Genomic DNA, 57671 nt, shown 5'->3' with positions numbered 1-57671 from the left:
AGCAAACTCTTCGCGAGCGCAATCAAACCGGGGCTGAGTGCAAGGATCTTGCCGTTGAACGGAAGCAACTCTGCCGCAAGTGCAAGGAAAAAACGGAGGGCAAGCAAATTCCTCACGAGTGCGATCAAACCGGGGTTGAGTGCAAGGAATCCCCCGTTGAACGCAAGTAACCCCGCCGCTGGTGCAAGTAGGTCGGGATGCAAGTATATTCCTCGCGAGTGCAATCAAACCAGGATTGAGTGCAAGGAATTTTCCGTTGAACGCAAGCAATCCCGCCACAATCTCCACCCCTTAAAGCACAAGCAAACCCCCTTCTCCGGCAAAAGAAGGGGGAGTGATTTATCCTATTGATTCGGAACGTTCACAGAAATGCCACCTGCCAGCTTATTGCCATAGATGTCTGTGATTGTATTATTGTTCGTGACGTTCACCGCAATGTTGGCGGATCGGAATTCTTCCGGCGTCACGAGTGCGCCGCTACCGTCTTTCTTGATGACGACTGTCTTAGTCGGTCCCGATGCGGACGCTACGGTGCCTTCGACGATCCGATTGTTCACCAATAATTCAAGACCTGAGATGGTATTGGATTCTTGAATCGTTTCGCTGAATGTCAAGACAATGGCCTCGTCTCCTTCGAACGAAGCGGACTCAAGGGTTAACGGCTTATTTTTCACAAATTCAATGTTCTTGCTATAGGCCGGCAGAGCGATTCCATTTTTGCTCTGTACGTCCGAGCTAATCCTCAATGTACGATACCCTACAGTTGGAATGCTGTCAGGACGCAACGTAAGTTCCACGGTTTGATCATTATTACTGAAGATGGCGCTTGAGAAGATTCTCTCTCCATCAACTGTATAATTATTGACGTTCAAAGCCGATTGCCCCATCGGTCGATCGTATTTGACTGTCACTTTATTATTTGTAATGACTGGATCGCCATCAACTTGCGGTGCCGTTGTATCGGTTTGTGCAGACAATGTGAAGTTGACCGGCAGATTATTCGGCAAGGCAGGATCGAATATCTCTTTCGGCAGGGAAAGCGTATAGGTTCCCATCTCCTGATTGTTTACTTTCAAGCGGACTACATTGTTGTTTACTGTTACATTGCTGCCCGCGATCGTGACATTCTTGCGGACATTATCAGGGGTTACTACAGTACCGGTAATTTGAGGTATCGTATTTACCGCTGTCATATCCCGGTTAAACGTCAATTCCACAAAGGTGTCATCGCCTTCCCGGACGACTTCCGTTCGCTCGATGGCAGGAACGATATCGCTGAAGGTGACGTTTCGCTGTACAGATTCTCCGGCGTTGCCGACGAGGTCTTTGTAGTTCGAAACCGTGACAGCTCGTACGCCGCCGCTTGTTACCGGATCAATCGTCACGGTCACCGTATTCGTTGCCGCATCCCATGTCTGTTTCGAATTTGCCAGCTGCTCCACACCGGAGACGTCTAAATATTTGTCCGTCGCAATTGTCTGCAATGGCTCACTGAACCGCACTTTCAATGTATTCAAACCTGTCGCTTGCATCGAAACGATTTCCGGTTTCGTCGTATCCGTGACGGTCGAGTGGACGGTCACTTCCGTCGGGTTTGGGTTGATGATGTTGCCGCTCCAATCGGCTGCTCCGGTGAGGACGACGCGGTAGTCGCGGTTCGCCTGCAAGCCGGTGAGGCGGATGCCGGTCTTATCCGTTGTCTGAGTTGCAGTCACGTTTGAAACTTCCGTATTCCCTTGGTAGACCTTCACATTACCCAATGTGCTTAATTCCTCCGAGAAGTTCAGCAATGCTACGCCCGCTTGCGGGTACGTGACATTTTGGAACGTCGGCCGCGCAGTGTCACTGAAGGAGAGAGTCTGTGTAAAGAGCGCCGTGCTTACATCCTTATCCGCTTTCGTCGGAACCGCGCGGACAGTGATGCTGTACTCCGAATTGTTCGGCAAAGCGTTATTCAGCGTCAGGACGATTGTTTTGTTATCAGGCTGCAACTCGATCGCTTCCACTTTCGTTTGGTCTGGTAAGCCGACGAACCCGTACGTAGTCGCCTTCTCGGCAATTTCCTTATCGACTTCTCGATTGAACTGGACCTGAATTTTCTTTGCATTGAGGGCAGTCACTTTGTCGACAGCCGGTGTCGCCGGTGCTTTGACCATGACGGTGATGACCAATTGCTCCGCATTGTTGCCCGCCTTGTCTTCAGCGCTGTACGTAATTTTATAAGTTCCTGGAATGTTAGTATCAATGCCGGTCAGACGTTCGCCGTCCTCGTTCGTGATGACCGTCTCAACCTTCACTTCTTCATCTTCATTATCCGTCGCCGTCACGGTCGGGATGGTGAACGCAGCGCCTTGTGCCAGTTCAATATTCTTTTCCCCCGTATAATTCAACTTCGGTGCTTCCTTGTCCAAGTTTTGATCGGGTGCTTCCAAATTGGACGCCTTGAATAGGAAGGAGGCGAATTGGCCGCGGGTCGTCGAGTTTTTCGGCATGAATTCGGAGACCCCGGTAATATTGAAATAATCGAGCACATCGATGGATGGGCGCGCTTCCGCCTTTGCTTTCGCCATGTCCGTCACATCACGGTTGAACGTTTGATCCCCCACATAGGCGACCAGATCGGTTTTATGGATGGCATCATAAGCACGCACGAGGACGATCGCCATGTTTTCGCGCGTGATCGGTTTACTTGGTCCCAATGAACCATCTTCATAGCCGCCGAATACGCGGTTATCCTTGACGAGCGCCGAATACTTCAATAGTTCGTCATTTGTTTTTGTCGTCAAGTCGGTGAAACGGGGATTCGTCTTATAGTCGGACGGCACCTCGTACCCTAAGGAAACGAGCCATTTCCCCATCATCTTGACAACATCGGAACGCGTCAACGTGCGGTTCGGTTGGAACGTGCCATCCGGATAGCCGCCAATGATGCCGGCCTCGACGAGCGCATTGATCGCTTGCTCATGCGTATTGCCGACCGTATCGGAAAAACTGGCCGCGCTGGCAATTGGCGCGACCGCCGTCGCCGCCAATGCCGCTGTTGCGACGCCCACCATGAATGTTCGAGATGTTTTCGATTGATTTGCCATATACTTGATGTCCTCCTCTAAGTATAGTAGAAGTATGAAAGATAAGAGCAATCGCCCTACCTATATCTATACCCATAGGATAAGCTAGTAATCTTCGAATATTGAAAATAGGTCGAAATTAGGAAGCAACCCACCATGAATTGCAACCTATTGTTCGCGTTTCGCGTCCCGCTTCAAATAGGAATGAATGAAAGAGTGATAGAAGTGAAAAACATTTATGGGTATCTGATAATCGCTTTTCCGTTGCTGCTAATCGGGGCATGGCTGATGACGGGCATGGACGGAAAAGATTATCAGATGAGATTGGAGAACATCGTAGGTCATTCGCTCTATAACTATTGGAATCTTTCAGAAGAGATCATTCAACAGAAGGAATTGAAAGGGGAAGCGCTGACGGATGCGATCGGACATCTCAACGATATGGTAATCCATGCAAACGTCATTGACAATGCGACGAGTCAGGAAATCTTGGAGCCGATCGCTCATCAACTCATCGCCATTATATCGGGGTTGAAAGAGAAACACGGGCAAACCGGGGAATTCACGAAGGAAGATAAACACCTCTATCAACAGGTAATCGCTGATATGGAAGCGATGCAGGAGATAATGCTAAAAATATTTTACAAGCCGAATTCCAAAAAAGGCGGGGAAGTGCTGATCGAAGTAAAGGACGTCAGCGAATTATCGACCATCCACGACCGATTGGTTGAAAGTAGCGCCATGCTCGCAAAATAACTTGCGCAGGGTCCCGTAACAAGCGGGGCCCTGGTTTGATGGAATAGGTCTACTTTAACGCACTCGAATGCCGACAATGCGAATCCTTTGATAATCCGCAATCCATACGCCATCTATATATAACTTTTCTTTTAAGTGTTGCACGACAGCGTCCAGGATTTTTTCCTTTTCGACTTCCGAAATCCCTTCAAAAAAACTGCTCCCGAACATTTCGATCCAGTTTTTCATCCCCGAAATGCCCTCCAATGGAGTAGGACGTTCAAAATGCTGCGCCAGTTCCACTTGAAACCCAACGTCTTCCATGAGCGCCGTGTACTCGGCGATGCTTGGGAAATACCATGGAAATCGTTTTGCATGATCTTCATATCCAGCTGCTTTCAACTGGCGTTGGATTTCATCTGTAATAGTTTGGACGTTGCCTTTCGCTCCAAATTCCGCCACAAACCTGCCTTTCAGTTGCAAACTCTCTTGTATACTTTGCAAGGCTTCCTTTGGTGTCCGGATCCAATGCAGAACCGCATTCGAAAATACGGCATCAAATTCTTCCGTAAATCCAAGATTGGTAGCATCCCGGACTTCGAAGGGAATGGCCGGGTACTTCTTTTTCGCTTGAGTTACCATGTTTTCGGATTTATCCACTCCAATTACATCTACCCCCAAACCGTGTAACCGATTGGCCAAATCGCCCGTTCCGCATCCAAGGTCCAGTATTTTCTCGCCTTGCCGTGGCGCCAAAACTTCAATCAAATCGGTGCCGTAATTCGAGATGAAACGATGTTTTCCGTCATATAAATGAGCATTCCATGAATCGTGAGTTTTTGTCATTTCCTTCTCTCCCTTTCTGTTTCCACAAATTGAATTATACTGGAATCGTGTAATAATGAATATTAACTAAAAAAGCATTTATTAATAACGATTTGTTATAAAAGGAGAGTTATAAATGGAAATGAAATGGTTGAAAACCTTTTGTGTCGCAGCCAAATATGAAAACTTCCGACAAGCATCGGAAGAACTGTTTCTCACACAGCCCGCCATCACAAAACATATTCAGCGATTGGAAGTCCATCTGAATCAACCTCTATTTGAGAGGATCGGAAAAAGCGTTGTCCTGACAGCGGCCGGCCACCGTTTTCTACCGATTGCCACGAATATCGTGACCACCTATGAACAAGGAATAGAAGACTTTGAAGCATGGAAGCAGGGGTATAAGCGTAAATTAATGATTGCCACTGCACCTCAAATCGCCTCATCCGTCCTTCCGCCCATCATGCGGAGGTTCATGGATGAAAATCCTGATATCGAGTTGATCATCAATGTGCTGAACTCCTACGAAATCGGGGAAGAAATTAGTGTAGGCCGGGCGGATCTTGGTTTGACAAGAATCCGCCCGGTGCAATCCAATATCGATTGCCGGATTGTGCATGAGGAACCTGTCCTATTGGTGGCTCCACCCGATGAACGAAACGGAACGCCGGTTGATGAAGAAACAGTGTTGGCAACCTACCGAGTCATCACCCATAACCATCCGGACTATTGGGACCGGCTCTTACCGGAAATCAAACGACATTATCCAAACGTCCGGACGATGAAAGTCAACCAAATAGAGATCACCAAGCGATTCATTGAACAAGGGCTCGGCATTTCCTATGTACCGTATACGATGGTCAAAGAAGAAGTAAGGACGAATCGGCTGACCGAAATCAAACCGAATAAAATTATCCCGCCCCATTCCACGACATATGTGCTGACAAAAGTGATGACTGAAGAAGCAGACGCATTCCTCGTTTTCTTGGAAGAGGAAATCAAAAAAGCAGGAAGGACCCCGGCCCAGCCGTAACTCGGATAGGCGGGGTCCCCATGCTTCACTTCTGCTCCAATCCAAGCATATCCGTCATCGGGCAATAGCGCGTCATCCCTTCCGCGACTTTCATCGCGCCGACCATGGACCAAATTAATTGCTGGCCGGATGGCTTTTCCCAAGACATCTTAGCGGTGGACCAGGCGAGCAACGTCAGGCCGCCCGTAATGCGGATCAATGCATTGACCGTTCCGATATTTTGCTTCATGATGAGAAACTCCTTTCAGGTCTTTCTTTTCAGAATTCCCAGTAAGATGAACGATAAACAAAATTCCGGACAGGTCGCATTTCTGCGTCCCTGTCCGGAATACTAACCGCGATTACCGTTCAAACACTTGATGAAGCACTTTAGTCGGCTCAACATTGATCAAATTCTTATAAAGGCAGCTTTGCGGTTTGTCCCGCAACACTTTCGAAAAGGAATTGGCCCATTCCGCTTCGCCGGCGATATGGACTTCCTTCCAGCCACGGTCTTTTTTCAACTTCTCGACGACGGGTCCCATTTCTTTGAAGAACCGCTCCAAGTTCTGTTTTAGCCGCTGATCGAGATCATCGACGTGGCTGCCGCCGGTTCCGCGGTTTCCTGAAGGGTTTAGTCCTTTTTGTTCCCGCCACACTTGCAAGCCGGAGTCAAATTCATACGTTTTTTCATCATGAATGAAGCCCATTGCTGTATCCAAAATGCGGACTTCTCCGAAGCTTGGCAAGACGATGCCCGCTTCTGGATACGCTTTCAACATGTATTCCAATTGTTCGGTCTCAGGGTGTGTTTCCCAGTAGAAATTCGTTTTTACCGGCACTTGGACATAATGGACCGACCATAACTCCGGATTTGATGACGCAAAAATAACGACCCCTTTATGCAAGTCGTTTTGGTTGTTTTCGATCTCTTTCTCCACTTTCGCTCGCAGTTTCTTGTACGCTTTCAATTCCTCGGCGTCTTTGGAAGCCTGCAAATACTCCTGAATCCGTTTCAACCCGTTTTTTAACTGGATTTTCCAAGCCCCGTTCGCTTGTTCGGGATCCGCCGGGTTCGTATTCAAATACACACTTAACACGCATCGGTCAACACAATGGAAATCTTGTAAGGCTTGAAGTTCCTTGCTCAATGTCATATACTCTTCAACCTCCTCATCCTATACTCTCTTTTCCTTTTACCCGATTGCACTTAGGTTGAAACCTAAAACTGATGCTCGGCTATCACATCATAATCATCGACCGCCCTTTATATTCCGGTCCCTCGCAGAAAGCTACAAGAGTCCTATTTCACCCGAGCACCAGTTTGGTACACTAGTAAAGGTTTCATTACATAAGATTGGACTGGTAAAATGAAAGGCACTTCACATGTACTAATCGGGGCAATAGCGGGGGCAGGCGCAGGGCTCTATCTCGATGCCGATTCGCTGACGCTCGCCATCTGCGCTTCTGTGGGCGGGGTGGCAGGGGTGATTCCCGATTTGGATACGAACGGGTTGGCGAGCAATGCCGTGACGTTGTCGAAGAAAAAAGTGAAAACACCGCTGTTGCTCATGGGAATTGGCGTCGTTTGCTACGCGTTTTATCAATTCTTTCGGGGAACGGAATCGCTATCGCTCAAACAGCTCGGGCTTGGCATTGGAATGATGATATTATCAGCTGTCATTACCCAAAAGCGGATGCTGACATTGACGGGCGTCGGCGTCATTCTCGGAGGAGTGGCGCTCGACCGGTCATGGCTTGTTTTATTTGGGCTATTTGTCGTCCTCGCTTCCTTTACCCCGCATCGCTCCTATACACATTCCTTATTGGGCCTTGGCTTTTTCGCGCTGATCTTGCGGATGGCAGAAACGGATTTGCAGCTGGAAGGCTTGTATTTGGCCGGCATGGCAGGATATGCGAGTCATTTGATCGCCGATATGAAGCTCTTGCCGATGAATCGAAGAGGAGTTAAACTTTTTGCGCCGATTTGGAATAAAGAATTTTAATTTATCGGAATAAGGACTCCCCCGCCCATTTTTTTCATATGATGTGGTTGGGGTGATAAAAATGGCGAGAGCGAATTACCGGAATGCAGATGTGGATTTGATGGCAAGGATGATGCGGGCAGAAGCCGAAGGGGAAGGCAAGCAAGGGATGTTATATGTCGGAAATGTCATCGTGAACCGTCTCGTAGCGAATTGTTTGGACTTCCGTGATCTCCGGACGATTGAAGATGTCATTTTTCAAATCCAAGGGGGAAATTATTCGTTCGAAGCGGTTCAGAAAGGTAATACGTTCTATCAAAGAGCGAGGGAAACGGAGAGACGGCTCGCCAGGCAGACATTGGATTATTGGAGAGATCACCCGGCGAAGTATGCTCTTTGGTATTTCAACCCATACGCACCATGCCCGCCAACCTGGTACGGCCAACCGTTTACCGGGCAATTCAAAAACCATTGTTTTTATGAACCCGCGCCGGACACCTGTGAAGGAGTGTATATGGGGTAGTGTAACGGCATTGTCGACTTCTATTCTGAAGGAAAATCATGTTTGGAAACGAGAAGAACGAAGACAGCCCCCGAATGTGAGGGCAAATCAGGCATCTATGCTCAACGGAAAATCGAGATGGAAAGCGTGATCAGATAACAAGGGCAATCGGTGGTGGCCATGGCTCTTAATATATTGAAAGTGCTGGCAATCTGCAGCAGCTTTCAGAACAACAGAAAAAAGCAGGCGGAGAAAAGTGGCTCATTTTCTCCGCCTGCTTTATTTGTGCGCCCGGCATGGGCTATAACTTGGTGGTGAAAGTCCACTACAGGCTTGGCAGTAGGAACTGTTAGCTTAAGGCAAGGGTGTCCATCGTGAGGTGGAATCTGAAGGAAGCCGGCGGCAAACTCCCGAACCGACGGACAGAAACCGCATATAAGGCTGAATTGGAATGGATGAGTTTGCAAATCAAAACGAAGTCCAATACTGCCCGAGTTCCATACAGTAAATGCGGCGGTTACATGGGAGGAAGGTTATAGCTCTTACCCGGGGAGGTCTTACAGGGGTTCCCGACAAGAGGGATGGAATATTCCACAGGAACAAATCCGTCAGTGATGGCAGGTTGAACTGTAAGAAGTCAGCAGAGGCCATAGTAGTCCAACAGGATGAAGGGCCGAACAATAACAACCCTGAAATGAAATGGAGGTAAGGACAGTGCAGAGACCACAGAAAACATCGGCAGGTGGCTGGCCGCAAAGAGATAGGTTGGAAACCGAAGGGTATGCGGGAGCGTGCAGCCCTGTCTTTACGAAAATGGAACAACGGGGTGGTATCAGTTTGATTGACAAAGTGGTGGATATCAACAATCTCTTCAATGCCTGCAAGAAAGTGAAGGCAAATAAAGGGGCGCCCGGTGTTGACGGAATGACAGTAGAGGAACTCTTTGGTCACGTCGCCAAATACCGCGACCATCTGATTCGGAAACTGAAAGACGGTTCGTACGAACCATTGCCTGTCAAACGGGTGGAAATTCCGAAACCGGATGGGTCAAAACGGAAATTGGGTATCCCTTGTGTTCGTGACCGAATGGTTCAGCAAGCAATCTATCAAGTGATTGGCAAGGTAATTGACCCGTACTTCTCCGATATGAGTTTCGGATTCCGTCCAAAGAGGAACCAGCATCAAGCCATCAGGCAAACCATCGCGTACTACGAACAAGGGTACAAAATTGTGGTTGATTGTGACCTGAAAAGTTACTTCGACACCATACATCATCAGAAATTGATGGAATACCTCAAAGAGTTCATCAGCGATAAGATTGTCCTGAAACTGATTTGGAAATTCCTCAAGAGCGGCATCTTGGAAGGCGGGCTTATCAGTCCGACAGAAGAAGGTGCTCCACAGGGCGGTGTTCTTTCTCCACTTCTTAGCAATGTCTACCTGAACCAATTGGACAGGGAACTGGAGAGAAGGGGACACAAATTCGTACGATTCGCAGATGACTTTTGTATTTATGTCAAAAGTAGACGGGCTGGGGAACGTGTACTGGGGAATGTCTCCAAGTTTCTCGAAGAAGACTTGAAACTAACCGTGAATCAAAAGAAGAGTAAAGTCGGTTCTCCAGTCAAACTGAAATTCCTGGGTTTTTGTCTACATTCCACCGCTAAAGGAGTCGGATGTAGACCACACCAATCTGCCAAGAAACGGTTCAAAGCCAAACTAAAAGGCATCACGAAACGGAATCGCGCGGGTCACTTCGAACAGATTGCCAAAGAACTAAATCAAGTGACAGTGGGTTGGATCAACTACTATGGAATTGGATTGATGAAACAATTTATCCGTTCCATGGCACAATGGTTAAACCATCGATTACGTCAATTGATATGGAAGCGTTGGAAGAAGACGAAGACGAAATACAGTCAACTACGCAGGCTTGGCATCTGGCACGAGGAAGCCTGGAAAGTGGCAAATTCCCGAAAGGGATATTGGCGAGTGTCCAAAAGCGAAACGCTCCACAAGGCAATCAAAACAGAAACGCTCAAAAAGTGGGGTCTGAAAGACCTGAACCACTTATATGAGCGTCGATACTTAAGTTATTGAACCGCCGTATACGGAACCGTATGTACGGTGGTGTGAGAGGTCGGGAGTTAATCACTCCCTCCTACTCGATTAGCAACTTTTATGACAGCCTCTTTTCTTCATTTTAGACTTTTCGGAATTAGTTGACAAATACAAGAGGTTACCTATATACTTACATCGAATTCAAGCCAATTTATTATTTGGGAAGATAGTAGCTCCTTAATTTGATAAAAAAACAGAAAAAATTATTTGTAAACGCTTTCAAACTTTATTGGAATTGATTGTGATTGTGACGAATGAAAGTGTATTCCATTGGTCGAAAGTTTCGAGAAATATGGAAAGGGTGTTCTGACTATGATTTTTAATGTGTCCGGGCAATCGGATAGTCCTCAAGTTCAGCAGAAGGATCGCAGGATACACGTCGATCCTTCTGCATTCGGGATTTTAAGAAAGGAGTAGATCAAAAACATCGGAATGAAACGAACGAAAGGATTTCTTCTCCACTATGGGTGGGAAATGGGAATCAGTGATGCTGAAAGAGAATTGGCATCTCAAGCTCCACTTAATACATTACTAAAGCAAGGTCCCGTTTATCATCATCTGAACGGATATATTAATAGCATTATATACGAGGCGGATTTTGAATTAGGGCATGATCAATCCGTTAAGTCCGTCAAAGGGGAAGGGATATGGCTTGGGTCTTATGAGGCAGAAGAGCATATAAAACATCTGTCTGTTTCCGACACGCCCGTTTGTCACATGAATATTGGTTATTTAAATGGATATTTATCAACGATCTGTAACCATCCTGTTATCGCTAAGGAAGTCTCTTGTGTCGGCATGGGAGACGAGAAATGCAATTGGATCGTAAAATCAAAAGAGTATTGGGAAGAAGATATTCAGGATGAATTGCAATATTATCACCAAACGCCAATTGTAGAGGAATTGGAATATACGTATGAGCAACTATTGGAACAGCGCAATTATATAATGAAAGTATCAGATGTGCATAAAAGATTGACGGAAGATATTATAAAAGGGAAGGATCTGCAGTCCATTATAAACAGTGTTTATGAAATTTCCGAAATCCCATGTATGATTCGTGATTTGAATTTTCGGACACTTGTATATTCTGGCCTGACAAAGGAAGAAATACAAAACTTAGAAACGGATTTCAATGAATCGATACAGGGAAAGAATAATGCTGAAACTTTGTTTACGGAGACAGGAACGGAACTAACTACTTTCGAATATAACACGGTGATCAGCACAGATCTTCAAGAGCGTCTTCTGGTTCCCATTACTGTAAGCGGAAAAATCGTCGGTTACTGTACGTTTATCTATATGGAAGGCAAAAACAGCTATCAAGAGAATGATACACTCATACTGGAAAGGGTCGCTAATGCTGTGTCTTTATTTCTTTTAAATGAGAAGACAAGCTTTGAAGCATTTGAACGGATGAAAGGGAGTTTCCTGGAGCAGTTATTAAATAAACAATATGTACTGCGAAAAGAAATCCTAAGACGTGGAACCTATGTGAACATGGATCTTTCGCAGCCCTTTCATATCATCGTACTAGGATATGACAAAAGACAAGTAGATAATATGAATGATGAGTTTTTGCTGCATGAGCAAATATTAGAAACGGCACATAACTATTTCCAGGGACAACAACGTCATATTTTGATTAGCCAACGAGAGGGAAATCTCGTTTGTTTAATAAGTAACGAAAATGAAAGTGGGATTGTTGAACTCTCACATAATTTCTTAAGCTTTTTAAAAAAGTCTTTTGAAAATTGCAGTTTCAAAATCGGTATCAGTGCTAAGGGCAAAGAAATAGAGTCAGCGTCTAAACATTATGACGAAGCATTAGTTGCACAAAGGATGGCTGTGACGAAAAAAGTAGTTTCATTTCAGGATTTGGGAATTGTAGGCGTATTGATTAATTCATCTAACGTCGAAACTATTAAATCGTTAGCAAGCAATATGTTGGGTCCTTTTTATAATGGGGATAGTATTCAAGACGATAAACTTATTAAAACGCTTTATTTGTTTTTAGCCAATGGGGGAAGGTTAGAGCAGACAATGAGAGATCTTTCGTTATCAATGAGCGGATTATTATACCGGATAAATAAAATAGAATCTGCCCTTAAAAAAGATTTACGTGATCCTGATGATAGTCATCAGCTATTTCTGCTGTTAGAAGCCTTGGTCGCACTCGGACAATTAGAATTAGAGTAAAATAACAGCTTCGGAGTTAAGGGGTCTTTCCTTTAAGTTTTGAACAAACCCATCCACTTAAATTATCATTTGAGGGCTTGGACATAGGCCAAGATAAACTGAATCCGGTCAGTTCGGCCTACAGTGGCAATTTTGAGTTTTCGGGTATAATTGAAAAGGTTATTTTCGAGTTAGAAAAAGATAACTAGTATCGGTTTGTTGAAAAATGGTTTTATATAATGAGGAACCTTCTCGTAGTTCGAAGAGAAGGTTCCTCTTTTTTGTTGTCCAGCTAATACAAAAAAGCCTTTAATCCAAGAAAAGCGACATTTTTTACTAGAAACAGAGTTTTGAAAGTTAGAACTACAAAGTTTTTACTAAATGGTCCAATTATTCTATACAATTTTGATTCTAGTTACTGTCTTTTTTCAATGACATAATGTATGAAAGGCTTCATTGAAAGCGGATACATAACTGGGAGAGTGGTCCGGATTTTCCTTGGAGCTATTTAAAGACCTCAATGGAAAGGAAGGTAATTATGTCACAAATTTCAACAAAGAGAATACAAACTGGAGATTATGAAACGGTATTTCATGAGGGAGGGGAGCAAAACAAGGAGACTGTCCTATTTCTTCATGGAGGCGGTCCCGGGGCTACCGCAATGTCCAATTGGAAAAATATCTTACCTGAATTTAGCGAACGGTATCATGTGGTGGCTCCCGACCTTCGAGGCTTTGGCAGTACGGATCATCCTGAAGAGCCGCCAACTGAAATGTTGGGATGGATGCGTCAAAGAGTGGATCAGATCGCGGCCTTAATGGAGCAGCTAAATATCGAAAAAGCACATGTAGTCGGGAATTCCATGGGAGGGGCACTTGCCCTGAACTTGCTCATCAGTATTCCGGAACGATTCGACCGCGTGATTCTAATGGGCAGCGCAGGCGCATCCACGGAACCGACACCAGAGCTTTATAGAATGGCCAACTTTTATAAAGACCCAACGCCTGTTGCGCTTGAGAATTTATTTAAGTGGTTTGTGTACGATGAAGCTATCCTAGGAGACCAACTTGCAGCGATTACTGAGGAACGGTTCCAGGAAGTCATGCGTCCTGAGGTCCGAAAATCTTATGAATCGATGTTTAAAAGCCCTCCGTATATGACTATTCCTCCAGCTGCGCTCAGAAGAATGGAGCAACCGTTTTTAATTCTTCATGGGCGGGACGATCGTTTTGTCCCGTACGAAGGAAGTCTTCAGTTTTTAACACATTTACCAAACGCGCAATTGCATGTGTTTGACCGTTGTGGCCATTGGGTGCAAGTTGAACGGAAAAAAGAATTTGTAAAACTAGTCTCGGATTTCTTTGCGGAAGAACTATAAATCATTGTAGAAAAGGAGACATGTCCCATGAAGCAAAACGTAGCGGATATTGGTGTATTGCAAACCCATGAAGATCTAGTAGAGAAGGCGAAAAACTTCGTACCTACATTGCGTGCCCGGGGGAGTGAGACAGAAGAACTTCGGAGAGTTCCGGAAGATATCATGACTGCACTAAAAGAGGAGGGGCTCTTTAAAATCCTTCGCCCCCGACGATACGGCGGCCATCAAGCGAATATGCGGACGTATTTGGACTGTCTCGTTGAAATTTCCCGCGGTTGCGGATCGACTGGTTGGGTCTATTCCCTATGTAATATCCGCGAATTAATGATAGCGGAATCATTTTCAGAAAAGGCGCATGAAGAAATATATGGTCCGGGAACGGACGTCGTGTTTGCAGGTGTCTTTGAACCACGGGAAATCCAAGTCCGCCGTGTGGAGGGGGGCTACCATATTGACGAGGGGAGATGGATGTTCTGCTCGGGCAGTGTCCATGCGACATGGGGCTACTTTGGGATGCCGCTCGTCGATAAGGCGGGCGCCGTCGTAGATCATGGTTTGATCACTATGCCGTTCAAAGACATTGAAATTGGCGACGACTGGCGTACGCTTGGAATGAGAGGGACATCGAGCCATGGCGTTGTGATCAGGGATACATTCATCCCAGACCATCGTGCTGTCTCCTTATCAGAAGCCAAAAACGGGAACTTCCAATCGGCCCATTTGCGGGATGAGTCATTATATAATACGGCGCTTTTCCCGGCACTCAATCTGTCGTTAGCCGCTCCAGCGTTGGGGCTTGCCAGAGCCGCCTTGGACATTTTTATGGAAAGGCTTCCAAACCGCAGAATCAGTTATACATTTTATGATAAACAAAGCGAAGCGCCCGTGACGCATTTGCAGTTATCTGAAGCTTCATTGAAAATCGACTCGGCAGCGATGCACTTCCAGCGTGTGGCGGATGAACTCGATGCTACCGCAAAAAGCGGACAGTATATGGATCCGGACATGCGTATTAAACTCAATGGAGATATGGGAATTGCTGTGGAATATTGCAAAGAAGCGATCAATATTTTAATTGGCTCTAGTGGCGGATCGTATATTTATGATGGCAACCCGCTGCAACGAGTATTCCGTGATTTCTGGTCGATGTATGTTCATGGTGCAATTTTGCCGACTTCCCAATTGGAAACTTACGGTCGCTCCTTGTGCGGATTAGAACCTAATAAAGATTTTATTTAAATTGATATTACACTGAAACGTAATTGATATTAATGGAAAGGAAGGATACAACATGAATCCTGAAATTGCGAAATTAGGTCACGTTTCTCTCGTCACCCCTAATTTAGAGAAGTCTCTTTGGTTTTTTCATGAAGTACTTGGCCTAGAAATCACGGAACGGTCAAGTGATACTGTTTATCTGCGGGCGTATGGAGAATTTGAACATCACAGCCTCGTTTTGAAGGCTGGAGACCGAGCTTACATGGACCATATCGGATGGCGAGTGAAGCGTCCAGAGGATGTGGAGCAATTTGAGCATCTATTGAAACAGTCCGGCACAGAAGTTCAAAAAATATTGAAAGGCCATGAAGCGGGACAGGGAGATGCTATTCGATTCCAGATGCCGACAGGCCATAACTTTGAATTATATTACGACGTGCAAAAACCGCTTGCTCCGGAGGGCGAACGTTCTGTCTTGAAAAACCAAACACATAAAGCGTGGAATCGGGGTATTTCCCCACGCAGAATCGATCATGTGAACGTTTGGACTACACACGATCCAAGTGTTTCGCATAATTGGCTATCAGAGCAATTGGGCTTTAAAATGCGGGAGTATATCCGGGTGAATAACGAACAAGTACTTGCCGGATGGATGAGTGTTACTCCACTAGTCCATGATATTGCAGTCATGGGCATGCCAAACGCCGCCACACCTGCAAGGCTCCATCACGTGGCCTATTGGTTGGACAACGCGCAAGATGTGCTACGAGCATGCGATATTCTTCGGGAGAATGGAATCGTTCCGGATTCGGGTCCTGGAAAACACGGTATTAGCCAGGCGCTCTTCACTTATGTCCGGGATCCTGGAAGTGGTCACCGGGTGGAATTGTTCAGCAACAGCTATCTCATTTTCGATCCGGATTGGGAGCCGCTTGAATGGACGGAAAAGGATATGGATCTTGGATTGACATATTGGGGACCAACAGAATATGTTCCAAATCAAAACAATCATGCTATGGATCAAACAACAGAAGCGCTAAGCCAATTATCTTCTTTAGCTGCGGTTGCAAAAGATTGAGTAAATAGAAATTTCATATAGACAGTGAGTGGAATGAAACTGAGGTCTTTCATTCCACCCACTGTGTTTACTGCATCAAGCATGTTTTCTAGAAGGGAGTGATCCATATTGAAGATCCACACTTGCAACAAGTTACAATTGCCGGCTTCCATTATTGCAATAGGCGCATTTGATGGTGTGCATAAAGGACACCAACAATTAATTCTCAGTGCTCGTCTTCAAGCGGAGAAACTACAAGTCCCTTTAGTATTATACACATTCGATCCTCCACCAAAGGTTTATTTCCAGAAAGTGTAACTTTTAACCCCCTTATCTGAGAAGTTAGCTAGATTTAGCCGTTTAGGTGTGCAACATGTGATTGTTGCACCATTCGACACTCATTACGCTTCACGGGAGGTCGAAGAATTTTATGACGAACTGCAGGCGTTGAACCCAAAAGGCATTTGGGTTGGAGATGATTTTCGGTTTGGCGTTAACCGAACGGGCAATGTCGATTTATTAGGAGAACGATTTCCTGTGCATTTGCTAGAGCCGGTCCGATGTGGATCGGGGGAAATCATCTCATCGAGCCGAATACGCCAGCTTTTCAATGAAGCTGATACATTATTAGGATGGAATACAGATAGTATGAATGAGCCATCATAAATCTCGTTTTAAAAGAGGAGGCATGCAGGATGACAAGCAAAAGCATTGTAGAATTAGCAGATTATTTATGGGATGCCGAACAGACTGGACGAGGTGTACAAGCGTTGACAGAACTTCACCCAGAACTCAGCATTTTCGAAGCCTATCAGGTTCAGCTGCACAATATTGACAAGAAGCTGAAAAGCGGTCAAACCGTAACTGGAAAAAAGATTGGATTAACTTCCTTGGCTATGCAGGAACTACTAGGCGTTGACCAACCTGACTATGGGCATCTCCTGGATAGCATGGTCGTGGAGAATGGGGGCGAGGTTCCTTACTCCAAGGTCATGCAGCCAAAGGTAGAAGGAGAGATTGCCTTTGTCCTGAAGGAAGACTTGGTCGGCCCGTCTATAACAATAGAAGATGTCTGGAAGGCTACGGATTACGTTTTACCCTCCATTGAAATTGTGGATAGCCGAGTGAAGAATTGGCAGATCAAGCTGGAGGATACGATCGCAGATAATGCGTCCAGTGGTTTGTATGTGCTGGGAGGGCAGCCCGTACGTATAGCTGACGTCGATTTGAAGCAAGTCAAGATGGTATTGAAGAAAAATGGAAGCATTGTAAACACAGGCGTTGGCGCTGCGGTTCTCGGAGATCCTGCGTACGCGGTGGCCTGGTTAGCCAACAAACTGCATGAATTCGGCATTGTATTGAAGGCGGGCGAAGTCATTTTATCCGGTGCGTTGTCGGCCGCAGTCGAGGCACAGCCGCGGGACACGTTCAGCATCGAAATCGATCATTTAGGAGAAGCGAGTGTTACTTTTTCATAAAGTGAAGGCCAGGGACCATACGGCCTATATGGGCAAAGAAGAGGGGGAAGCCAAATGACAAAAGTGAAGACAGCCATACTGGGCTCAGGAAATATTGGAACGGATTTAATGTTCAAGTTATTAAGATCCGAAGTCTTGGAGCCGACGGTCATGATTGGAATTGACCCGGAATCTGATGGGTTGAGACAAGCAAAAGAGAGAGGGTTACTTACCATCGATAACTGTATTGATGGCTTTCTCGAGCAATCTGACTTGGCGGATATCGTAATTGATGCGACATCTGCAAAAGCGCATATTCATCATGCAAAAGTTTTAAAACAGATTGGAAAGCAGGTGCTTGATCTGACGCCTGCTGCCATTGGTCCGCCTGTGGTGCCGCCAGTCAATCTTCGAGAATTTTTGCATGAACCGAATATTAATATGATTACTTGCGGAGGCCAGGCAACCATTCCAATTGTGCATGCTGTTAACCGGATTGCACCGGTTACGTATGCGGAAATCGTAGCGACCATTGCAAGTCTGAGTGCAGGTCCGGGAACCCGAGCAAATATTGATGAATTTACACAAACAACCGCCCGGGCGATCGAGAAAGTGGGAGGAGCCAAGCAAGGGAAAGCGATTATTATTCTTAATCCTGCTGATCCACCGATTGTGATGCGTGATACGGTGTATATGGAAGTTGCCGAAGGAACGATGGACGAAGGGAAAATCACCCAATCCATCAAGGAGATCGTAGCGGATGTTCAATCTTATGTGCCCGGCTATCGGATGCGGACGGAACCAATCTTTGATGGAAATAAAGTGACTGTTTTCCTGGAAGTCGAAGGATCGGGAGACTACTTACCTACATATGCCGGAAATCTGGATATTATGACAGCGTCTGCCGTGAAGGTAGCTGAGGAGTTTGCAAAACATCATTTCAAAGTGGAGGCGGGGGTGCAATCATGAGTGCAAATCGAGAGGTTTACATTACGGAAGTCGCGATGCGCGACGGGAGCCATGCAATCGCCCATCAATTCACGTTAGAGCAGGTGCGAAGTTTAGCCAAAGCCTTGGATGAAGCGAATGTTCCATATATAGAAGTTTCCCATGGAGATGGCTTAGGCGGATCATCCTTGCAGTACGGCCGTTCATTGACGGATGAAATGGAATTGATCGAGGGCGCCGTTGACGTTTGTAAGCAAGCCAAGATCGCGGTTTTATTATTGCCGGGAATTGGAACGCAAGCTGAATTGAAACAGGCTGCTAAACTGGGAGCTAAAATGGTCCGGATCGCCACCCATGTTAAAGAAGCGGATGTTTCCCCACAACATTTTGCATTGGCAAAAGAACTAGGCTTGGAGACAGTGGGCTTTCTCATGATGTCCCATATGGCATCAGCTGAGGAATTGGTCAAACAGGCGAAGTTGATGGAAAGTTATGGAGCCGACACCGTATACGTTGTAGATTCAGCAGGAGCTCTTTTGCCGTTCCAGGTGAGAGAACGAATTCGCGCTTTGAAAGATCAATTACAAGTTCATGTCGGTTTTCATGCACATAACAATTTGTCCCTGGCGATGGCGAACACGTTGGTAGCTATTGAAGAAGGAGCGACTCGGATCGATGGTAGTATCCGCTGCTTGGGCGCAGGCGCAGGGAATACGCAGACGGAAGTCTTGACAGCCGTACTTGACCGGATGAATATTGAAACGGGGATCGATATTTATAAAATGATGGATATTGCTGAAGAAATCGTAGCGCCAATTTTGCCTCAGCCCCAAGAGATTACACGGGATAGTTTGGTGATGGGGTATGCAGGTGTCTACTCCAGCTTCTTGCTCCATGCCAAACGCGCATCCGAGAAATTCAATGTGGACGGTCGTGATATATTGATTGAATTAGGAAAGCGCAAGGTGGTCGGGGGCCAGGAAGATATGATTGTCGACGTAGCTGCCGAACTGGCTAGTAAGAAAAAATAACAGATTTGCTGCTAGTGGACACTTGGAAGGAGAAAGCATTTTATAGAGTGGCTACTAGCAAATCAAATGAAGAAGGAGATGACAATATGCAAAAAGAGATGGTCAACCAGACACTGTTTAGGGATGTTATGGGTAACTATCCGACAGGTGTTACGGTTGTAACGACAAAGGATGGACAAGGAACTCCTGTCGGGCTCACGGTAAATTCATTTGCTTCCGTCTCGTTAGACCCGTTACTGATCCTCTGGTCGATTGATCACGCTGTTTCTTCGCTAGATGTGTTTAAAGAAGCAGGAAAATTTGCTGTAAATATATTAGCGGGGGATCAACCAGACCTTTGCAAAACTTTTGCAAGTAAAGATACAGATCGCTTCGCAAACTGTGTTTGGAAAACGTCTGAACACGGTTTGCCGGTTATTGAGAATACGTTTGCAGTACTGCAATGCGAGACCTATAAAATGGTTGAGGCGGGGGATCACACCATTATGATCGGGAAGGTGTTGGACATTGAGAAAAAGGAAAAAGAACCGATGCTTTATCACCGCAGACAATTCGGCTCCATTCCACTTAGCTTTTATAGTTAATTGTATTAAAGTAGAGCTTGAAAAATAGAAAAGGATATTTTACTTTTTGGGATTTTAAATTTTCTATAGATGTTTATGGTTGTTATTAAATTTTTTCTTCATAACAATTCGGCTCCTTAAATACCGAAAGATTGTCCAAATTAACAAGCCAACGGAAAGTGTTCTACTTTCCGTTGGCTTGTTGGTGATTTTATTCATTGAAACAAATTGATAGTCGTGATGATAATCGGCATGGCGAAGACGTCGATCAGGAATGCGCCGACGATCGGCACGACGAGATAGGCTTTTTTCGAAGGTCCGAAACGCTCGGTGACCGCGGCCATGTTTGCCATGGCATTTGGTGTGGCACCTAATCCGTGTCCTGTGAATCCCGCAACCATGACGGCTGCGTCGTAATTCTTCCCGAGGAGACGGAATAGGACAAAAATGCCGAAGAGGACGATGAATAGCACTTGGACAAGGACGATGATGATCAATGGAAGGGCGAGTCCCGCAACCTCCCATAGCTTGATGCTCATGAGCGCCATGGATAGGAAAATGCCTAATGTAATATCGCCGACGAGCCCGATGCTTTTCATATGGATGGCTCGTGGATTCATTTTATCCACGACATTCCGAACAATTACCGCAACGAACATCGCCCCGACATAGCCAGGCAGGACAAATCCGGTTGTTGTGGAGAATAAATCTCCCAAGTACGTTCCGAGTGCCATACAAAGCGTGATCAGCAAGATTTGCGTGAAGAACGTGTTCGTCCCGATTTCCGGTTCGTCTTTCTCGACCGAGAAGCCGTCCACTTCTTCGGTTTCCGTCGGTTTCAAATCATATTTTGAAATGAGGAAACGGACGATCGGCCCGCCGACGAGCCCCCCTGCGACGAGCCCGAATGTAGCGGCCGCAATCCCGACGGACAAGGCGGACTCAATGCCAAGCTCTTCGAGGGTTTGCCCGAAAGCGGTTGCAGCCCCGTGCCCGCCTTCCATCGATACTGCTCCAGCCATCATTCCGATGAGCGGGTGAATATCAAAGAGCGAAGCCATCGAGACGCCGATGACGTTTTGAGCCAAGGCCAAAAATCCACAAGCCAGCCAATAAATGATGAGCAGCTTCCCGCCCAGTTTCACCAGTTTGAAACTGGCACCGAGCCCGACCGTCGTGAAAAAGGTCAACATGAACAAACTTTGCAGCGATGTATCCAATGTGAAATCCAACAGGCCGAGCGATTTTAAAATAGTCGCTAGAATGGCGAACAACAAACCGCCGACGACGGGTGCCGGGATGCAGAATTTCTGCAAAACCCCGACTTTTCTTACTAACAACCTGCCCAGCACCAATAAGGCGATGGCGAGGAAGATGGTCGTGACTTGATTCAGCTCGATTGTCATTTTTTACTCCCCCCTAAAAAAGTGGTAATGGCTTCATTTGCCAAATAGGCGCCCAATTTCACCGTGCGACCGTTTTCATCCACCGATGGATTCACTTCCGAAATATCAAATGAAAGTGCATTTTCTTTGGAAGTGACGGTGCGGATGATCGTTCTGACGATCGAAGGATCCAATCCGAACGGGGAAGGGGCGCTGACGCCGGGTGCAAAAGCGGCATTCAAGACGTCCGTGCAAAGTGTCAGCATAATATAATCATGCTTGGCCATGAACGCTTCAATCGCTTGTACGGACTCTTCCATGGAGTGCCCCGTTAACTCTTCTTCATACACATACGTGGCACCTAGCTCGTCCGCTTTATCGAACAGCTCCTGTGTATTGCCGAACCGTTGAATGCCCAATACGAAATAATCGCTATTCGGGTCCTGTTCCAAAATCTGTCTGAACATCGTCCCGGATGATGGTTGTTCGTCATAGGAGCGCATATCGAAATGGGCGTCGATGTTGATGATCCCAAGCGTTGCCGTGTTTCCAATAAATTTGCGGACTCCTAAATAATGACCATATGCCGTTTCATGCCCACCGCCGAGAATGATTGGAACGGAGCCTGTTGAGAGAACTTCGGCTACTACATCCCCTAAGTCACGTTGGGCTTCCTCCAATTGATTTCCCTGGCATTGGAGATTTCCAAGGTCAATCACTCTTTTCTCCTTATCCATCCGCCATGGCAATTTTGCGAGTTCTCCCCGCAACGCATCGGGAGCTGCAGCAGCGCCAAGCCGTCCCTTGTTCCGGCGGACTCCTTCTTCACATTCGAATCCGATCAGTGCACAAGTGGAAGACGAAACGGCTTTTTGTGGAAGATCTCCGAGCTCGATAATCTGATGGTAGCGGAAACTCGACCGATTTATAAAATGATCTGTACGACCCGACCAAATAGTTTGATCTACTTTACGTAACATTGCTATCAACATCCTTTCTGAAAATGCGGAAAATAAAATATACAAAATGAACTCCTGATAAAGTTCTTGTTCTGGAAATACTACCCGTCTCGCTGGAGAAAGCGTTTACTTGTTGCAGCGAACAATCTGTGGGAGGCTAGTTTGTTTCTTAAGATATATTATATAGGGACATATTTATAAATTCTAATATATAATTATTATCAAACGATAGCCTGAAACTATAAATGGAAAGCAGGAATCAAAATGGACATTAGGCAATTGACTTATTTTGTTACGGTCGTTGAGCAGATGAGCTTTTCAAAGGCAGCTCATAAGCTGCATATTGCCCAACCTTCACTTAGTAATGCCATTAAAAATCTGGAAGAAGAGGTCGGCTTTCGAATTTTAGAACGAAGTACGAGGAACCTCGAATTGACGGAGTCCGGGCAAATCCTCTATCAAAGGGCATTGCGGATTTTATTGGAAATGAAAATCGTAGAAAAGGAAATGCAGGAAGTGCGGCTTACGGGAAATGGGGAACTCCGCATCGGGATGATTGAATCGGTCAAGCATTGGATCCCAAAAGTGATCCGTCAGTATGAGGACGAATTTCCCGATATGCAGTTATTGCTGACGGAGGAGCTGAGCGGGGAAGATGTGAAACGTTCCTTGCGTCAATATGAAACCCACGCCGTCATCACGAACCAGTTAATCGATGAATCGGATATTCTGACCTACCCGCTATATAAGGAAGCGCTCGTTCTTGTTCTTCATGAAAGCCATCCGCTGACGACCAAAAAATCAATCCGGCTGCATGATTTGCAGCATGAACCTTTCATCATCACCAGTGAAGGGTTTCAGACTAGGAAGGATGTGTTAGCGGCGTTTGCCTCTGAAAATCTCAATGTGCAAATCAAATACGAAGTCGAGCGGTTTGAAACGGCGTTGAGCCTCATACATGAAAACCTTGGGGTGTCGATCATCCCGGAAAATTACTTGGCAGACCGGCATGAAACTCATCTCGTCCATCATGTGATCTCCTCTCCACCATTGAATCGCCCCGTGTATTTGACGTATATGAAAAATCGATACATGGCTCCGGCCATCCGCTCGTTTCTCGATAAGATCATCCAATTTTTCGAATGAGAGCAGGTGCGAAAAGCAGACTTTGCATGTTCATCTTATATTTTTCGGTATCACCAACCCCCTCCGCGCATACGCTGTATAAATCAAACCCTAACTGGAGGGGAGATATTGGACATCTTACACAGATTGAGAAGTTATCGAGAAGAAGAAAATAGCTTGAAGTGGGAAGGGACGTTCGCGGAATATTTGGATATCGTCAAAGCAAGGAAAGATGTGGCCCAAACCGCTCACTCGCGTGTCTATCATATGATTAAAAATGCGGGCACCACGGAAAAAGAAGGGCATCGGGAACATCATTTTTTCAGTAAGGAAATTTTCGGGCTGGAAGAGGCGGTCGACCGTCTCGTGGAAGAGTATTTCCATCCGGCGGCCAAGCGGTTGGATGTACGGAAACGGATTCTTTTGCTTATGGGGCCGGTCAGCGGCGGGAAATCGACGATTGTGACGTTATTGAAACGAGGGCTGGAGCAATATTCGAAGACGGACGAAGGGGCGGTCTATGCCATCAAAGGCTGCCCGATGCATGAAGATCCGCTGCATTTAATTCCCCCAGAGTTGCGGGATGATTTTTACGAGGAGTATGGCATTAGGATCGAAGGCAGCTTGTCTCCGCTCAATACGATGCGGTTGGAACAGGAGTATGACGGACGCATCGAGGATGTCCTCATCGAGCGGATCCTCTTTTCGGAGGATCGGCGTGTCGGCATTGGGACTTTCACCCCATCCGATCCGAAATCGCAGGACATCGCCGACTTGACGGGTAGCATCGACTTCTCGACCATTGCGGAATATGGTTCGGAGTCAGACCCGCGCGCCTATCGGTTCGATGGCGAGCTGAACAAGGCGAACCGTGGCATCATGGAGTTCCAGGAAATGTTGAAGCTCGATGAAAAGTTCCTCTGGCATTTGCTTTCCTTGACCCAGGAAGGGAATTTCAAAGCGGGCCGCTTCGCCTTGATCAGTGCGGATGAGCTTATCGTGGCCCATACGAATGAGACGGAGTACCGGTCCTTCATTGCGAATAAAAAGAACGAAGCGCTTCACTCGCGGATCATCGTTATTCCGATTCCGTACAATTTGAAAGTAAGCCAGGAAGAGCGCATTTATGAAAAGATGATTCGGGAGAGCGATATGTCCCATGTCCATATTGCCCCTCATGCACTGCGAGTGGCGGCAATCTTCTCCGTGCTGACGAGATTGAAAGTGTCGAAGAAGCAAGGCATCGATATATTGAAGAAGATGCGGTTATATGATGGCGAAAGCGTGGAAGGGTTCAACCGCATCGATGTCGAGGAATTGAAGAAAGAATACCAGGACGAAGGGATGTCCGGCATCGATCCGCGCTATGTCATCAACCGGATCTCGTCCGCCATCATCCGCAAGGAAGTGCCGTCCATCAATGCGCTCGACGTGCTCCGTTCATTGAAGGATGGACTGGACCAGCATGCTTCCATTTCGAAGGAAGACCGAGAGAACTACTTGAACTATATCGGGATCGCCCGCCGGGAATACGACGAAATGGCGAAGAAGGAGGTCCAGAAGGCGTTTGTCTATTCGTATGAAGAATCTGCGAAGACCCTCATGGACAATTATCTTGATAACGTCGAAGCATTCTGCAATAAAAACAAGATTCGCGATCCATTGACAGGGGAAGAGATGAACCCGGACGAAAAGCTCATGCGCTCAATCGAGGAACAGATTGGCGTCTCCGAAAACGCGAAAAAGTCGTTCCGGGAAGAAATCCTCATCCGGATCTCCGCCTACGCAAGGAAAGGTCAGCGGTTTGATTACCGTTCACATGACCGTCTGCGCGAAGCGATCCAGAAAAAGCTGTTCGCCGACCTGAAAGACGTCGTCAAAATCACGACATCGACCGCCACGCCGGACGAATCGCAATTGAAAAAGATCAACGAAGTCGTCGCCCGGCTCATCGACGAATACGGCTACAACTCGACCTCTGCCAACGAGCTGCTTCGGTATGTGGGAAGTTTGTTGAATCGATAAATTACAGATAAGTATTTCATTATTAGTAACAGCTATCTGTAATATAGGGCTTTTATTCCATATGGATGAAAAAACAAGACTGTTTGTCCGAAGTCTTGTTTTTTCATAACCAAGTGCAAAAAGGCCGTCAAGAAACGTTTCTACGGTGCATAGGATATGATACTAAATACAATCGGATGATAGATGGGTGTGGATAAAATGGATGAAAAGCACAATGACCGTTTTGTCGTCTCACAGGAAAACTGGTCCCTCCATCGGAAAGGCTTTCAAGATCAAAAACGGCATATGGACAAAGTGAAGGAAGCGATTCAGAAGAACTTGCCGGATTTGATCAGTGAAGAAAGCATCATCATGTCGGATGGCAGCGATATCATTAAAATTCCGATCCGCTCCTTGGATGAATATAAGATCCGTTACAACCATGACAAATCGAAGCATGTCGGGCAAGGGAGCGGCGACAGCCAAGTCGGCGATGTCGTTGCGAAGGATGGGTCAAAAAAAGCGGGGGAGGGTCCCGGCGAAGGGAAAGAAGCGGGGGATAAGCCAGGTCAGGATTATTACGAAGCCGAAGTGTCTATCGCCGAGCTGGAACAGCTTTTATTCGACGAAATGGCGTTGCCGGATCTCGAAGAGCGGGAACAGGCCGATAGCACGACGGAGAAAATCGAATTTAACGATATCCGGAAAAAAGGGCTGATCGGCAATATCGATAAGAAGCGGACTATTCTTTCTGCCATCAAGCGCAATGCGTTGCTCGGCAGCGCGGTTATCTCGCCGATCCATAACGATGATCTGCGATTCAAGACGTGGGATGATGTGCAAAAGCCCGAGTCGAAAGCGGTCGTTCTTGCAATGATGGATACGAGCGGTTCGATGGGCAACTTCGAGAAAAGCATCGCCCGGAGTTTCTTCTATTGGATGACGAAGTTTTTGCGGTCGCAATACCAGTCGGTGGAAATCGAATTCATCGCTCACCATATCGAAGCGAGCGTCGTGACGGAGGAACAATTCTTCACGAAGGGGCAAAGTGGCGGGACGAAATGTTCCTCTGCCTACCTCAAGGCGCTGCAATTGATCGAAGAAAAATACAATCCGTCGCGCTATAATATTTACCCTTTCCATTTCTCGGACGGGGAGAATATGTCCAATGACAATAAGCTGTGCTTGGAGCTCGTTGATGAGCTGATGAAGATGTGCAATATGTTCGGCTATGGGGAAGTGAACGAACATCGCCGCTACTCAACGATGATGTCCGCGTTCAAGACGATTGAGCATCCGAAATTTCGCCATTATATATTGAAGGAAAAACAGGATGTCTACCACGCGTTGAAAAGTTTCTTCAAAAAAACGGCGGAGGGGGGAACGGATTGACGGATCATTTGGAACTGTCCCGCGCTATTGACGAAATCACGGAAATCGCGACGGGGTTCGGCCTCGATTTCTATCCGATGCGCTACGAGATCTGCCCGGCGGAAATCATTTACACATTTGGCGCATATGGCATGCCGACCCGATTCACCCATTGGAGCTTCGGAAAGCAATTCCATAAGATGAAACTCCAATACGACCTCGGACTTAGCAAAATCTATGAACTCGTCATCAACTCCGATCCGTGCTACGCCTTTCTGCTCGATACGAACAGTTTGATTCAAAATAAGATGATCGTCGCCCACGTTCTCGCCCACTGTGATTTCTTCAAGAATAACGTCCGTTTCTCCAACACGAGGCGGGATATGGTCGAAAGCATGGCGGCAACGGCGGAACGGATTGCGGATTATGAATTGATTCATGGGAAGGAAAAGGTGGAACGTTTCCTCGATGCGGTGCTCGCCGTCCAGGAGCATGTCGATCCGACGCTCATGAGGCGGGAGCCGCGGGAAGAAGAGTTGGAGAAGGAGTCGGCTCCACGGAAAACACCGTATGACGACCTTTGGAATTTGAATGGAACAGAGAAGGAAAAGAAGCCGGGGACATCCAAACGGGTGAAAATTCCGTTGGAGCCGGAAAAAGACATCCTGCTTTTCATCTTGGAACATAGCCGGGAACTCGATGAGTGGCAGCGGGATATTCTGACGATGCTGCGGGAGGAAATGTTGTATTTCTGGCCACAGCTCGAGACGAAAATCATGAATGAAGGCTGGGCGACTTATTGGCACCAGCGGATCCTGCGGGAGATGGACTTGACCCCGTCGGAGACATTGGAATTCGCGAAGCTGAACGCCAGCGTCATCCAGCCGTCCCCGACGTCCATCAACCCGTACTACCTCGGCTTGAAAATTTTCGAGGACATTGAAAAACGGTATGATAACCCTTCGGAAGAATTGCGGAAATTCGGGATCCAACCCGGTTCCGGCCGGCGCATGCTGTATGACGTCCGCGAAGTGGAATCGGACAGCTCGTTCATTCGCAATTACTTGACGAAGGAATTGATCGAGCAGGAGGATCTGTATATTTTCCAGAAGCAAGGCGCCGAATATAAAATCAGCACGAAGGATTTCGAGGAAATCCGAGATCGCCTTGTATCGATGCGCGTCAACGGCGGCTTCCCGTACATCGTCGTCGAGGATGGCGACTATTTGCGCAACGGCGAATTATACTTGAAGCATCAGTACGAAGCGACTGAACTCGACCTGCCTTATTTGGAAAACGTCCTCCCGTATCTCCATCAACTCTGGGGCCGGATCGTCCATCTGGAAACGATCGTCAATGAAAAACCGATCGTCTACTCCTACGACGGTCGGAAAGTGTACCGTCGGACGAAGGAAGTGTGATGAGTGAAATGATAGCCAGTTGACGATCTAGAATCGTTTACTGGCTATTTCGTTTTTCAGTAAAGAGGAGAGCTAGCATATCTGGAAATATTTATTAATATTTTTCCTCTCCTTTTCATAAGGTGGAGTAGGACAACCAATTGGTACCGAAAACCAGAAATGAGGAGGACGACCGATCGATAACCAAAAGACGTACTCAAGAAGGGATTTTTTAAAGACAACTGGAATCGCAACAGGAGCTTTACTAGGAGGAGGGCTCATTGGAGGGCTCGTCGGATACAGTGCCAAGAAAGAGGCACCCCCACCAGCGGCAGCGCCTGCCCCCGAAATGCCAGATCCTATCGTACCCGTTCATGAAGAGGTGAGCACGCGTGGGCGAATGTTCTTCTCCAATCCGCTGGAGTTTGCCGTTTTATCAGCAGCGGTGGAACGGATCTTCCCCGAGGATGAAACGGGTCCGGGAGCCATCGGGCTAGGCGTTCCGTATTTCATCGACAATCAGCTTGCGGGCAACTACGGCAGCAATGCCAAGGAGTATATGCAGGGGCCCTTTCATCCAGGGGAACCGACACAAGGATACCAAAGCCATTTAACGCGAGGCGAGATTTTCAAGCAAGGTGTCAGTAAATTGGAGGCCGAAGCTGGGCGCCAATTCGGAAAACGATTTACGGAGTTAGAGGGAGAGCAGATGGATGTCATCTTGACGGCTTTTCAAAAGAATGAGGTGGAAATGGTGGGCGTCACCTCTGGATTCTTTTTCAGATTATTGCGATCCGCCACATTGGAAGGGGCCTACTCGGATCCAATCTACAATGGCAATGCCAATATGGAAGCTTGGCGAATGAAAGGCTTTCCGGGACATCAAATGTCGTTTATCCAGGAAATCGAGAGCGAAAAATATATCGTAATGGAACCGCAGTCGATCAGCAGTATGGAACATTGAAAGGGGACGCCTACATGGTGAAAACATTGGAGAAAGTGGATGTTGTGACAGTCGGGGTTGGCTGGACAGGCGGCATTGTCGCCGCAGAATGTGCCAAAGCCGGCTTGAAAGTGGTAGGTCTGGAACGGGGAAACGAGCGCGGAACCGCCGATTATTCCTTAGTTCACGATGAATACCGCTATGCCTTTCGTTATGAACTGATGCAGGATCTTTCAAAAGAAACGATTACGTTTCGCAACAACCGATCGATGCGTGCGCTCCCGATGCGGCAGTTAGGCTCCTTTTTGTTGGGAGAAGGGTTGGGGGGAGCAGGCACCCATTGGAATGGCCAAACGCATCGCTTCTTACCATACGATTTTGAAATCAAAACGATGACCGAGCAAAAATATGGGAAGAACAAGCTATCTCCAGACTATCTATTGCAAGATTGGGGCATTACCTATGATGAGATGGAGCCCTATTTTGACAAATTCGAAAAAACATTGGGATTGTCAGGAGAAGAGACGAATCCATTCGCGAGCAAACGGTCATCGCCCTATCCCACTCCACCGATGAAAAAGACACCAATCCTAAAGAAATTTGAAACCGCTGCTAAAAAGTTAGGCTATTCACCGTTTATGACACCATCTGCAAATCTATCAGAAGCTTATGTGAATCCGGATGGCTCCCGGATTGAAGCTTGCCAATATTGTGGATTCTGCGAGCGATTCGGCTGTGAATACGGCGCCAAATCTTCACCGGAAGTCACGGTCATCCCGACAGCGCAAAAGACAGGAAACTATGAAATTCGCTTCCATGCCAATGTGGTGGAAGTGTTGAAGCAAGGCGATAAAGTGACCGGTGTCCGGTATATCGACCGTTTATCGGGCGAGGAGTTCATTCAACCGGCAGAAGTCGTTGTCCTTACAAGCTATGTGTTGAACAATGCCAAACTATTGATGGTTTCTGGCATTGGCGAGCAGTACGATCCGGAGACTGGGAAAGGGACGCTTGGAAAAAATTATGCGTACCAAATATATGCTGGAGCAAGCGGCTTGTATGAGGAACAGATGAATGTCTATATGGGGGCAGGCGCGCTCGGTATGTGCATCGACGATTTTAATGGGGACCATTTTGATCATAGCGAGCTGGACTTTATCCACGGTGCGGTGTTGTCAACATCGCAAACCGGAACCCGGCCGATTGCATCCAATCCCGTTCCACCGGATACGCCTTCCTGGGGGGCGGAATTTAAAAAAGCGTCGATCCATTATTATTCACGGGCGCTCGGCGTAGGCGGCCAAGGGGCTTCCATTCCACACCGTGAAAATTTCCTGGCATTGGATCCCACTTATAAAGATGCCTATGGACTGCCGTTATTGCAAATGACGTATAATTTCACCGAACAAGACCGCAATCTGTCGAAGTTCATTACCGAAAGGGCGACCGAGATTGTCCAGGAAATGGGCGCTAAAATTGTGATGCCCGGGGGAGAGTTAAAGGAATATGACATTGTCCCTTATCAATCCACCCATAATACAGGCGGAACTATCATGGGGGCCGACCCGGCGACAAGTGTCGTAAATAATTATTTGCAACATTGGAATGCGGAAAATTTATTCGTTGTCGGGGCCGGAAACTTTGCGCATAACGGGGGATATAATCCAACCGGAACTGTCGGCGCGCTGGCCTATCGCTGTGCGGATGGGGTTATTCAGTATAGCGAAAAGGGCGGATCACTCGCCTAAACATTTGGAAGGGGGACGGGTAGGATGGGAGGCATTGCAAGCATCGGCGTACCGGGGTTAATAATCATCTTAGTCATTGTGTTAATATTATTTGGACCACGCAAGTTGCCGGAAGTCGGGTCGGCCGTCGGAAAAACATTGGCCGAATTCAAAAAATCCGCTAGGGACATCATGGAAGATGAAGAGCCTGCGGAAATAGAAACGAAGAAGAAAGTCTAGAATCCATCATCGCCGTACCGCACCAGCGCGAGGACAGGTACGGCGATGAGGTACCGAAAGCGGGTGCGAAAAAATGGATCCGTATGAAGAACAGAACCGGAAAATCAAAAGTCCGCTCGATCTGCCGCCCCGTGCTGGGAAGGAGGAAGTCTTGCCAGTACCAACAGAAACAGAGCCGCCACACCCTATGGAAGCGCCCCATGAAAAAGCAACATTGGTCGGCCATTTATCCGATTTACAAAAACAGCTGATCAAAGGCGCAAGTATCTTTTTATTCTTCCTCGTCGGGGTGTTTTCTACTATCAATCTATGGCTTCCATTTGTAACCCGGGGCCACCCTCTTATTATTTTAGGCCCGCTGGAAGTCGTGAAATTTTATATGTCCATTTCAACTGCCATCGCTCTCGGATTGTCATTGCCTTTTCTCTGCCATTTTATATGGAAATTCGTCCAACCTGGTTTAACTGAACAAGAATCCCGATTTCTTAGCTTATATTCACCTGTCATGCTAGTGCTGTTTCTTGTAGGCATTGCATTCGGCTATTTCATCGTCAATCCGCTCAGCTATTCTTTTTTGCTGTCCCTTGGTGCCGTGAATTTCGATATTATGGTGTCGGCTCAGGAATATATGCGATTTTTGTTGATGACGACGATGCCGATCGGTTTGTTATTTGAATTGCCGATTGCCACTTTGTTTCTATCGGCTATTGGGGTCATAAGCGCTGAATCGATGAAAAAAGTACGGAGATGGTCCTATCTTGTACTCGCTATTGTGTCTGCTCTTATCACGCCGCCTGATTTTATCAGCCAGCTGCTCGTTCTTATTCCGATGATACTACTGTATGAAGCGAGCATCGCCCTCGTTCTGATGGCGGAACGGCGGAAAGCAAAAGCATTGCCCCCTCAAACCGGGATGGATGGTTGAGTCGGGGGAATGCTTTTTTTAATTGAGAAACTACGGAACTTCCAAATGGGTGATTATAGGCTTAGAAAGTGTAGTGAATCCAGATGCCAGATTCAGAGGAAAGCGAAAAGAGCGTCTCCGCCCTTTTGTTTTCCGTATGGTGGGGTAAAAGGTATAATGAGGCATAAATAGATAGGCGGAGAAAGGAAGAGGAGCGTGGAATTTGAAGAAATCCCGAAAGTGAGACCAAACTGTTTCGGATTCCTATTATTCTTTTTCGGAGTAATGTTATGTATTTTTATAATGGCCCTCCTCGGCTGTATCGCTATACATATTACGTATTATGGGAATTATACTACCGATATTTTTTGGACGTTATTCATTTTTACGGCGCCTGCAATTCTCACAATGGGCCTGATGATCTTCCTCTACACCTTTATTTTTCGCAGAATTTATTTACCGAAGCCTCTTTTTTCAACACTGAAAGAGATCATGGGTTATGTAAGTGTTTTTTCACTTGTGATTGTCAACGCGGTTGCTACCTTTTATCTTCCAGATGAAAAAAGTTCGAATGTAGGGATAACTGATCCCTTTCTGATTGCTGAGTTGAAGCGGTTTTTTGTGTTGTCCATCGAGCCGATCAATTATACATATACCTTTCCTGTCATCTTTAGTATGGCTACGCTCATTTTCTTTTGGTTTGAAAGATGGGATCATGCTGTTTGTCCTGTCCGCAGGAAAAAGATTATCATAACGAACAGACAGCCTGTGACAGTGACCAGCCCTCCTATCATCAGGGCGCGAGAAATTATTAAAGAGATGAAATGGATGGTACAGCAATCCAAAGACATGTTGGAATGAACGAAAAAGAATTGACATTTCGCGCTGCATTGCTTACAGTAGCGATAACGAATTGAACGAAAGGGTGACCCAATTACATGGACAACTAATCCTATTTTCGAAATGAAACAATGCAAGGTTTTGTAGAGCAGAAGTGTTCTGCTTCTTCAAGCTGCCTTCCATTGTTGCTTTCAGAATAGGATTGGATACCATAGGATTGGGTGTTGTGGACCAAAGGGAGTCGACTCTTTTGGCGTCCGCTTATCCCTCTATGCCTCCTATTCTGAATGCAGAACAGGAGGCTTTTTGCTGTCTCCTACTAGAAAAAGGAGATGATTCTATGCTGTTAATCGAAGCGCATCATATCAAGCATTATGTCCAAGACCGCTTATTATTACAGGCAGAGCATTTGCAAGTCCACCAAAATGATCGCATTGGATTGGTCGGGCGCAACGGAAGTGGGAAGACGACCTTGCTTCAAATAATAGCGGGACGATATGCACCTGAAGAGGGGACGGTCCTTCGCCACGCCCGGTGCAGCCTGTTGCCCCAGCTGAAACGGGTGGATTCCAAGAAAAGCGGCGGGGAAGTGACGCAAGAATATATTCAGCAGGTGCTTTTGGAGCATCCGGAACTCCTTCTAGCTGATGAACCTACCACCCATCTGGATACCGATCATATTGAATGGTTAGAAAAAAAGTTCGGTGAATGGCAAGGAGCCTTGCTCATCGTCTCGCATGATCGCGCTTTTTTAGATGCTCTCTGTACAAAAATTTGGGAAATCCAAGATGGCACCATAACCGAATATACTGGAAACTATAGCGACTATATGGAGCAGAAAAAGGTCGCTCGGCAACAACACCAGGCCGCCTATGAAAAATATGAAAAGAAGAAAAAACAATTGGTAGATGCCTTGAAACTAAAAGAAAAGAAAGCGGAACGAGCAACGAAAGCACCGAAAAAAACGAGCTCCTCCGAAGCAAGGATTACGGGCGCCAAACCGTACTTTGCCAAAAAACAAAAGAAGTTGCAAAAAACCGCAAAAGCGATTGAAACAAGATTGGAAAAGCTGGAGATAGTAGAGAAGAGGAAGGAAACAGCTCCACTGAAAATGGATGTAGTCAATGAAGAAAACTTCAAAGATCGGATCATTCTTCGAATTGAGAATGTAGAAGGGAAAATAGGAGATCGGCTTCTTTGGAAGAAAACTGGTTTTTACGTCCGTGGCGGGGATAAATTGGCGATTGTCGGCCCGAATGGCAGTGGAAAAACAATGTTTCTCCGAAAGCTCGTTCAGCAAGATCCCGGTATGATCTTTTCACCTTCCGTGAATTGGGGTTATTTCAGCCAACATTTAACCATTCTGGATGTAGAAAAAACGATCATCGACAATGTCCAGTCCTCTTCGAAGCAAGATGAAACGCTCATCAGGACAGTCCTTGCGAGAATGCACTTTTTTGGAGAGGATGTCCATAAGCCGGTCCACGTATTGAGCGGTGGGGAGCGGGTGAAGGTTGCACTCGCTAAACTCTTTTTAAGTGATTGCAATACATTGATTTTAGATGAACCGACGAATTTCTTGGATACCGAAGCCGTGGAAGCATTGGAATCCCTACTGAAAGACTATGCAGGCAGCGTAATCTTCGCTTCCCATGATCGGCGCTTCATAGAGGAGGTGGCTAACAGGATTGTCGTCATCCGCGATCAAGAAATGGAAGTATTCGAAGGCGATTGGCATCAATATCAAAACAAGCCGACCACGACGCAAGGCACTGATCAGGATCGGCGGTTGCTGTTGGAAACGAAAATTTCTGATGTATTGAGCCGCTTAAGCATAGAGCCTTCTCCAGAGCTGGAACGCGAATTCCAAAAGCTTTTGAAAGAAAAAAAGGAACTGGACGGATAAAGAATTTTGAAAGTCCTCTAGAAAAAAGGGTCGCAGCATTCAGTAGCCGCGGCCCTTTACGATTACATTTCTTCAAAAATTCCATCCAGATTAGGGTCCTTGGTCAACAGCCCCGTCTCCAGCATCCAATCCGCCATCACTTTCCACGTTTCCGCATCCTGTTCTCCGAATGTCTGCGGTGCTTTCATTTTCGGGAGGAGGATGGACAGGGATTCCCGTTCCACTTCTTCCACAAGCGGGAAGTTCGCTTCATCTTGATGTTTCAATAAAGTCGCCAATGCTTCTTCCGGATCGTTTTCCATATCGGCAAATGCCTTGCCAGCTGCCCGCCAGAACGCCCGGATGTTGTTCTGCTCCTTTTCCCACGTCTCATCGCTCGTCACGACAACGAGTTCATAAAAAGATGGGACGCCGTAATCAGTCGGATCGATATACCCTGTCGGAAAGCCCTCATGCTCCAGTAGCGGCACTTCGTGATTAATATATGCGCCAATGACCGCATCCGTCTTCTCAGAAATCAAAGAAGAATTGAGCTCAAAGCCGACGTCGACCATTTCCACTTTGCCGAATTCGGCGCCATCCGTCGTCATCATCGTATCGAGCATCGCTTCATTCAACGGAATTCCCGTATACCCGACCGTCTTGCCTTCCAAATCCTTCGGGCTAGCGATGCCGCTCTCCTTGAGAAAAGCGATATGATTCAACGGGGATCGGACAAGTGCCCCGACCGATTTGATGCCAATGGACTGTTCCGTCTTCGCAATGAGCACATCTGGCTGGTACGTGATGCCGAGCGTCACTTTGCCGGCAGCCGCCAAGTTTATCGGGTCAGACGGATTAGCCGGGAATTGGATGTCCACCTCAATCCCTTCCGCTTCAAAATACCCTTTGTCTTGCGCGATATAGAGAAAGCTATGCACCGCGTTCGGATACCAATCCAACATGATGCTGACCTTTTGATTTTCCTCTTTCGTTTCGCTGCATGCACCTAGCAATAGCATGAGTATGGCGCTAGCGAACAACCCGATCCATTTTTTCAATTTCGAGACCTCCACTGTAGTAAACGATTTTCAATGAATGAAACAGTTATGAATAAAATAATTCCAATGCCCGTCAACACGAGAATCGGAGCAAACACAGCCGCTCCGTCAAACTGGGTCATCATGCGCCGACTGAAATAGCCGAGTCCCGCTTGCGCTCCGAGCCATTCCCCGATGGCCGCCCCGATGACACTTAACGTCACCGCTATCTTTAGGCCTGAAAAGAAATGGGGGAGAGCGGCCGGCACGGAATATTTCCAAAAAATATCCCGGGGGACAGCCCCCATCGTCCGGAATAATTCCCGGACTTCTTTTTGCCCAGCCGCCAACCCATCGAAGGTGTTCACGGTAATCGGGAAAAACGTGATCAGCACCGCAACGGCCACTTTACTCCAAATCGTATAGCCGAACCAGAGGACGAAGATGGGAGCCAGCGCGATGACCGGAATCATCTGCGAAGCAATGAGCAACGGATAGACCGCTTTTTGCACAGCTGGCTTGGCATGCATCCAGACAGCCATCGCGGTCCCCATGCCGATCGATAAGCACAGCCCGATGACAATGACCGCAAACGTTACCGGTAAATGCTTAAGAAGCAGCACTTCCTTCAGCTCCCATAACCGGATGACGATTTGCATCGGCGACGGCAGGATGAAAGGTTTAGCCAACAGCCGGGCGCCCGCTTCCCAGACGCTGAACAGGATGACGACGATAAGGGCAGAAGAGGCGTTTTTCATAGCGCCACCTCGGTTTTCAGCTTTTCCAGTAATTGCTCCTTGAGCGCCAAAATGGCAGGCTCATGCAAATTTTTTCGCGTCCGGGGCCTCGACAATGGCACGACGATTTCCTCTAATGAAGTGACGGGCTGGTTTTGGAGCATAAAAATCCGATCCGACAGGAAAAGCGCTTCTTCCACGTCATGCGTGATAAACAGAATTGTCGATTGTTGCATTTCCCATTGCCGGAGCAGCCATTCCTGCATCGCCAGACGGGTGATTGCGTCGAGCGCGGAAAACGGTTCATCGAGCAATAAGAGCGGACTTCCGGAGAGAACGGCACGCAAAAAAGCGACGCGCTGTTTCATGCCGCCTGAAAGCTCAGCAGGGTATTTGTCACCCGTCCCCCCAAGACCAAATTGGTCCAATAAAGGCAACACCCATTCACGGGCCGCCCGTTTTTTCATTCCCGCCAGTTCGAGTGGAAGGGAGGCATTTTCTATGATAGTGCGCCATGGCAACAGCAAGTCCTGTTGTGGCATATAGCCGATATTGCCGAGAAGCGGCTCGTCTTCTTTTCCATTGAAAACGATCCGGCCGGCTGACGGGACCGCAAGCCCCGTTGCCAGCCGGAACAGCGTGCTTTTCCCCGAACCGCTCACCCCGACAATCGAGATGAATTCACCGGGTTGCACGTGAAAGCTTAAGCGGTCCAGAATATTCGCTTGACCGTCGTAGCTGAAGGAAACATCGTCAAACTTGAGCATGGCGGGTTTCAGTTCCGGGCCACATCTGTTTTGAATTCGCCATATCCCAGAACATGTACTCAAAGCGGGTCGTGTTCAAGAAAATCTCCTCAAGCCGTTCCAGCTCATGCTCCGGCTTACCTTCCGCATACTGATCCATCAGTTCGATGCACCAGGACGCCAATTCCCCGAATTCTTCGGAAGCGTACATGCGAATCCAATCTCCGTACAACGGATGATCTGCCGCCCCCGGAATGGCATTCAGCTCTTTCCCGATTTCCCAATAGCTCCAAGCGCAAGGCAGCAGTGCCGCGACGACTTCCGCCACGGTGCCGTTCTGGCAGACATGCAGCATATAGTGGGTGTACGCGAGCACGATCGGGGAAGGCTGCGCGGACTCCAGCTCATCCTCGGAAATGCCGAACCGTTTCGCATAGTTACGATGAAGTTCCATCTCCGTATTCAGCGTGCCGTCCAACAAAGAAGCGAATCGTCCCATCGTCTGCAAATCGCTTGCCTTCACGGCGCCGATCGCAAAAACTTTTGCGTAATCAATTAAATACAAATAGTCCTGCACCATATAGAACCGGAATTTATCCGGATCCAATGTGCCATCTCCGATTCCCTGGACAAACGGATGCGCGTGATTCTGCCTCCATATCGGCAACGTCTTCTCATGCAATCGATCTGTGAACTTCATGTTTCATTTCCCCTTTCGTTTTTTCCAAATAAAAAATCCACCTCTTGAAGAAGAAGTGGATGAATGACATTCAAAAGCACAACCGGATACAGACCGGCAGAATGTAACTGCTCAACACCTCTTCCTTACGCCGGCATGATCCGGTTCAAGTTATAAGGGTTAAGGCGAATGCCTCTCTCAGCTCGTTGCGAGCACCCCTAGCGGTGAATCTTATGAAATTGGATTGCCCTATTATAATCATAGAAAGATTGAAAGGTCAAATAGGTGTAAAATTGGAACAGCCATCCGGCGCCGGTTTGACACGGACGTGGATGGCTGCATAGACTCTTGTAAACTATGTTAATATATCTTCATATACCGTTCCAATTCCCAAGGATGGACCGTGATCCGGTAGCTCTCCCATTCCACTTTCTTCGCTTTCATGAAGTTTGCGCAAATATGGGAGCCGAGCGCTTCCTGGATGACTGCATCTTCCCCAAGGGCGATGAGGGCGTGGTCCAGATCGGTCGGCAATGTGCCGATGCCGAGTTCCGCCAGCTCCTCGGGTTTCATTTCATAAATATTGCGATCGACCGGTTTTGGCGGTTCGAGTTGCCGTTTGATGCCGTCGAGGCCCGCTTTCAAGATGGCCGCCATGGCGAGATATGGATTCGCGGAGGAATCGACGGAACGGACTTCGATCCGCGTACTCATGCCTCGGGAAGCCGGGATCCGGATGAGCGGACTCCGGTTTTGCGCCGACCACGCGACGTAGCAAGGTGCTTCATAGCCCGGCACGAGCCGTTTATAGGAATTTACCGTCGGATTGGTGATGGCGGTGAAACCTTTGACATGGTCGAGGACACCCGCCATGAAGTGATACGCCGTGTCGCTGAGCTTTCGTTCGCCGTTTTCATCAAAAAATACATTTGCCCCGTCTTTGAATAAAGACACATTGCAGTGCATGCCCGATCCACTGACACCATACAACGGTTTCGGCATGAACGTTGCATGCAAACCATGTTTCCGTGCCATCGTCTTGACGACGAGTTTGAAAGTCTGAATATTATCGCAAGCCGTCAACACATCTGCATATTTGAAATCAATTTCGTGTTGGCCGGGGGCTGCCTCGTGATGGGAAGCCTCCACTTCGAAGCCCAATTCCTCCAACTCAAGAACGATATCACGACGGCAATTTTCCCCGAGATCCATCGGGGCCAAATCAAAATAATCCCCATGATCGTTCAATTCCATCGTCGGCTGCTTGTTCGCATCCAGTTTAAACAAGAAAAACTCTGGTTCGGGTCCGAGATTGAAATCGGTGAACCCAAGTTCCTTCATTTCCTCGATGACGCGTTTCAAGTTGCCTCGCGGATCACCGGGGAACGGAGTGCCGTCCGCTTGTGACACATCGCAAATGAGCCGCGCCACCTTGCCACTGCCGGAAGGCCAAGGAAAGACCATCCATGTATCTAAATCCGGGATGAGGTACATATCTGACTCCTCGATCCGGACAAAACCTTCAATCGACGACCCGTCGAACATCATTTTATTGTCGAGCGCCTTCTCAAGCTGGCTGACGGGAATCTCCACATTTTTAATCATGCCTAAAATGTCGGTGAACTGCAGGCGGATAAAATTCACATGTTCATCCTTCACAAATCGCCGAATGTCGTCCTTGGTGTAATTCCTCATCATGCCACTCTCCTTTTTTTCTAACATTTTTCTATAATAAATCAAGAAGAATACCATTTTCAAGAATTTTTTTCAATAAAATAACAGAAATATTTCTTCACGTAAATAAGGAGGAATTCATATACATAGGAGGGGAGGAGGCAGAGGAAATGGTTTCATTGACACCGATAATCCTGGACGGCCATGCGTTCACCGCTACAACGGTCCGTCTACCGAAAACCACGTTGCTGACTGTTTCGAACGAGGTGGGGTATATCATGTGTGGCGCACTCGACGTGGAGCTGCTCAACACCCTGCTGATCGACCGCCAAATCATCGCAGGCCGCGCCGTCGGGGTTAAAACGATTGATCAATTGCTAAAAGCCCCACTCGAATCGGTCACAATCGAAGCGGAACGTCTCGGCATCCATAAAGGGATGAGCGGGGAAGAGGCTTTATTGAAAATGGTGTAAATCAACAGCTCCCGGAGAGATGGGTCTCTTCTGGGAGTTGTTTTTTGTGATTTTAAGGATATTGCGGGGCCCTCATAGTTTACTTCTGTGCCATGACAGTTCCGGGACTTGTCCTTATAGTTTGGCGGTTTGCCATGAGAGTTTTCCCGGGCCCTTACAGTTTACTTCCGTGCCATGACAGTTCGGGGACTTGTCCTTATAGTTTGGCGGTTTGCCATAAGAGTTCCCCCAAGTCCTTGCAGTTTCCCCACGCCTTTCCCAACCTAACACCAATCCCCCAAATCGCACATAAACTAAAGCAAAGCAAGGAGGTTGGTCGATGAAAAAAGAACAAGCGTCGCCGAGGAAGCCGCAACCGTCCCGGGCGAAATGGCGGTTAATCGAAATGATCGGCTTGTTGCTCGTGTTCGCGTCATGCGTTATATTGCTCGCCGTGCCGGACTCGCTTTCCGAATTCTTCAATACAATTATCGGAGAAGTGAAGCCGATTGTCGTCGATGTTTTCCTCATAAGCGAAGTGGGGATCGCCATCATCATCAGTGTCATTTTCGGCCGATTGCTGGAGCGGCTCGGATTCACGGACGGATTGATCCGCATTTTCGTCCCTGTCATGAAATGGTTTCACATCAACCCATCTGTCATCGTGCCCAGTGTTTATAATATCTTGGGCGATATCAATGCTGCCGGGAAGATCGCCGGCCCGATCCTCGTCAAAGCGAAGGCGACGAAGGCCGAGCAGAAAATCGCCATCGCAACGATGGTCCAATCGCCGCAATCATTCGCAACATTGGTATTAGGCCTCATCGCTTTATCCGCATTCGGCATTCAAGCGTTTCCACTCATCCTACTCTCCATTTTCCTACCGATCATCATTGTCCCTTTTCTGTTATCCAAAACGATTTACCGGGATACGAAAAAAGTGGATTTACAGCAACTTCCCCGATTCACACCGAACACCCGATTTCTTCATACTATTTTCGCATCCGCGAAAGAGGGAGCGGAACTGCTCTTCTTACTGATTATCCCAGCGGTTGCGGCAGTCTTTTTCTTCATCGGGGCATTTAAGTTTTTCGGCATCTGGGGTGCTATCGAATCGGGCATGACGACCGCGCTGACTTTCTTGAACATCGAACCCACAACAGGTATCGTCTCCATCTTGGCTGCACCGACGCTTGCTGTTGCACAACTCGCCGATCTGACTGCCGCGATTGATCCAAAACTGATTGTCGGCTCTTTCGTCCTCGCCAATTCCGGCTTGCCGTTATCGGTCATCTTCGGCCAAGTGCCGGTTACCTGGTCCGAAATTTCCAGCCTGAATGAAAGAGAAGCATTAACGGCAGCGATTGTCGGAATGATTATCCGCCTGGCAACCGCCTGGATTTTAGCCACTTTCCTGACGCCGTTCCTGCTAGGATGATGGAATGAATCAAACCTATCTCGTCACAGCGAAAAAACTAGTGACCGTCAGCCCTCTCGGAGCTGTCCTGGACGGAGCGATGCGGATCCAAAACGGGAAAATCACCGCAATCGGCCTAGCCGCCGAATTGGCTAAACAATTTCCGTACGATCCTTTATTGGACTATCATGATTCCGTCATCACGCCTTCCTTAGTCGATTGCCACACTCATTTGCTTGAATTTGCTCCGACAATGTTGTATCCGGTTACACCCGAAACCCATTTCCTCGCCGGCAGGGCAATCCTGTTCAAAGCACTGCAATCAGGCATTACCGCACTCGGCGAGCAGGTTTGCGGTCACCCGCTTTGTGATTTTTCTGTGGAGGACTATCGCAATGCCGTTGCCGATCTTCCGCTCGATATTACCTTTGCGACAACGAGCATTTCCATCGGTTTTCCGGAACTGGCCCACTTTAGTGCTATCACGCAATCGAAAGCGATTTCAAAATCCGACCTTGTCCATCCGCAATTAATTAATAAAATTGCAATGGAAAGTGAGTTCCCCGGTGAAAATATTTTCATCAATGCTACACCGGCAAACTTTACACAGGATAAGGTTCTGCGAGCGGGGGAGATCATCTATTCCTTGGAAGAAATGCAGCGAATCACTTCCATTTATCACAAGCTCGGCAAGCGGATCGGCGCGCATGTAGCGGGGGAGGAAGGCATCCGCAGAGCGCTCAAAGCGGGAATCGATGTCCTGCATCATGCGCATGGAATTACGGAGGAATTAGTAGAGGATGCAGTAAAACGAGGGGTGGCTATCGTGGCAACGCCGCTCGGGGGCACCCATTTGCCGCCCAATTCACCGGAAGAAATCGTTGAATTGGTCGAGAAGGGGATCCGTGTCTCCATTTCGACCGATGCGTATCTTCCTCCTTATCCGGGTGTGTCGTGGCTTCCGTACACAGATCAATCACCCCGCGGGCCGGAAGAACTAATGCGAGTCGCACACCCGGCGATGGTGCTTCTGCAATCGCGCCAAATAGACGAAAATGAAATACTCGCCATGCTCACAGCCCATCCGGCTGACATTCTTGGAAAAGGGAATCGGTTCGGGAAGCTGGAACCCGGAATGGACGCCAATTTCCTAGTGGCGGACGGGGTTCCGGGACTAGACATTACGAAGGCCAGTCAAATTCAGGCTGTATTTTTCAATGGAAGGAAAATGATCCAAAGAACCTCATAACCGGCAGGCGAAAACCGCTGCCGGTTTGCCGGAAAACATATTTGGACAGGCCAAACCGAATACGTTATGATGGAGTCAGTTAGCAGGTACTGCCATTTTTGAAAAGGTGGGATACGCAGTTGGCTTGGCTTTATGTGTTATTTGCCGCGATTGTCGAGTTGGTTTGGGTGATCGGCCTCCGTTACTCCGATTCGGTTTTGGAGTGGAGCCTGACGATTATCGCAATCGTGTTCAGTTTTTATTTCATCATTAAAGCTTGTGAGAAACTGCCGTCCGGCACGGTGTATGCGGTGTTCACCGGATCTGGGGCAGCCGCAATTTTCCTCATCGACGCTGTGTACTTCCAATCGGATTTTTCCTGGGTCCAGGCGGCATGTGTCGGGCTGATTATCCTGGGAGTCGTTGGGTTGAAGATGGCGGATTCTGAGGAAGATTCGGCAGCTGGGGGTGATGTGTAATGGCTTGGCTCTATTTGGTCATTGCCAGTTTCGGCGAAATTTTCGGTGTCATGGCCATCAATCTGTACAATCAAAAAAAGTCATTGCTCCGGCTTCTTTGGATTGCAGTCGCATTCGGTTTCGGTTTCCTGTTCCTCTGGCTTGCCATGCGGGACATTCCGATGGGCACTGCCTACGCGGTATGGACTGGACTCGGTGCAGCGGGAACAGTACTTATGGGGATTTTCGTCTTCAAGGAACCGGGGAATTGGAAGCGGCTCATGTTTTTATTACTCATCATTTGTGGTGCGGTCGGGTTGAAAATATTCAGCTAATCACTATATATGAAAAGGCCGTCCAATGTAGACGGCCGGGGGAGTGCACATGAACTACAAAAAGTTTGCTGGCAACTTCTTGGTCAATTTTCCGAAGATCCTTCAAGGGGTGCTCAATATTTCCCTTGTGCTATTGGCGATTGTCCTGTCGATTCTATTAGGGAAGGAACTCTTCGTTTTCATTGATATTTTGATGGAACAGGAGAGCAATGATTACAAACTTTTCTTGGCACATATTCTGATCTTCTTCCTCTACTTCGAGTTCATCACAATGATCGTCAAGTATTTCAAGGAAGATTACCATTTTCCGTTACGGTATTTTATCTACATCGGCATTACGGCGATGGTCCGCTTGATCATCGTGGATCATGGCCATCCGATGAACACGCTATTGTATTCGCTTGTGATTTTAGTATTGATCATCGGTTACTTCATCATGAATATTACACCACGCGACCGTCCGGAGAGCAGATGGTTCTTCAATCGGGATCCCTGACTTATTTTGTAGCCAGAAAAGCGGGTTCGTCCATCGGAAGTTTGGAGAAGTCAGAAATGACGCCGTCCGCGCCGAATCGCTTCGCCTTGGCAAATAACTGGGTATCCTTTTTCGACCAGACGAGCACTTTTCCGTCATGTTTATGGACTTGATCCACCACTCTTTTGTTCACATAGGATACATTAAAATTGATGTAACTTGCGAAAGAGGTCAATTCTTTAAGCGTTTTGGAGGATGGTAAAAAAGGTGAGGGATTCATGAGGACGGCCACTTCGACTTCGGGAAGAAGCGCATGCACTTTCCGCATAGAATCAATGTCAAACGATTGGATGATGATACCGCTTACATCTGGATAGGCAGTTAATGCCTCTACAACTTTTTCCTCGATGCCCGGATACTGGTCGGGCTTTTTAATCTCAATCAACAATCCAGATTCCCCGTAAAACTCCTCTAGCAACTCATCGAGCGTCAGAATCGTTTCACCCGTATAGACTGGGTCGAATGAACCCCCGACATCCAATTCCTTCAGCTCGGCCAGCGTCAGGTCTTTGACGAATCCTTTACCATTCGTCGTGCGGTCGACCCGTTCATCGTGGATGATCACCGGTTCGCCGTCCTTGGATAGATGAACGTCAAATTCCAGGAAATCCGCTCCCATTTCAATGCCTTTGCGGAAGGAAGCTTGAGTGTTCTCTGGTGCGAAACCGGAGGCGCCCCGATGCGCGACATTAATGAGGTTAATAGGGATATCCGGCCGGGAGGATCGATTGGCGAAGCCTACTAAAAGGCATACTACGAGACTACAGATCACGATAGTCAGGATTATTCTTTGCTGTTGTATTTTTTTCATGTCGTGTCCCCCTCGTAATCCATCTTCGGTTAAATATCCGAAAATTTCTACACTTATTGAATAACTTAAATATAATAGATTCAAGCCTTTATTACCATAGTCTTAAAGTCCCTAAAGGGCGAAAAGCCTCTCTTTTTGTCGAAAGTGGAGAGGCTTCACGAAGTTATGCCCGTTTTTCAAGGTTTTTGGCGGTCGGGCTCTTGTCTACGGAGCGGTTATCCGGATACGTGCCGAGCGCTTTATCATATGTCATATGGGTGACGCCGAACCAATAGTTTTCATTCTTAAAATGGTGGAGGAGATGATGTTTTTTGATCCGTTTCCCGAGTTGCGTTCGAGGAGTGATTGGACGATGGGCGACATAATGTTTCCATTCATAGAACAAGAAATAGCCAAGCAAACCGGTTGCAAAGGCAAGGGTCAATGAAACGCTCCCTACTACACTGTGAAAAATGAGGGAGTACAGGATGAAGCCAGGAACGCTAAACCAGAGCGGCAAAAATAGTAATTTCAAATTGTCGGGTTCCACATGATGGTCATAATGCAGCCGCCGCAACAGTTTCAAAAAGTATGGGTTGCGCGGCGCCTTCAGGTGAAATAAAAAGCGGTGGACCATATATTCACTCGTCGCATATGTCAACATGCCGATGACAATGGCAAGCCACGCACCTAATTGCAAAAGATGGGGAACGGTAAACGAGGCGCATGCGGTGAACAAAAGTCCCATTAGCAATACGTCCGGGAACAGCAAGAAGTCCTTAATATATGTTTTCATTACAACGCCCCTTTCTTACTCTATTATATGTTAAAAATTCAGACATTTATAGTTGATTCTTCTGAAGTAATAGGATTACATTCATGAGTTTCAGGGAATGCAAAGTATATTGGAGTAAATTTAAAAGATAAAGGGGAAATTCGAATGATCTATCAAACGAGTATAAGGATGACTGTTGAAAATGGAGAAGGGAAAACGGACTATTTCTTTGAAGCGGAAGAGCTGGAACTCAACCAGGATTCCAAATTACAAATCCGGAAAGAAGCGGGCAGGGAATCGGTATTTTTTGAAACCGTCAAGCTTTTATATGGAATCGACAAAGACACCGGCAGGCGAACCTTGTACCATATGGAAACGACAACCGAAACGCCGATTGATAAGGATAGGACATATTATGTCAGCCAACTGGATGAAATGAATCGGATGATCAAGTTTAAGGTGTTGGAATAGGAAATATTCTAAATAAAACACAGAAACTCACCCGAACCAGGTGAGTTTTTCCTCAATCAAACCGCGGTTAATCTTCCAAATCCCCAAAGCCTTCGTCATACCCTCTTCGTAATTTGAAAATAGCGGCTTCGTTCCGATGAGTTTTATGAGACATGAAAGCGAGCTCGCCTTTGATGGGAGAAAGCTCGCTTTTTACATGACCGGCATGTTCTTTCAATCCCGCTATGTCTCCATGTATTTTGTGGAGATCCATCGACATGCTTTCTAGCATGGCGTCTGTCTCTTCTTGACGGTCGCATAATGCGAGTGTGATCTCTTTTACCGCGTCCACATTTAAAGTTTGAGTAAGATCATTCAGAATTACTGTTTGTCCATCCAATCTGTGTGTGTTCATTCAATTGCGACTTGACACCTTTTATTTCAACTAAGATTTGTTGTAATAATTTTTCACTCATCCTTTCGCTTTGTATTCTACTTATGAATCAAGACCTCTTTAGGAGATGGTTTTGGTGTAAGAACAGCACAATTAAAGCATCAAAAAGGATTTGAGGATGGATGAAATAGTGGGTGACAGTAATGGAAAGAGAACGTCCCAGGCAGAATTGAACCTGCGACCTACAGCTTAGGAGGCTGTTGGAGATAATACGATGGATAAGGAAAATTGGCGATGAACACCGTCCCGATTAATAATTGCTAATTTATTTATCGGTCTTGTTAAAGAGATTGCCAATGAGTTCTGTAGCTTTTCGTTCTTCTTCCATAAGTGCATGACCGTAGATATTAAAAGTAGAATGGGCAGCTCGAATTAGTAACGTAAGAGAGAAATGCCTTAAATCGTGGAATCTCATTTCCTTTAATCCTAACTCTTTGAATTTATCACTTTTGAAGTTTTTTCCACCAATTATTGACATTATCGGGTATATGGTTTGCCAATTTCGTTTCCGAACAAAAACAAATGATTCGGCCATTCGCGGAGCTCGCCAGCCAACAAGTTTTTTTCTCGTTTAGCGATCAGAACGCGGATCATTTCCATGATTTTGTCGGGAAGTGAAACAAATCTTCTTTTTGGTTTTTGTTTCTATCGACGGACAAGCGTAATAAAAACAGCCGACGTAATTGCCGGCTGTTAACCCATCAATGATTATTCATAAAATATAAAAACCAAACCGCATGATTTTGTTCATCAGCAGCAGCTTCCGTAAAAGCCTCCCTAATAACGGGGTTATTAGCACTTCGCGCTATATCGTGATAGAAGTCTACAGTCTCCTGCTCATCTATGAATGCAGCAAGAATCCCACTATTAAAATCTGTATGGCATTGTTGTGTGATTTGTAGGGTTGGTTGACTCCCCGTCAAAGAAATATATATACGCCAAAAGGTTTCAAAGTGTCTGATTTCATCATTTCTGATTTCAAGTATGCGATTTTTTATTTCGGGATTCGGAGCCTGGGACGCTAATAATTCATAGCATGGAATTGTTGTATATTCACTATTAAGTGCTTTCAAAACATTGTCCAATACTTCCGTATTTGCGGAAGGTTGCAGGGAACTTTGATTCACTTTTTTATCACTCCTCTGTATCAATGTATGGGGATCCTCTATTTTGCGGACCTTGTCCTTTGAGAATGAAAAGCTATTTGAGGAAAAACGAAGTGAAGCTATTTACAAAATTGAAGCATACTCATGGGATGGTGAATACATCAAAATAAGAGCAAAGAGAGCTAAATGCTGATGGTATAGAAAAGGAATCGTAAGACAAGCAGTTGCAGGTCATGTTGGATATCGTATGGTGGGTAAGTGTTTTAAACATGTAACGGACGCAAATGAATATTCGATTTTAAACGGAAGCGTTCACTGCGAAAGGTGTATTGCGAAGTCCGAACAAACAGGGAATAATCACTCCCCTAACAGATTAGTCGTGGTGGTAATGCCATCCGAAGTCAACTTTTAGTAGATTATATCAATTCATGATTTGTAGAGAAACTAAAAGCTTAATGCGTATTATGAATGTAAAGCGAAGAGAACGAGAGCTCGTAACTTCCCCAAAAGTCATCAGCAAATTGTGTCAACTGCGACAGGGAAATCGACATCAAGAAAAACAACTATGTAACCGGAGTGTCAGCGGTGGTGTATGGAATGTGTGCAGGATGAAATAAAAGAAAAGATTTGCTGGACTTATGGCATTATGCTTTTGCGTGTTTTGCAACCAAACCAGTAAATCACAATGTCAACTCGGAACACACTTGCGACAAATGACTTCCAGAAGGCACGAATGGAACTGTGACCAACTTCACCAAAATATTGGGTGACGGGCAACATGAAGTATATCTGGGCGATAGCAAAGTCGTTGATTGGTAAATAAAAAAAGAAAGGATCTCTCCTGCTAGCACGCACATCATACCATAGGAGAGGTTCGGATGAAGAAAACAGCGAGAATTAAATTAGATGAAAATGTTAAAACTAGAAAAGGTAGATATCCCAGCGACGGAGTTTGAGAAGCAGGTCATAAATTGGCAAGATGGGAAGTTGCTGCATTATGAGGTTAGTTACACGAAGAGATGAAAAATCAGTCCCGTGTATAGGGACTGAACGAATTTAGTTATTCATGTCTTGAATCCCTGGACTATGTTCATTTGGCATGTCAGGCATTAAAGGTACAGGGAATCCAGCGGGTGGAGGAGTAACTTTAAGTTCATCATTATTTCTACTAGGGGACTGTCCTTGGAAAATTTCCCCGATTCTAGTTGGGTCTAATCTGAAGTTGAACTGAGCGTTATGATATCCTAACTCCACATATTTTCGGCATTCAGGATATTTATTGATATCGTAATTCGGGACAGGGAAAAGCTTACCCCATTCAACGCCAAGCGTTTCTAATGCTTTTGCAAAAGCGTTCTGATGTGCGTTATCTCTCACGATTAGGAAAGCTAATGTCTCTCGGAATGTCTTATTCGAGCTCATTTCGTAAATTCGAGATTTTTGCAAGACGCCGGTTGATTCTAAAACCAGGTTATCGAGCAGATCGCTAATCAAATTGCCATGACTATAAACCCAAGAGCCGTTCCAAGGATTTCCCGCAGCATCTACAGGAAGAGAGGCTTGAGCACCAATAATGTAATGATGGGGATTTGCATGTCTAACAGCATCATCAAGAGGTGCTTGATCGACTCCGGCATTACCAGGGATAGCCGATTCACCTGAATCATTTAATAATTGGTTAATTGTATTCTGTACAAGCTCGACATGAGCGATTTCTTCCAAAAATACACCACGAAGTAAATCGCGATATTGTGTTTCCTTACCTCGGAAATTGGAACTTTGGAAGAAGTACTGCATCATGGTACGCATTTCTCCAAAGTGACCACCAAGGATTTCCTGCATTACTTTAGCGGCTTCGGGGTCGGGTTTATCGGGAGGAGTGATGGGGTTGATCAGTTCTTCTTTGTAGTAATACACATTTAGCACCTCATTTATATATTTATGCTAAGTAGTATCAAGCAAAATAAAAGTTTTATTCTCAATTGAAAATAATCATCTATATAAAAGGAAATGCGATGCAATTGTCACGACCCGGCGAAAAGGAAAAGAATTTACTTATATAGGAAAAATACAACCTAGATTCAATTATGAACACTATTTCTGTCGAGGGGCCGTTTGGAGAAGATAATATTCTGGTTGTAGATATTATTAGGGTACGAGGAATGTATTAAAAAAGAGGGGGCTCACACGCGCCTCCTCTTTTTATTTTTTATCAAGCTTTATCAACAATAAGAAAATTTCAACCCCAAATAGCTTTTTCGATGATTAACCGATAAATTAAAACTCTTGGAAACTCATTGTTATCAAGGGATCTAGGAACGTCCCAGGCAGGAATTGAACCTGCGACCTACAGCTTAGGAGGCTGTCGCTCTATCCAACTGAGCTACTGGGACAAGAAACTTGCTCAATTATTATAAACCTTCCCGACTAGTAACGCAATCCGTGGATTCCCAGATGCCGCTGTTTTGGATTTCCGCATCCCCTATGGAATAATGGAGGGACAGGAGGTAGAAAGCTATGAGAAAAATGATTTTTGGCGAACACGAACCGAATACGTTGCGCCAATTTGAAAATTGTTTGCAGACCGGGAACGTGGCGGGCGGTGTGTTATGCGCAGATGGCCATTATGGCTACAGCCAACCCGTCGGAGGAGTTATTGTCTATGACAATCAAATTTCTCCGTCCGGTGTCGGCTATGACATCGCTTGCGGCAATAAAGCAGTGCGGACCAACTTGCAATATGAGGACATTAAAAAAGATATCCCGCGAATCATGGACGATATTGCTGCCCGGATTTCCTTCGGCATTGGCCGAAAGAATAAGGAGCGGGTCGACCATGAACTGTTTGACGATCCTGATTGGAATGTATTCCGCCAGATCGGTCAGCAGGAGCACGACAAGCTGAAGAAACTGGCGGTTGACCAGCTTGGGACGGTTGGGGCCGGCAATCATTTCGTCGATCTGCTCGTCGAAGAGAGGACGGGCGATGTCTGGGTGGCGAACCATTTCGGCAGCCGCGGTTTCGGCCATAAGACCGCGAGCGGCTTCCTCAACTTGGCGAACGGGATGGAGTTTTCCGACCGAGCGCCGGGTGAAAGCATGGAGCAGGCTCCGACTTTGATTGACCTCGATAGCGAATTGGGCGACTTATATTATCGCGCGATGACGCTTGCCGGAAAATATGCGTACGCGGGACGCGATTATGTGATGGATGAAGTGTTGGCCATACTTGGTGCAGAATCTGAGTTCGAGGTGCATAATCATCATAATTTCGCCTGGAAAGAAACTCATCGCGGCAAAGAGCGGATCGTCGTGCGGAAAGGGGCGACACCTTCCGCACCGGGCCAGCTTGGATTCATCGGCGGTAGCATGGGCGACATTTCAGTCATTGTTCGCGGGAAGGATAATGCGGAAAATGAAAACGCCTTTTACAGCACTGTCCATGGGGCGGGCCGGATCATGAGCCGGACCCAAGCCGCCGGGAAGATGAATTGGAAGAAACGGACCCGGATAGGCGGCCAAATTTCACCAGATATGATGGAAAAGGCGGTGAAACGGTTTGGTGTCGAACTGAGGGGCGGCGGTACGGACGAAAGCCCATTCGTCTACAGGAAATTGCAATCCGTCTTGGATGCCCATGAAGATACGATCGATGTTTTACATGTACTGAAACCAGTCGGTGTCTGCATGGCAGGCGCAAATGAATTCGATCCGTATAAGGATTGATTTCCGAATTGATGTTGAATTAGACATATCCGGCTATAATTCTATCAATCCGTCAGTCTTAAGGACTGGCGGGTTTTTTATGGTGTGCCCGGCATGGGCTATAACTTGGTGGTGAAAGTCCACTACAGGCTTGGCAGTAGGAACTGTTAGCTTAAGGCAAGGGTGTCCACCGTGAGGTGGAATCTGAAGGAAGCCGGCGGCAAAATCCCGAACCGACGGACAGAAACTGCATATGAGGCTGAATTGGAACGGACGAGTTTGCCGTACAAAACAAAGTCCAATACTGCCCGAGTTCCATACAGTAAATGCAGCGGTTACATGGGAGGAAGGTTATAGCTCTTACCCGGGGAGGTCTTACAGGGGTTCCCGACAAGAGGGATGGAATATCCCACAGGAACAAACCGGTCAGTGATGGCAGGTTGAACTGTAAGAAGTCAGCAGAAGCCATAGTAGTCCATAAGGACGAAGGGCTGAACAATAATAATCCTGAAATGAAATGGAGGTAAAGACAGTGCAAAGACCACAGAAAACATCGGCAGATGGCTGGCCGCAAAGGGATAGGTTGGAAACCGAAGAATATGCGGGAGCGTGCAGTCCTGTCTTTACAGAAATGGAGCGACAGGATGGTATCGATTTGATTGATAAAGTAGTCGACATCAACAACCTCTTTAACGCTTGTAAGAAAGTGAAGGCAAATAAAGGGGCGCCGGGTGTCGATGAAATGACAGTAGATGAACTTTTAGGTCATGTAGCCAAATACCGAACCCAACTTATTAGAAAGCTGAAAGACGGTTCGTACGAACCACTGCCAGTAAAACGTGTTGAAATTCCAAAGTTAGATGGGTCAATGCGAAAACTCGGCATACCGTGTGTACGGGATCGAATGGTTCAACAAGCCATCTATCAGGTGATTGGTAAAATCATTGACCCTCATTTTTCGGAGAGGAGCTATGGTTTTCGTCCAAAACGGAATCAGCATCAAGCCATTAAGCAATCCATCACATATTATGAACAAGGTTATAGAGTGGTAGTCGATTGTGATTTAAAAAGCTACTTCGACACCATTAATCATCAGAAGCTGATGGAATATCTAAAAGAGTTCATAAACGACAAGATTGTCCTAAAGTTGATATGGAAGTTTCTAAAGAGTGGCATCCTTGAAGATGGACTTATCAGTCCAACAGAAGAAGGTGCTCCGCAAGGTGGCGTACTCTCCCCGATTCTTAGCAATGTCTATTTGAATCAATTAGATAGGGAACTTGAAAGACGGGGGCATAAATTCGTACGATTTGCGGATGATTTCTGCATATACGTGAAAAGCAGGCGAGCAGGGGAACGTGTTTTGGAAAGCATTACAAAGTTCCTTGAACATGATTTGAAGCTGACAGTGAACCAAGAAAAGAGCAAGGTGGGTTCTCCGGTCAAACTCAAGTTCCTCGGTTTCTGCCTCCATTCCACATCTAAAGGTGTGGGTTGTAGACCACATCACTCCGCAAAAAGTCGATTCAAATCAAAATTAAAGAAAATCACCAAACGGAATCGCCCGGGCCGCTTTGACGAGATTGCCAAAGAAATCAACCAAGTGACAATAGGTTGGATAAACTACTATGGAATTGGCTTTATGAAAAGTTTTATCAAATCCATGGCACAATGGCTGAACCATCGGTTACGTCAACTGATATGGAAACGTTGGAAGAAGATATGGACAAAATACCGTCAGTTACGAAGGCTGGGAATTTTACATGAAGAAGCTTGGAAAGTATCAAATTCCCGAAAGGGATATTGGAGAGTCTCCAAAAGCGAAACTCTACATAAAGCAATCAAAGCAGAAACGCTCACCAAGTGGGGTCTGAAAGACCTGAATCACTTGTATGAGCGTCGATACTTAAGTTATTGAACCGCCGTATACGGAACCGTACGTACGGTGGTGTGAGAGGTCGGGAGCTAATCACTCCCTCCTACTCGATTTCATCCCTAACTTAACTAGCAAAACTATCGAAACTGAAAGTAATAAATTATCTAAAAAGTCTGTTGACAAACATATACATCCTATTTAGAATGTATAACATGACATAACAAGGTAATACATGATAGTACAAGTTAGGGGTTTTCCGTAAAAAGGAGTGATTTAAGATAGAGACTTAGATAAGTGGTCTTAAACTCATCATATTACGTTTAGGAGGAGATTCAAATAAAAATTAATCGTGAAAGTGATATCCCCTTATATGAACAAATTGCCAATTTTATTAAAACGAAAATACAAAAAGGGGAACTTGTCCATAATGAAAAGCTGCCAAGCGAAAAAGAGTTGATGGAAATCTTTGAAGTGAGTCGCCTAACCGTTCGGAAAGCGATCAGTGTCTTAGTGGATGAAGGGCTCTTGATGACAAAAAAGGGAATGGGAATCTACGTCAAGAATCTAAAAATCAATTTTGAAATGAATCACGTTAAGGGTTTTAACGAGATGTTACATTCCCAAGGATTCGAATATGAAAGAAAGTTGATCAAACATGAAGTGAGTTACCCGCCGAATCATATTTTGGAATCTCTTGGTCTGGAACCAGGCATCAAGCTTCATACCCTCCATCAATTATTTTTAATGGAAGGGAAGCCGATAGGGCTGTTGGTGACGTACATCTCTCCCGATACGGGCTTTACTGATGAATTGGCTGAAAAAATGGATCAAGCTTCATTTTTGGAAGTGCTGAAAGAAGATTTGAATATCATCCCATTCGAAACAAGATATTCAATCGATGCAACGGCGGCTCCAAGTGAACTGACGAGCATTCTAAATGTTTCCCTCGGCTATCCATTATTGAAAGTAGAAAGAACCACGTTGACGGAAGAGAATATCCTTTTCGAATCGACGGTCATGTATTTGAGCCCCAATTTATATCAATTCAAATTTGATATACGAAATAATAATAGCAATACGAACGATGGGCCGCCTCAGAAATTGTATGTGCATGCTTAATATTCAAGGAAAGAGGTTTGAAATAAATGTCAACGACACCAAAGAACTTACTATTTATCATGTCTGATGAACATAACAAAGAAATGACAGGCTGCTACGGCCACCCTGTGGTGAAAACGCCGAATATTGACAAACTGGCAAGCAATGGCGTCCGTTTTGAAAGCGCTTATTGCAATTCGCCGATCTGTGTTCCGTCGCGTGCAAGTATGGCAACTGGCCGTTATCCTCATCAGATCGAGTCCTGGGACAATGCCCATCCTTATGACGGCACGATTCCGAGCTGGGGGCATCGGCTAACGGAGCAAGGCTACAAAGTTACAACGATCGGAAAGCTTCATTTTCGGAATGATGAAGATGATACCGGCTTTCCAGATCAGCGCTACCCAATGCATGTTCATGGAAAAGGGGATCTCTATTCACTCATCCGGGAGGATATGGAAGATCGGCCGAAGGAAAGACAAAAAATTTTAGATGCCGGACCGGGCGAAAGTTCTTATACACGATACGATGAAAACACGGCACAAGAAGCGAGAAATTTCATTTTGAATGAAGGACGGGATTCCGATAAGCCGTGGGTGTTATTCGTGTCATTTGGTACGCCGCATTTTCCTTTGATTGCACCGGAGGAATATTACTCAATGTATCCGTTGGAAGACGTGGTTTTTCCGAAATATTATTCTTTGGAAGAGCGGCATAATCATCCGATCTTGCAGGAGATTCGGAGAATCACCGTGTTGGATGATGAACTCGATGAAATGGCCGTCCGGAAAGCGGTCGCTGCGTATTACGGGCTATGCAGTTTTATGGATGCTCAAATCGGCAAAGTGCTAGGAGCCCTTGAAGAAGCAGGCCTAGCTGAAGATACGAGGATCATCTACACATCCGACCATGGCGATACGATCGGAGAACATGGACATTGGTTCAAGTCGACGATGTATGAAGGTTCCGTTTCAGTGCCGTTTATCTTGTCAGGTCCTGATTTGCCCAAAGGGAAAGTGGTGAAAAACCACGTCTCGTTAATTGACTGTTTCCCAACGATTGTGAACGCGGTTGGTGCCAATTTGAATGAAGAAGATCAAGATTTGCCAGGCCAGTCCTTATTCCAGATTGCAACAGGAGAGAGAGATCCGGAAAGGACTGTGTTCAGTGAATATCATGCGGCCAACTCCAGCACGGCGTATTTTATGCTCCGCTATAAACAATATAAATATATTTATTACGTCGGATATGAGCCGCAGCTTTTCGATTTAGAACAGGATCCAGGCGAAAAAGAAGATCTCGCTTCACTTGAAGCGTATCAATCTGTTTTGGAGGAGTGTGAAAAGGAATTGAGAAAGATCGCCGATCCGGAGTTGCTGGACAAGCGAGCAAGGCGATCGCAAGCGAATAAAATCGAGGAGAACGGCGGAAAGGAAAAAATACTGCAAACAGGGTTTGCCATCCCTTATTCACCGACACCGAAACAATTCCAATAAAAAAGAGGAGGATATGTGGATGAAACGTAAAAACAGAAGAAAATTATGGTTACCATTTATTAGTGTAATTGCGTGTCTTGCTTTATTGGCAGGTTGCGGCACGAGTGCCAATGAAACGAACAATGGTGCGAATGCAGGAGGCAAGGAAAACGGCAATCTGGACAATTATCCTGCTGAAAAAATTGATTTTCTTGTCGGATTCAGTCCGGGCGGGGGAACGGATACGACTTCCCGTAAGATCACACAATTGCTCAGTGGTGAAAAACTTGTAGAGCAGACATTTGTCGTCAATAATATGCCGGGTGCAATGGGCGGAATGGCGTTAATGGAGCAAAAGAAAAGACAAGGTGATATGTACACCATTCAAGGAGTATCCGGCTTTATGACTCCATTATGGACGGAAGGTTTGGGAGCGACTCTTTCAGATGTGCAACCGATCGCTTCTTTGACAAATACGGAAATCCTCATCGTCGTGCCAAAAAACTCGCCATATAATACAGTTACGGAACTTTTGGATGCTACGAAAGAAAAGAATATTACGGTTGGCATTGTAGGCCCTCAAGACGGGGAGGATGCCTTTACTTGGAATAAAATACGGACAGCTTACGATATGAATGATTTGAATTATGTTTCGACAGATGGAATTTCCGAAAGTCTTTCCCTTGTGTTGGGTGACAAAGTGGATGCCACGCTGCTCCTCCCGATTGTTGCGAAAGATTATATAGAAACGGGCGATTTGAAAGCGCTCGCAGTATTATCGGACAAGCATTCCGAGTTTTTACCGGATGTCCCGACGTTACAAGAAGAAGGGATTGACGTAATTTCCAAAAGATATTATGGAGTGGTGGCAAGTGCGGGCGTTTCACAAGAAATCATTGATTATTGGAGTTCAAAATTTGAGGAAATGATCGAGTTGGATGGATGGAAAACGTATTTAGAGGATAGTGGATTGATTTCCGAGTTCCATAAAAGTGAAGAGTATATCCAATACTTAGAAACCGAAGGGAAAGAATATCAAGAATACCTTCAGTCATTACAGTGATAGGGTAAACAGGTCAAACAGGAAGGCCCCCCTTCTTGTTTGACCATCCATATATCCATTTAGAAGGTGGTGGAGCGAATGAAGGTCGAACGGAATTTCACTGTTTTGTTAATCGGTATCGCGGCGATATTTCTCATTTTATCATTGATGTTGCCACTCGGTAAAGGAAATGGAATGATTGGAGCAGGCTTTTTTCCTACGGCCATTTCAGCAATATTACTAGGGCTATTGCTTGTTAATTTTATTCAAACGACCAAATCGAAAAACAAAGAGCAACAAGAGGAAGTTCAGGGAGAACAAGAGGAGTTAACAGGGATTCGGAAAGGGCAATTCATTTTTCTTGTTTCACTAGTCGCTTGTCTATTTCTGACAGATATCCTCGGCATGTTACTCAGTATTGGGATTTTCATTGTTTTCACTCTATATTTCATAGAAAAGATGTCATGGAGAACTTCTATTCTATTTAGCACGATTTTTATCGTATCGGTATTTTTTGTATTTGAGAAATGGTTTGGGCTGCATATTCCCAAAGGGTTTTGGAGCATCATTATCTGACAATGAGGGAGTGACCTCGAATGACTGAATTTCTTGCTGGACTGTCAACTATTGTATCCTCGCCTTCCGCTATTTTCTGGTGCTTTTTAGGCGTACTGCTCGGAACCATCCTAGGTGCCCTCCCAGGGCTTGGCGCAGTGACGGGAATTGCGATGTTATTGC

The 57671-nt window shown here is 46.3% G+C and carries 53 protein-coding genes, 1 tRNA gene, 1 pseudogene and 1 riboswitch (1 of these 56 cut by a window edge); of the genes and pseudogenes, 38 read left to right on the top strand and 17 right to left on the bottom strand.

The genetic code is table 11. From position 1 onward, the window contains the following. Positions 1-344: 344 nt before the first annotated feature. A complete protein-coding gene (locus MKY41_RS06320; RefSeq protein ID WP_340744230.1) occupies positions 345-3089 on the bottom strand; it encodes an S-layer homology domain-containing protein in 2745 nt (914 codons plus the stop codon). Positions 3090-3293: 204 nt separating this feature from the next. Here MKY41_RS06320 and MKY41_RS06315 point away from each other — a divergent pair, with 204 nt between their 5' ends. Next, on the top strand, positions 3294-3824 hold the full coding sequence (locus tag MKY41_RS06315; RefSeq protein WP_340744229.1) for a hypothetical protein: 531 nt from the start codon (positions 3294-3296) through the stop codon (positions 3822-3824). A 54-nt stretch (positions 3825-3878) separates the two neighbouring features. On the opposite strand, the gene MKY41_RS06310 is transcribed toward MKY41_RS06315, so the two are convergent. Further along, positions 3879-4649 (bottom strand): class I SAM-dependent methyltransferase, encoded by a 771-nt coding sequence (locus MKY41_RS06310; RefSeq protein ID WP_340744228.1) that lies wholly within the window; start codon positions 4647-4649, stop codon positions 3879-3881. Positions 4650-4764: 115 nt separating this feature from the next. Here MKY41_RS06310 and MKY41_RS06305 point away from each other — a divergent pair, with 115 nt between their 5' ends. Continuing rightward, the gene (locus MKY41_RS06305) at positions 4765-5661 is read left to right on the top strand and encodes a LysR family transcriptional regulator (RefSeq protein WP_340744227.1); all 897 of its coding nucleotides are present in this window, start codon (positions 4765-4767) and stop codon (positions 5659-5661) included. 25 nt (positions 5662-5686) lie between these two features. Here the strand turns inward: MKY41_RS06305 and MKY41_RS06300 are convergent, their stop codons facing one another. Both MKY41_RS06300 and MKY41_RS06295 read right to left on the bottom strand, forming a co-directional pair. Further along, positions 5687-5890: a YgaP family membrane protein gene (locus MKY41_RS06300; protein WP_340744226.1), complete on the bottom strand. Its 204-nt coding sequence runs from the start codon at positions 5888-5890 to the stop codon at positions 5687-5689. Positions 5891-6002: 112 nt separating this feature from the next. After that, the gene (locus MKY41_RS06295; protein WP_340744225.1) at positions 6003-6797 is read right to left on the bottom strand and encodes a VLRF1 family aeRF1-type release factor; all 795 of its coding nucleotides are present in this window, start codon (positions 6795-6797) and stop codon (positions 6003-6005) included. Between the two features lie 213 nt (positions 6798-7010). Here MKY41_RS06295 and MKY41_RS06290 point away from each other — a divergent pair, with 213 nt between their 5' ends. The 12 genes and pseudogenes from MKY41_RS06290 (at position 7011) to MKY41_RS06235 (ending at position 20099) form a co-directional block, all read left to right on the top strand. After that, a complete protein-coding gene (locus MKY41_RS06290) occupies positions 7011-7646 on the top strand; it encodes a metal-dependent hydrolase (protein WP_340744224.1) in 636 nt (211 codons plus the stop codon). 61 nt (positions 7647-7707) lie between these two features. Next, complete coding sequence (locus MKY41_RS06285; protein ID WP_340744223.1) at positions 7708-8148, top strand: cell wall hydrolase; 441 nt, start codon at positions 7708-7710, stop codon at positions 8146-8148. Between the two features lie 792 nt (positions 8149-8940). Further along, complete coding sequence (gene ltrA / locus MKY41_RS06280; protein WP_445683318.1) at positions 8941-10227, top strand: group II intron reverse transcriptase/maturase; 1287 nt, start codon at positions 8941-8943, stop codon at positions 10225-10227. 438 nt (positions 10228-10665) lie between these two features. Further along, positions 10666-12447, top strand: a complete 1782-nt coding sequence (locus tag MKY41_RS06275) for a V4R domain-containing protein (protein WP_340745647.1) — start codon at positions 10666-10668, stop codon at positions 12445-12447. Positions 12448-12964: 517 nt separating this feature from the next. Further along, positions 12965-13804 (top strand): alpha/beta fold hydrolase, encoded by an 840-nt coding sequence (locus MKY41_RS06270; protein WP_340744222.1) that lies wholly within the window; start codon positions 12965-12967, stop codon positions 13802-13804. 27 nt (positions 13805-13831) lie between these two features. Further along, positions 13832-15043, top strand: a complete 1212-nt coding sequence (locus MKY41_RS06265; protein WP_340744221.1) for an acyl-CoA dehydrogenase family protein — start codon at positions 13832-13834, stop codon at positions 15041-15043. 52 nt (positions 15044-15095) lie between these two features. Then, positions 15096-16100 (top strand): VOC family protein, encoded by a 1005-nt coding sequence (locus tag MKY41_RS06260; protein ID WP_340744220.1) that lies wholly within the window; start codon positions 15096-15098, stop codon positions 16098-16100. A 108-nt stretch (positions 16101-16208) separates the two neighbouring features. Further along, positions 16209-16745, top strand: a pseudogene (locus MKY41_RS06255) (FAD synthetase). Between the two features lie 29 nt (positions 16746-16774). Then, on the top strand, positions 16775-17557 hold the full coding sequence (locus MKY41_RS06250) for a 2-keto-4-pentenoate hydratase (RefSeq protein ID WP_340744219.1): 783 nt from the start codon (positions 16775-16777) through the stop codon (positions 17555-17557). 54 nt (positions 17558-17611) lie between these two features. Then, positions 17612-18505, top strand: a complete 894-nt coding sequence (locus MKY41_RS06245) for an acetaldehyde dehydrogenase (acetylating) (RefSeq protein WP_340744218.1) — start codon at positions 17612-17614, stop codon at positions 18503-18505. Next, positions 18502-19515: a 4-hydroxy-2-oxovalerate aldolase gene (gene dmpG, locus MKY41_RS06240; RefSeq protein ID WP_340744217.1), complete on the top strand. Its 1014-nt coding sequence runs from the start codon at positions 18502-18504 to the stop codon at positions 19513-19515. The genes MKY41_RS06245 and dmpG overlap by 4 nt, the downstream gene beginning before the upstream one ends. Before the next feature lie 86 nt (positions 19516-19601). After that, positions 19602-20099: a flavin reductase family protein gene (locus tag MKY41_RS06235; RefSeq protein ID WP_340744216.1), complete on the top strand. Its 498-nt coding sequence runs from the start codon at positions 19602-19604 to the stop codon at positions 20097-20099. Positions 20100-20293: 194 nt separating this feature from the next. Here MKY41_RS06235 and gltS read toward each other — a convergent pair whose 3' ends face one another. Continuing rightward, positions 20294-21484, bottom strand: coding sequence for a sodium/glutamate symporter (gene gltS, locus MKY41_RS06230; RefSeq protein WP_340744215.1), 1191 nt, complete (start codon positions 21482-21484; stop codon positions 20294-20296). Then, positions 21481-22443, bottom strand: coding sequence for a formimidoylglutamase (hutG, locus tag MKY41_RS06225; protein WP_340744214.1), 963 nt, complete (start codon positions 22441-22443; stop codon positions 21481-21483). Before hutG ends, gltS begins: the two co-directional genes overlap by 4 nt. A 243-nt stretch (positions 22444-22686) precedes the next feature. On the opposite strand from hutG, the gene MKY41_RS06220 reads away from it, so the two are divergent. The 10 genes from MKY41_RS06220 (at position 22687) to MKY41_RS06175 (ending at position 34882) form a co-directional block, all read left to right on the top strand. Beyond that, positions 22687-23568, top strand: a complete 882-nt coding sequence (locus tag MKY41_RS06220; RefSeq protein ID WP_340744213.1) for a LysR family transcriptional regulator — start codon at positions 22687-22689, stop codon at positions 23566-23568. Positions 23569-23676: 108 nt separating this feature from the next. Continuing rightward, complete coding sequence (locus MKY41_RS06215) at positions 23677-25572, top strand: PrkA family serine protein kinase (protein ID WP_340744212.1); 1896 nt, start codon at positions 23677-23679, stop codon at positions 25570-25572. Positions 25573-25770: 198 nt separating this feature from the next. After that, positions 25771-26943, top strand: a complete 1173-nt coding sequence (gene yhbH, locus MKY41_RS06210; protein ID WP_041076656.1) for a sporulation protein YhbH — start codon at positions 25771-25773, stop codon at positions 26941-26943. Continuing rightward, entirely contained in the window at positions 26940-28343 is a 1404-nt protein-coding gene (locus tag MKY41_RS06205; RefSeq protein WP_340744211.1) for a SpoVR family protein, read from the top strand. Before yhbH ends, MKY41_RS06205 begins: the two co-directional genes overlap by 4 nt. A 175-nt stretch (positions 28344-28518) precedes the next feature. Then, positions 28519-29286 (top strand): gluconate 2-dehydrogenase subunit 3 family protein, encoded by a 768-nt coding sequence (locus MKY41_RS06200; protein ID WP_340745646.1) that lies wholly within the window; start codon positions 28519-28521, stop codon positions 29284-29286. A gap of 14 nt (positions 29287-29300) precedes the next feature. Next, positions 29301-31013, top strand: a complete 1713-nt coding sequence (locus MKY41_RS06195; RefSeq protein WP_340744210.1) for a GMC family oxidoreductase — start codon at positions 29301-29303, stop codon at positions 31011-31013. A 24-nt stretch (positions 31014-31037) separates the two neighbouring features. Next, entirely contained in the window at positions 31038-31232 is a 195-nt protein-coding gene (gene tatA, locus MKY41_RS06190; protein ID WP_340744209.1) for a twin-arginine translocase TatA/TatE family subunit, read from the top strand. Between the two features lie 73 nt (positions 31233-31305). After that, the gene (tatC, locus tag MKY41_RS06185; protein ID WP_340744208.1) at positions 31306-32157 is read left to right on the top strand and encodes a twin-arginine translocase subunit TatC; all 852 of its coding nucleotides are present in this window, start codon (positions 31306-31308) and stop codon (positions 32155-32157) included. 195 nt (positions 32158-32352) lie between these two features. Then, positions 32353-32997, top strand: coding sequence for a hypothetical protein (locus MKY41_RS06180; protein WP_340744207.1), 645 nt, complete (start codon positions 32353-32355; stop codon positions 32995-32997). A gap of 319 nt (positions 32998-33316) precedes the next feature. After that, positions 33317-34882 (top strand): Vga family ABC-F type ribosomal protection protein, encoded by a 1566-nt coding sequence (locus tag MKY41_RS06175; protein ID WP_340744206.1) that lies wholly within the window; start codon positions 33317-33319, stop codon positions 34880-34882. A gap of 62 nt (positions 34883-34944) precedes the next feature. Here MKY41_RS06175 and MKY41_RS06170 read toward each other — a convergent pair whose 3' ends face one another. From MKY41_RS06170 to glnA, 5 genes are all read right to left on the bottom strand, one after another. Beyond that, the gene (locus MKY41_RS06170) at positions 34945-35922 is read right to left on the bottom strand and encodes an ABC transporter substrate-binding protein (RefSeq protein WP_340744205.1); all 978 of its coding nucleotides are present in this window, start codon (positions 35920-35922) and stop codon (positions 34945-34947) included. After that, positions 35919-36659 (bottom strand): ABC transporter permease, encoded by a 741-nt coding sequence (locus MKY41_RS06165; RefSeq protein ID WP_340744204.1) that lies wholly within the window; start codon positions 36657-36659, stop codon positions 35919-35921. Before MKY41_RS06165 ends, MKY41_RS06170 begins: the two co-directional genes overlap by 4 nt. Further along, positions 36656-37405 carry an ABC transporter ATP-binding protein gene (locus MKY41_RS06160; protein WP_340744203.1) on the bottom strand — a complete coding sequence of 250 codons (750 nt, stop codon included), beginning with the start codon at positions 37403-37405 and terminating at the stop codon, positions 36656-36658. The genes MKY41_RS06165 and MKY41_RS06160 overlap by 4 nt, the downstream gene beginning before the upstream one ends. Further along, entirely contained in the window at positions 37392-38084 is a 693-nt protein-coding gene (gene tenA, locus MKY41_RS06155) for a thiaminase II (protein ID WP_340744202.1), read from the bottom strand. Before tenA ends, MKY41_RS06160 begins: the two co-directional genes overlap by 14 nt. Before the next feature lie 105 nt (positions 38085-38189). Next, positions 38190-38293, bottom strand: a riboswitch (TPP riboswitch). 130 nt (positions 38294-38423) lie between these two features. After that, a complete protein-coding gene (gene glnA / locus MKY41_RS06150; RefSeq protein WP_340744201.1) occupies positions 38424-39758 on the bottom strand; it encodes a type I glutamate--ammonia ligase in 1335 nt (444 codons plus the stop codon). Positions 39759-39907: 149 nt separating this feature from the next. Between glnA and MKY41_RS06145 the strand changes: the two genes are divergently transcribed. The 6 genes from MKY41_RS06145 (at position 39908) to psiE (ending at position 44123) form a co-directional block, all read left to right on the top strand. Further along, the gene (locus tag MKY41_RS06145) at positions 39908-40210 is read left to right on the top strand and encodes a YunC family protein (protein WP_340744200.1); all 303 of its coding nucleotides are present in this window, start codon (positions 39908-39910) and stop codon (positions 40208-40210) included. A 319-nt stretch (positions 40211-40529) separates the two neighbouring features. Next, on the top strand, positions 40530-41627 hold the full coding sequence (locus tag MKY41_RS06140) for a hypothetical protein (protein ID WP_340744199.1): 1098 nt from the start codon (positions 40530-40532) through the stop codon (positions 41625-41627). Between the two features lie 4 nt (positions 41628-41631). Further along, positions 41632-42855, top strand: coding sequence for an amidohydrolase family protein (locus MKY41_RS06135; protein WP_340744198.1), 1224 nt, complete (start codon positions 41632-41634; stop codon positions 42853-42855). Between the two features lie 119 nt (positions 42856-42974). Beyond that, entirely contained in the window at positions 42975-43313 is a 339-nt protein-coding gene (locus MKY41_RS06130) for a DMT family transporter (RefSeq protein ID WP_340744197.1), read from the top strand. Next, entirely contained in the window at positions 43313-43627 is a 315-nt protein-coding gene (locus MKY41_RS06125) for a DMT family transporter (protein ID WP_340744196.1), read from the top strand. Before MKY41_RS06130 ends, MKY41_RS06125 begins: the two co-directional genes overlap by 1 nt. A gap of 49 nt (positions 43628-43676) precedes the next feature. Then, on the top strand, positions 43677-44123 hold the full coding sequence (gene psiE / locus MKY41_RS06120; protein ID WP_340744195.1) for a phosphate-starvation-inducible protein PsiE: 447 nt from the start codon (positions 43677-43679) through the stop codon (positions 44121-44123). 1 nt (position 44124) lies between these two features. Here psiE and MKY41_RS06115 read toward each other — a convergent pair whose 3' ends face one another. Beyond that, on the bottom strand, positions 44125-44973 hold the full coding sequence (locus MKY41_RS06115) for a glycerophosphodiester phosphodiesterase (protein ID WP_340744194.1): 849 nt from the start codon (positions 44971-44973) through the stop codon (positions 44125-44127). 163 nt (positions 44974-45136) lie between these two features. Further along, entirely contained in the window at positions 45137-45748 is a 612-nt protein-coding gene (locus MKY41_RS06110) for a sterol desaturase family protein (protein WP_340744193.1), read from the bottom strand. A 144-nt stretch (positions 45749-45892) separates the two neighbouring features. On the opposite strand from MKY41_RS06110, the gene MKY41_RS06105 reads away from it, so the two are divergent. Continuing rightward, complete coding sequence (locus MKY41_RS06105; protein ID WP_340744192.1) at positions 45893-46198, top strand: hypothetical protein; 306 nt, start codon at positions 45893-45895, stop codon at positions 46196-46198. Positions 46199-46265: 67 nt separating this feature from the next. Here MKY41_RS06105 and MKY41_RS06100 read toward each other — a convergent pair whose 3' ends face one another. The 4 genes from MKY41_RS06100 to MKY41_RS06085 form a co-directional block, all read right to left on the bottom strand. Next, positions 46266-46592 carry a hypothetical protein gene (locus tag MKY41_RS06100; protein ID WP_340744191.1) on the bottom strand — a complete coding sequence of 109 codons (327 nt, stop codon included), beginning with the start codon at positions 46590-46592 and terminating at the stop codon, positions 46266-46268. Positions 46593-47332: 740 nt separating this feature from the next. Continuing rightward, positions 47333-47758, bottom strand: a complete 426-nt coding sequence (locus MKY41_RS06095; RefSeq protein ID WP_340744190.1) for a ferritin-like domain-containing protein — start codon at positions 47756-47758, stop codon at positions 47333-47335. 1035 nt (positions 47759-48793) lie between these two features. Then, positions 48794-49654 carry a manganese catalase family protein gene (locus MKY41_RS06090; RefSeq protein ID WP_340744189.1) on the bottom strand — a complete coding sequence of 287 codons (861 nt, stop codon included), beginning with the start codon at positions 49652-49654 and terminating at the stop codon, positions 48794-48796. A gap of 402 nt (positions 49655-50056) precedes the next feature. Then, positions 50057-50130: transfer RNA gene (locus MKY41_RS06085), tRNA-Arg, on the bottom strand. A 133-nt stretch (positions 50131-50263) separates the two neighbouring features. Here MKY41_RS06085 and MKY41_RS06080 point away from each other — a divergent pair. From MKY41_RS06080 to MKY41_RS06050, 7 genes are all read left to right on the top strand, one after another. Further along, positions 50264-51463: an RtcB family protein gene (locus MKY41_RS06080; protein WP_445683322.1), complete on the top strand. Its 1200-nt coding sequence runs from the start codon at positions 50264-50266 to the stop codon at positions 51461-51463. A gap of 610 nt (positions 51464-52073) precedes the next feature. After that, on the top strand, positions 52074-53360 hold the full coding sequence (gene ltrA, locus MKY41_RS06075) for a group II intron reverse transcriptase/maturase (protein WP_340745601.1): 1287 nt from the start codon (positions 52074-52076) through the stop codon (positions 53358-53360). 288 nt (positions 53361-53648) lie between these two features. Then, the gene (locus tag MKY41_RS06070) at positions 53649-54437 is read left to right on the top strand and encodes a GntR family transcriptional regulator (RefSeq protein ID WP_340745645.1); all 789 of its coding nucleotides are present in this window, start codon (positions 53649-53651) and stop codon (positions 54435-54437) included. A 26-nt stretch (positions 54438-54463) separates the two neighbouring features. Further along, a complete protein-coding gene (locus MKY41_RS06065; protein WP_340744187.1) occupies positions 54464-55912 on the top strand; it encodes a sulfatase-like hydrolase/transferase in 1449 nt (482 codons plus the stop codon). Positions 55913-55931: 19 nt separating this feature from the next. After that, the gene (locus MKY41_RS06060; RefSeq protein WP_340744186.1) at positions 55932-56954 is read left to right on the top strand and encodes a tripartite tricarboxylate transporter substrate binding protein; all 1023 of its coding nucleotides are present in this window, start codon (positions 55932-55934) and stop codon (positions 56952-56954) included. A gap of 78 nt (positions 56955-57032) precedes the next feature. Continuing rightward, a complete protein-coding gene (locus tag MKY41_RS06055; RefSeq protein WP_340744185.1) occupies positions 57033-57509 on the top strand; it encodes a tripartite tricarboxylate transporter TctB family protein in 477 nt (158 codons plus the stop codon). 20 nt (positions 57510-57529) lie between these two features. Next, on the top strand, positions 57530-57671 hold the 5' portion of the coding sequence (locus MKY41_RS06050; RefSeq protein WP_340744184.1) for a tripartite tricarboxylate transporter permease. Its footprint extends 1388 nt past the window's final position; only the first 142 of its 1530 coding nucleotides appear in the window; the start codon lies at positions 57530-57532; the stop codon falls past the right edge of the window.

The organism is Sporosarcina sp. FSL W7-1349 (assembly GCF_038003045.1).
Lineage (GTDB): Bacteria > Bacillota > Bacilli > Bacillales_A > Planococcaceae > Sporosarcina.
The sequence above is the reverse complement of the archived record's forward strand: the minus strand, read 5'-3'. Positions and strand labels throughout refer to the sequence as shown.

What these genes read in the sequence shown, in the direction of transcription:
- MKY41_RS06065 (WP_340744187.1), top strand. Translation starts at nt 54,464, where the DNA reads ATGTCAACGACACCAAAGAACTTACTATTTATCATGTCTGATGAACAT.
- dmpG (WP_340744217.1), top strand. Translation starts at nt 18,502, where the DNA reads ATGAGTGCAAATCGAGAGGTTTACATTACGGAAGTCGCGATGCGCGAC.
- tenA (WP_340744202.1), bottom strand. Translation starts at nt 38,084, where the DNA reads ATGAAGTTCACAGATCGATTGCATGAGAAGACGTTGCCGATATGGAGG.
- MKY41_RS06135 (WP_340744198.1), top strand. Translation starts at nt 41,632, where the DNA reads ATGAATCAAACCTATCTCGTCACAGCGAAAAAACTAGTGACCGTCAGC.
- psiE (WP_340744195.1), top strand. Translation starts at nt 43,677, where the DNA reads ATGAACTACAAAAAGTTTGCTGGCAACTTCTTGGTCAATTTTCCGAAG.
- MKY41_RS06115 (WP_340744194.1), bottom strand. Translation starts at nt 44,973, where the DNA reads ATGAAAAAAATACAACAGCAAAGAATAATCCTGACTATCGTGATCTGT.
- MKY41_RS06285 (WP_340744223.1), top strand. Translation starts at nt 7,708, where the DNA reads ATGGCGAGAGCGAATTACCGGAATGCAGATGTGGATTTGATGGCAAGG.
- tatC (WP_340744208.1), top strand. Translation starts at nt 31,306, where the DNA reads ATGGATCCGTATGAAGAACAGAACCGGAAAATCAAAAGTCCGCTCGAT.
- MKY41_RS06235 (WP_340744216.1), top strand. Translation starts at nt 19,602, where the DNA reads ATGCAAAAAGAGATGGTCAACCAGACACTGTTTAGGGATGTTATGGGT.
- MKY41_RS06245 (WP_340744218.1), top strand. Translation starts at nt 17,612, where the DNA reads ATGACAAAAGTGAAGACAGCCATACTGGGCTCAGGAAATATTGGAACG.
- MKY41_RS06160 (WP_340744203.1), bottom strand. Translation starts at nt 37,405, where the DNA reads ATGCTCAAGTTTGACGATGTTTCCTTCAGCTACGACGGTCAAGCGAAT.
- gltS (WP_340744215.1), bottom strand. Translation starts at nt 21,484, where the DNA reads ATGACAATCGAGCTGAATCAAGTCACGACCATCTTCCTCGCCATCGCC.
- MKY41_RS06295 (WP_340744225.1), bottom strand. Translation starts at nt 6,797, where the DNA reads ATGACATTGAGCAAGGAACTTCAAGCCTTACAAGATTTCCATTGTGTT.
- ltrA (WP_340745601.1), top strand. Translation starts at nt 52,074, where the DNA reads ATGGAGCGACAGGATGGTATCGATTTGATTGATAAAGTAGTCGACATC.
- MKY41_RS06320 (WP_340744230.1), bottom strand. Translation starts at nt 3,089, where the DNA reads ATGGCAAATCAATCGAAAACATCTCGAACATTCATGGTGGGCGTCGCA.
- MKY41_RS06060 (WP_340744186.1), top strand. Translation starts at nt 55,932, where the DNA reads ATGAAACGTAAAAACAGAAGAAAATTATGGTTACCATTTATTAGTGTA.
- MKY41_RS06080 (WP_445683322.1), top strand. Translation starts at nt 50,264, where the DNA reads ATGATTTTTGGCGAACACGAACCGAATACGTTGCGCCAATTTGAAAAT.
- MKY41_RS06305 (WP_340744227.1), top strand. Translation starts at nt 4,765, where the DNA reads ATGGAAATGAAATGGTTGAAAACCTTTTGTGTCGCAGCCAAATATGAA.
- MKY41_RS06110 (WP_340744193.1), bottom strand. Translation starts at nt 45,748, where the DNA reads ATGAAAACATATATTAAGGACTTCTTGCTGTTCCCGGACGTATTGCTA.
- MKY41_RS06250 (WP_340744219.1), top strand. Translation starts at nt 16,775, where the DNA reads ATGACAAGCAAAAGCATTGTAGAATTAGCAGATTATTTATGGGATGCC.
- ltrA (WP_445683318.1), top strand. Translation starts at nt 8,941, where the DNA reads ATGGAACAACGGGGTGGTATCAGTTTGATTGACAAAGTGGTGGATATC.
- MKY41_RS06145 (WP_340744200.1), top strand. Translation starts at nt 39,908, where the DNA reads ATGGTTTCATTGACACCGATAATCCTGGACGGCCATGCGTTCACCGCT.
- MKY41_RS06290 (WP_340744224.1), top strand. Translation starts at nt 7,011, where the DNA reads ATGAAAGGCACTTCACATGTACTAATCGGGGCAATAGCGGGGGCAGGC.
- MKY41_RS06140 (WP_340744199.1), top strand. Translation starts at nt 40,530, where the DNA reads ATGAAAAAAGAACAAGCGTCGCCGAGGAAGCCGCAACCGTCCCGGGCG.
- MKY41_RS06055 (WP_340744185.1), top strand. Translation starts at nt 57,033, where the DNA reads ATGAAGGTCGAACGGAATTTCACTGTTTTGTTAATCGGTATCGCGGCG.
- MKY41_RS06310 (WP_340744228.1), bottom strand. Translation starts at nt 4,649, where the DNA reads ATGACAAAAACTCACGATTCATGGAATGCTCATTTATATGACGGAAAA.
- yhbH (WP_041076656.1), top strand. Translation starts at nt 25,771, where the DNA reads ATGGATGAAAAGCACAATGACCGTTTTGTCGTCTCACAGGAAAACTGG.
- hutG (WP_340744214.1), bottom strand. Translation starts at nt 22,443, where the DNA reads ATGTTACGTAAAGTAGATCAAACTATTTGGTCGGGTCGTACAGATCAT.
- MKY41_RS06220 (WP_340744213.1), top strand. Translation starts at nt 22,687, where the DNA reads ATGGACATTAGGCAATTGACTTATTTTGTTACGGTCGTTGAGCAGATG.
- MKY41_RS06265 (WP_340744221.1), top strand. Translation starts at nt 13,832, where the DNA reads ATGAAGCAAAACGTAGCGGATATTGGTGTATTGCAAACCCATGAAGAT.
- MKY41_RS06105 (WP_340744192.1), top strand. Translation starts at nt 45,893, where the DNA reads ATGATCTATCAAACGAGTATAAGGATGACTGTTGAAAATGGAGAAGGG.
- tatA (WP_340744209.1), top strand. Translation starts at nt 31,038, where the DNA reads ATGGGAGGCATTGCAAGCATCGGCGTACCGGGGTTAATAATCATCTTA.
- MKY41_RS06300 (WP_340744226.1), bottom strand. Translation starts at nt 5,890, where the DNA reads ATGAAGCAAAATATCGGAACGGTCAATGCATTGATCCGCATTACGGGC.
- MKY41_RS06175 (WP_340744206.1), top strand. Translation starts at nt 33,317, where the DNA reads ATGCTGTTAATCGAAGCGCATCATATCAAGCATTATGTCCAAGACCGC.
- MKY41_RS06165 (WP_340744204.1), bottom strand. Translation starts at nt 36,659, where the DNA reads ATGAAAAACGCCTCTTCTGCCCTTATCGTCGTCATCCTGTTCAGCGTC.
- MKY41_RS06100 (WP_340744191.1), bottom strand. Translation starts at nt 46,592, where the DNA reads ATGAACACACACAGATTGGATGGACAAACAGTAATTCTGAATGATCTT.
- MKY41_RS06125 (WP_340744196.1), top strand. Translation starts at nt 43,313, where the DNA reads ATGGCTTGGCTCTATTTGGTCATTGCCAGTTTCGGCGAAATTTTCGGT.
- MKY41_RS06260 (WP_340744220.1), top strand. Translation starts at nt 15,096, where the DNA reads ATGAATCCTGAAATTGCGAAATTAGGTCACGTTTCTCTCGTCACCCCT.
- MKY41_RS06195 (WP_340744210.1), top strand. Translation starts at nt 29,301, where the DNA reads ATGGTGAAAACATTGGAGAAAGTGGATGTTGTGACAGTCGGGGTTGGC.
- MKY41_RS06270 (WP_340744222.1), top strand. Translation starts at nt 12,965, where the DNA reads ATGTCACAAATTTCAACAAAGAGAATACAAACTGGAGATTATGAAACG.
- glnA (WP_340744201.1), bottom strand. Translation starts at nt 39,758, where the DNA reads ATGAGGAATTACACCAAGGACGACATTCGGCGATTTGTGAAGGATGAA.